The 57,671-nt window shown below is 64.9% G+C and carries 44 protein-coding genes, 1 tRNA gene, 1 other RNA gene and 1 pseudogene (1 of these 47 running past the window's edge); 20 read left to right on the forward strand and 27 right to left on the reverse strand.

Features of this window, described 5'->3' with window-relative positions:
• Nucleotides 1–261: 261 nt before the first annotated feature.
• From LL964_RS14465 to LL964_RS14480, 4 genes are all read right to left on the reverse strand, one after another.
• Entirely contained in the window at nucleotides 262–909 is a 648-nt protein-coding gene (locus tag LL964_RS14465) for a hypothetical protein (RefSeq protein WP_104587971.1), read from the reverse strand.
• A gap of 40 nt (nucleotides 910–949) precedes the next feature.
• Nucleotides 950–4,969 carry a ribonuclease E domain-containing protein gene (locus tag LL964_RS14470; RefSeq protein ID WP_208621457.1) on the reverse strand — a complete coding sequence of 1,340 codons (4,020 nt, stop codon included), beginning with the start codon at nucleotides 4,967–4,969 and terminating at the stop codon, nucleotides 950–952.
• A 36-nt stretch (nucleotides 4,970–5,005) separates the two neighbouring features.
• Nucleotides 5,006–5,647 (reverse strand): DUF1629 domain-containing protein, encoded by a 642-nt coding sequence (locus tag LL964_RS14475; protein ID WP_104587838.1) that lies wholly within the window; start codon nucleotides 5,645–5,647, stop codon nucleotides 5,006–5,008.
• A gap of 326 nt (nucleotides 5,648–5,973) precedes the next feature.
• The gene (locus tag LL964_RS14480) at nucleotides 5,974–6,198 is read right to left on the reverse strand and encodes a helix-turn-helix transcriptional regulator (RefSeq protein WP_104587839.1); all 225 of its coding nucleotides are present in this window, start codon (nucleotides 6,196–6,198) and stop codon (nucleotides 5,974–5,976) included.
• 184 nt (nucleotides 6,199–6,382) lie between these two features.
• Between LL964_RS14480 and LL964_RS14485 the strand changes: the two genes are divergently transcribed.
• From LL964_RS14485 to LL964_RS14500, 4 genes are read left to right on the forward strand one after another with little or no spacing between them, the layout of a single operon-like run.
• The gene (locus tag LL964_RS14485) at nucleotides 6,383–8,425 is read left to right on the forward strand and encodes a UvrD-helicase domain-containing protein (protein ID WP_104587840.1); all 2,043 of its coding nucleotides are present in this window, start codon (nucleotides 6,383–6,385) and stop codon (nucleotides 8,423–8,425) included.
• Nucleotides 8,425–11,508, forward strand: coding sequence for a helicase-related protein (locus tag LL964_RS14490; protein WP_104587841.1), 3,084 nt, complete (start codon nucleotides 8,425–8,427; stop codon nucleotides 11,506–11,508). Before LL964_RS14485 ends, LL964_RS14490 begins: the two co-directional genes overlap by 1 nt.
• A complete protein-coding gene (gene drmB / locus LL964_RS14495) occupies nucleotides 11,495–13,324 on the forward strand; it encodes a DUF1998 domain-containing protein (RefSeq protein WP_104587842.1) in 1,830 nt (609 codons plus the stop codon). The genes LL964_RS14490 and drmB overlap by 14 nt, the downstream gene beginning before the upstream one ends.
• On the forward strand, nucleotides 13,324–14,949 hold the full coding sequence (locus LL964_RS14500) for an NERD domain-containing protein (protein WP_104587843.1): 1,626 nt from the start codon (nucleotides 13,324–13,326) through the stop codon (nucleotides 14,947–14,949). The genes drmB and LL964_RS14500 overlap by 1 nt, the downstream gene beginning before the upstream one ends.
• Before the next feature lie 333 nt (nucleotides 14,950–15,282).
• Here LL964_RS14500 and LL964_RS14505 read toward each other — a convergent pair whose 3' ends face one another.
• The 11 genes and pseudogenes from LL964_RS14505 to LL964_RS14555 form a co-directional block, all read right to left on the reverse strand.
• Entirely contained in the window at nucleotides 15,283–15,633 is a 351-nt protein-coding gene (locus LL964_RS14505; protein ID WP_146092385.1) for a hypothetical protein, read from the reverse strand.
• On the reverse strand, nucleotides 15,611–16,096 hold the full coding sequence (locus tag LL964_RS14510) for a very short patch repair endonuclease (protein WP_104587845.1): 486 nt from the start codon (nucleotides 16,094–16,096) through the stop codon (nucleotides 15,611–15,613). The genes LL964_RS14505 and LL964_RS14510 overlap by 23 nt, the downstream gene beginning before the upstream one ends.
• Nucleotides 16,096–17,754: a DUF2357 domain-containing protein gene (locus LL964_RS14515; protein ID WP_104587846.1), complete on the reverse strand. Its 1,659-nt coding sequence runs from the start codon at nucleotides 17,752–17,754 to the stop codon at nucleotides 16,096–16,098. The genes LL964_RS14510 and LL964_RS14515 overlap by 1 nt, the downstream gene beginning before the upstream one ends.
• Nucleotides 17,755–17,757: 3 nt before the next feature.
• Nucleotides 17,758–19,437, reverse strand: a complete 1,680-nt coding sequence (locus LL964_RS14520) for an McrB family protein (protein WP_104587847.1) — start codon at nucleotides 19,435–19,437, stop codon at nucleotides 17,758–17,760.
• A complete protein-coding gene (locus LL964_RS14525) occupies nucleotides 19,403–20,908 on the reverse strand; it encodes a DNA cytosine methyltransferase (protein WP_104587848.1) in 1,506 nt (501 codons plus the stop codon). The genes LL964_RS14520 and LL964_RS14525 overlap by 35 nt, the downstream gene beginning before the upstream one ends.
• Nucleotides 20,905–21,066 (reverse strand): CopG family transcriptional regulator, encoded by a 162-nt coding sequence (locus LL964_RS14530; protein WP_146092386.1) that lies wholly within the window; start codon nucleotides 21,064–21,066, stop codon nucleotides 20,905–20,907. The genes LL964_RS14525 and LL964_RS14530 overlap by 4 nt, the downstream gene beginning before the upstream one ends.
• 883 nt (nucleotides 21,067–21,949) lie before the next feature.
• Nucleotides 21,950–22,203: pseudogene (locus LL964_RS14535) on the reverse strand (Y-family DNA polymerase); the annotation flags it as partial.
• Complete coding sequence (locus LL964_RS14540; protein ID WP_244181107.1) at nucleotides 22,203–22,469, reverse strand: S24 family peptidase; 267 nt, start codon at nucleotides 22,467–22,469, stop codon at nucleotides 22,203–22,205. The gene LL964_RS14540 and the pseudogene LL964_RS14535, both read right to left, overlap by 1 nt.
• Nucleotides 22,433–22,681, reverse strand: coding sequence for a LexA family protein (locus tag LL964_RS14545; RefSeq protein ID WP_228329466.1), 249 nt, complete (start codon nucleotides 22,679–22,681; stop codon nucleotides 22,433–22,435). Before LL964_RS14545 ends, LL964_RS14540 begins: the two co-directional genes overlap by 37 nt.
• Nucleotides 22,682–23,347: 666 nt before the next feature.
• Nucleotides 23,348–23,437 (reverse strand) — tRNA-Ser (locus LL964_RS14550).
• Between the two features lie 329 nt (nucleotides 23,438–23,766).
• The gene (locus LL964_RS14555) at nucleotides 23,767–24,783 is read right to left on the reverse strand and encodes a LysR family transcriptional regulator (protein ID WP_104587850.1); all 1,017 of its coding nucleotides are present in this window, start codon (nucleotides 24,781–24,783) and stop codon (nucleotides 23,767–23,769) included.
• A 101-nt stretch (nucleotides 24,784–24,884) separates the two neighbouring features.
• On the opposite strand from LL964_RS14555, the gene LL964_RS14560 reads away from it, so the two are divergent.
• Nucleotides 24,885–25,463, forward strand: a complete 579-nt coding sequence (locus tag LL964_RS14560; RefSeq protein WP_104587851.1) for an FMN-dependent NADH-azoreductase — start codon at nucleotides 24,885–24,887, stop codon at nucleotides 25,461–25,463.
• Nucleotides 25,464–25,782: 319 nt separating this feature from the next.
• Here LL964_RS14560 and serS read toward each other — a convergent pair whose 3' ends face one another.
• On the reverse strand, nucleotides 25,783–27,063 hold the full coding sequence (serS, locus tag LL964_RS14565) for a serine--tRNA ligase (protein ID WP_104587852.1): 1,281 nt from the start codon (nucleotides 27,061–27,063) through the stop codon (nucleotides 25,783–25,785).
• Nucleotides 27,064–27,174: 111 nt separating this feature from the next.
• Between serS and LL964_RS14570 the strand changes: the two genes are divergently transcribed.
• From LL964_RS14570 to LL964_RS14580, 3 genes are all read left to right on the forward strand, one after another.
• Complete coding sequence (locus LL964_RS14570) at nucleotides 27,175–27,840, forward strand: energy transducer TonB (RefSeq protein ID WP_167395364.1); 666 nt, start codon at nucleotides 27,175–27,177, stop codon at nucleotides 27,838–27,840.
• A 137-nt stretch (nucleotides 27,841–27,977) separates the two neighbouring features.
• Nucleotides 27,978–28,050: non-coding RNA, sX9 sRNA (locus tag LL964_RS14575), on the forward strand.
• Nucleotides 28,051–28,223: 173 nt separating this feature from the next.
• Nucleotides 28,224–28,793, forward strand: coding sequence for an energy transducer TonB (locus LL964_RS14580; RefSeq protein WP_104587854.1), 570 nt, complete (start codon nucleotides 28,224–28,226; stop codon nucleotides 28,791–28,793).
• On the opposite strand, the gene aroA is transcribed toward LL964_RS14580, so the two are convergent.
• From aroA to serC, 3 genes are all read right to left on the reverse strand, one after another.
• Nucleotides 28,777–30,093 carry a 3-phosphoshikimate 1-carboxyvinyltransferase gene (gene aroA, locus LL964_RS14585; RefSeq protein WP_104587855.1) on the reverse strand — a complete coding sequence of 439 codons (1,317 nt, stop codon included), beginning with the start codon at nucleotides 30,091–30,093 and terminating at the stop codon, nucleotides 28,777–28,779. The two genes, LL964_RS14580 and aroA, sit on opposite strands and share 17 nt — an antisense overlap.
• A 112-nt stretch (nucleotides 30,094–30,205) precedes the next feature.
• The gene (gene pheA / locus LL964_RS14590) at nucleotides 30,206–31,438 is read right to left on the reverse strand and encodes a prephenate dehydratase (protein ID WP_104587856.1); all 1,233 of its coding nucleotides are present in this window, start codon (nucleotides 31,436–31,438) and stop codon (nucleotides 30,206–30,208) included.
• Nucleotides 31,439–31,504: 66 nt separating this feature from the next.
• Nucleotides 31,505–32,590 (reverse strand): 3-phosphoserine/phosphohydroxythreonine transaminase, encoded by a 1,086-nt coding sequence (gene serC, locus LL964_RS14595; protein WP_104587857.1) that lies wholly within the window; start codon nucleotides 32,588–32,590, stop codon nucleotides 31,505–31,507.
• 177 nt (nucleotides 32,591–32,767) lie between these two features.
• Between serC and msrP the strand changes: the two genes are divergently transcribed.
• Together msrP and msrQ are read left to right on the forward strand one after the other, a co-directional pair.
• Complete coding sequence (msrP, locus tag LL964_RS14600; RefSeq protein WP_104587858.1) at nucleotides 32,768–33,736, forward strand: protein-methionine-sulfoxide reductase catalytic subunit MsrP; 969 nt, start codon at nucleotides 32,768–32,770, stop codon at nucleotides 33,734–33,736.
• A gap of 125 nt (nucleotides 33,737–33,861) precedes the next feature.
• Entirely contained in the window at nucleotides 33,862–34,518 is a 657-nt protein-coding gene (msrQ, locus tag LL964_RS14605; RefSeq protein WP_104587859.1) for a protein-methionine-sulfoxide reductase heme-binding subunit MsrQ, read from the forward strand.
• Here msrQ and LL964_RS14610 read toward each other — a convergent pair.
• The gene (locus tag LL964_RS14610) at nucleotides 34,460–35,269 is read right to left on the reverse strand and encodes an FHA domain-containing protein (RefSeq protein WP_104587860.1); all 810 of its coding nucleotides are present in this window, start codon (nucleotides 35,267–35,269) and stop codon (nucleotides 34,460–34,462) included. The two genes, msrQ and LL964_RS14610, sit on opposite strands and share 59 nt — an antisense overlap.
• Before the next feature lie 185 nt (nucleotides 35,270–35,454).
• Between LL964_RS14610 and LL964_RS14615 the strand changes: the two genes are divergently transcribed.
• The 3 genes from LL964_RS14615 (at nucleotide 35,455) to LL964_RS14625 (ending at nucleotide 37,786) form a co-directional block, all read left to right on the forward strand.
• Entirely contained in the window at nucleotides 35,455–35,730 is a 276-nt protein-coding gene (locus LL964_RS14615) for a polyhydroxyalkanoic acid system family protein (RefSeq protein WP_104587861.1), read from the forward strand.
• A gap of 152 nt (nucleotides 35,731–35,882) precedes the next feature.
• Nucleotides 35,883–36,449 (forward strand): phasin family protein, encoded by a 567-nt coding sequence (locus tag LL964_RS14620; protein ID WP_104587862.1) that lies wholly within the window; start codon nucleotides 35,883–35,885, stop codon nucleotides 36,447–36,449.
• A 356-nt stretch (nucleotides 36,450–36,805) separates the two neighbouring features.
• Complete coding sequence (locus tag LL964_RS14625) at nucleotides 36,806–37,786, forward strand: restriction endonuclease (RefSeq protein ID WP_104587863.1); 981 nt, start codon at nucleotides 36,806–36,808, stop codon at nucleotides 37,784–37,786.
• 141 nt (nucleotides 37,787–37,927) lie between these two features.
• Here LL964_RS14625 and hutC read toward each other — a convergent pair whose 3' ends face one another.
• Together hutC and LL964_RS14635 are read right to left on the reverse strand one after the other, a co-directional pair.
• Nucleotides 37,928–38,686 carry a histidine utilization transcriptional repressor HutC gene (gene hutC / locus LL964_RS14630; protein ID WP_425478173.1) on the reverse strand — a complete coding sequence of 253 codons (759 nt, stop codon included), beginning with the start codon at nucleotides 38,684–38,686 and terminating at the stop codon, nucleotides 37,928–37,930.
• Nucleotides 38,687–38,709: 23 nt separating this feature from the next.
• Nucleotides 38,710–40,083, reverse strand: a complete 1,374-nt coding sequence (locus LL964_RS14635) for a formimidoylglutamate deiminase (RefSeq protein ID WP_104587864.1) — start codon at nucleotides 40,081–40,083, stop codon at nucleotides 38,710–38,712.
• Between the two features lie 60 nt (nucleotides 40,084–40,143).
• Here LL964_RS14635 and hutI point away from each other — a divergent pair, with 60 nt between their 5' ends.
• The 6 genes from hutI (at nucleotide 40,144) to LL964_RS14665 (ending at nucleotide 48,081) form a co-directional block, all read left to right on the forward strand.
• Nucleotides 40,144–41,349 carry an imidazolonepropionase gene (gene hutI / locus LL964_RS14640; RefSeq protein ID WP_104587865.1) on the forward strand — a complete coding sequence of 402 codons (1,206 nt, stop codon included), beginning with the start codon at nucleotides 40,144–40,146 and terminating at the stop codon, nucleotides 41,347–41,349.
• A gap of 17 nt (nucleotides 41,350–41,366) precedes the next feature.
• The gene (hutH, locus tag LL964_RS14645) at nucleotides 41,367–42,908 is read left to right on the forward strand and encodes a histidine ammonia-lyase (protein WP_104587866.1); all 1,542 of its coding nucleotides are present in this window, start codon (nucleotides 41,367–41,369) and stop codon (nucleotides 42,906–42,908) included.
• 181 nt (nucleotides 42,909–43,089) lie between these two features.
• Nucleotides 43,090–43,947: an N-formylglutamate deformylase gene (hutG, locus tag LL964_RS14650; protein ID WP_104587867.1), complete on the forward strand. Its 858-nt coding sequence runs from the start codon at nucleotides 43,090–43,092 to the stop codon at nucleotides 43,945–43,947.
• Between the two features lie 16 nt (nucleotides 43,948–43,963).
• On the forward strand, nucleotides 43,964–45,631 hold the full coding sequence (gene hutU / locus LL964_RS14655) for a urocanate hydratase (RefSeq protein ID WP_104587868.1): 1,668 nt from the start codon (nucleotides 43,964–43,966) through the stop codon (nucleotides 45,629–45,631).
• 490 nt (nucleotides 45,632–46,121) lie between these two features.
• Complete coding sequence (locus LL964_RS14660) at nucleotides 46,122–47,234, forward strand: acyltransferase family protein (RefSeq protein ID WP_104587869.1); 1,113 nt, start codon at nucleotides 46,122–46,124, stop codon at nucleotides 47,232–47,234.
• A gap of 124 nt (nucleotides 47,235–47,358) precedes the next feature.
• Nucleotides 47,359–48,081, forward strand: coding sequence for a hypothetical protein (locus tag LL964_RS14665; protein WP_104587870.1), 723 nt, complete (start codon nucleotides 47,359–47,361; stop codon nucleotides 48,079–48,081).
• A 136-nt stretch (nucleotides 48,082–48,217) separates the two neighbouring features.
• Here the strand turns inward: LL964_RS14665 and gyrA are convergent, their stop codons facing one another.
• From gyrA to ligA, 5 genes are all read right to left on the reverse strand, one after another.
• Complete coding sequence (gene gyrA / locus LL964_RS14670) at nucleotides 48,218–50,920, reverse strand: DNA gyrase subunit A (protein ID WP_104587871.1); 2,703 nt, start codon at nucleotides 50,918–50,920, stop codon at nucleotides 48,218–48,220.
• A gap of 209 nt (nucleotides 50,921–51,129) precedes the next feature.
• Nucleotides 51,130–52,194: an S-methyl-5-thioribose-1-phosphate isomerase gene (gene mtnA / locus LL964_RS14675; protein ID WP_104587872.1), complete on the reverse strand. Its 1,065-nt coding sequence runs from the start codon at nucleotides 52,192–52,194 to the stop codon at nucleotides 51,130–51,132.
• A 511-nt stretch (nucleotides 52,195–52,705) separates the two neighbouring features.
• Nucleotides 52,706–53,389, reverse strand: coding sequence for a DUF3011 domain-containing protein (locus LL964_RS14680; RefSeq protein ID WP_104587875.1), 684 nt, complete (start codon nucleotides 53,387–53,389; stop codon nucleotides 52,706–52,708).
• A gap of 291 nt (nucleotides 53,390–53,680) precedes the next feature.
• On the reverse strand, nucleotides 53,681–54,643 hold the full coding sequence (gene epmA, locus LL964_RS14685) for an EF-P lysine aminoacylase EpmA (protein ID WP_104587876.1): 963 nt from the start codon (nucleotides 54,641–54,643) through the stop codon (nucleotides 53,681–53,683).
• The gene (gene ligA, locus LL964_RS14690) at nucleotides 54,640–57,141 is read right to left on the reverse strand and encodes an NAD-dependent DNA ligase LigA (RefSeq protein ID WP_104587877.1); all 2,502 of its coding nucleotides are present in this window, start codon (nucleotides 57,139–57,141) and stop codon (nucleotides 54,640–54,642) included. Before ligA ends, epmA begins: the two co-directional genes overlap by 4 nt.
• Nucleotides 57,142–57,337: 196 nt before the next feature.
• Here ligA and LL964_RS14695 point away from each other — a divergent pair, with 196 nt between their 5' ends.
• Nucleotides 57,338–57,671, forward strand: the 5' portion of a protein-coding gene (locus LL964_RS14695) for a pyridoxal phosphate-dependent aminotransferase (protein ID WP_104587973.1). The gene runs 791 nt beyond the window's last position; only the first 334 of its 1,125 coding nucleotides appear in the window; its start codon is at nucleotides 57,338–57,340; its stop codon lies beyond the right edge, outside the window.

The following is a 57,671-nucleotide window of genomic DNA, read 5'->3' on the forward strand; positions in this document are numbered from 1 at the left end:
CAAAAGGCCACCATCGTGGCCCAGGTGGGTCACTTTTACTTCGGCGCTGTGGGTCAGTTTTACATCGGCGCTAACAAACGGATCAGTGCGGACCGCTCCTACGCAAGGCCAGGCATCTCCTAGCGCTCATGTAGGTATTAAGGGTTTCAAATATTTTTGTTTAGAAGAAACGCGCCGGGCTGCGCCATGTGATCAGCGGGAATGAAGCTGGCGCACTCTTAATTTGGCGAGATGACGCGCCTCTATCGGCATCGGCACGCATTACCGCGTAGCCGATGTTGTGCGCAGGTTGATAGCTCTGTATTGCCGTTGCTTGCCGTAACGCGGCCCGTTTTTCTCGAACGTGGCGCAGAGTCGCTCCTCTCCACAGGGTGCCAGGTCCGCTTGAGCGACCCGTTCCCAATAGTCGATCGAGGTGCGCAGCTGTGCGAGCTCGTGACGCTTCTCCTTGACGATGTCCACCGAGTAAGCCATCGCCCCCAATCCCAGCACGCCCGCCACCAGCATCGTGGCCGAGGCGATCCACATGCGCCGGGTGCTCCGAGTCTCCAACGTCTGCTGCGCTTGCATGTAACGCCGCGTGGCGTGCTGCAATGTCTCGTCGGCAGTGGCCATTTCTTTGTTGAATCGTTGGGCTGCCGGTTCCAGCGTCTGCGTCAACGCCTGATTGGTCAGCTGCGTCAGCCTCGGCAGTGCGTTCTCCAGCACGCGATTGATCTTGGAGTCGGCGCTGCCCACCGCGTTCTGGAGCACCTGGAGTTGCTCGGTGACCACCTCCCGCAGCCGTTGTTCGCGCTGCTGCATGGATGCCACCAGGGTCGTCAGCACCTTGACCGTCTCCTGTAACGAGGCGTTCGATGCATTCAACGTGGCCATCATTCTCGCCATTGCGGCGTCTTGCCTGTCCATGAGGTCTCCTGAGCTTGGCTGGTCACGGAAGCGATTTTGACTAACCACCGCCTCCACCACCACCACCGCCTCCTCCTCCCCCGCCACCGTCTCCGCCTCCGTCCCCTTGGGGACCGCTCTGCATCGGCCCCTTGGCGAACTCCGGCAGCGTCAGCACCATCACCGACCCACGGCTGGTGTTGACCTCTGCTGAGACATCCATCCCCAGTGCTTGGCGTGAGGCGGCGAGCTCCTGGGCCTCCTGCTGGGCCTGTTCCTCCAGGAACTCGTTGCCTGTTTTGATCAGCGCCTGCGTTGCTGCGCTGTTGGCCACCCGGTTCAGGGCCTGCTCGATCGCCAGCTCGTTTTTGCTGTCGAGCGCGTAGAGCACTTCGTCGATGTCCGGGTCGCCGGTGATGGATTTTCGCTGAGTCTGCGACGCATCGTTTGGCGCATCCCCTGCCCCTGGACCGGCGAAGCGCTGAGCTAGAGGTGGGTAAGCATCGGTTTGCTCTGCCGCTTCACTGGGAGAGCGACGCGCTTGCTCGCGCTGCGGGAACTCGTCGAGGCTTGTGCCGTCCACGCTTCGGGTGTCGTCGCGAGCGAAGGGATAGGGTTCTCCACGCTCGCGATACTCCCTCCATTGCTTGTGGAAGCGTTCGTCTTCCCGATCCGCCGCCTCAATCTCCTGTTGCAGTTGACGCAGCGAGCGCATGGTCTCTTCCAGGAACAGGGCGCCGCCCGGGTCTACGGCACTGCGGTCCTGCGCCGGGGTTGATTGCGTTCGTTGGTCTTCTGCGTCAGCAGACCCGACAGACACGTGAGTGGCGGCACTGCTTGCCAATGACTGCTCACGCGCTTGCGCGAAGTGTTCTGGGGGCAGCACCGGCACACCATGATCAGCGAGCAAGGCGTCTGAGGGACGGGGCTGTTCGGCTTCTCGCTCAGGCGTGGCAGACGCTGTGGAAAGCGATGCAATCAACGGTTCTGCTGTCGCAGGCACTGTTGGGGCCATGGTCTGAACCGGCGCTGCTTCCTGCTCACGCGCCACCTCTTGCTGACGGACCGACGCTTGCTCCATCTCCGCCGGCTGCGTTTGCACATGGCGAGACAGCGCCGGGGACACCGTATCGGCCTGCACGCTTTGCACAGGTTGGTCGCTGCGTTCCCGGCCCCCAGAGGGAGACACTTGGAGGTGCGCAGCATCGCGACTCTCCAATGCCTGCCTTTCCGGCGCGCGCTCTGCTTTTTGTGCTTGATGCGGCTGCGCGTCACCCAGGCCCGTCGTCTGCTTTGGTGGGTCAGGTGGGTTGTGAACCAGCTGTTCGCCTGCCTGTTGGTTCTGGACTTCAGACTGCTGACGCGTCTCCTTCTGCTGCAACCCGGGCCACGGCGTTTGTTGAGCCAGCGCGGCATCTTGAGCGTGCGGTTGAGGGTCCGGTTGCGGCGAGGATTCCTGAGGCTGGGCCTGCTGCTGTTCGAGTCCTTGAACTTGCTGTTGATCCTGTGCTTGCCGAGCCTGATCTTCCTGGGCCTCAACCTGCCTGGCTTCTTGAGCCTGGCGGTCTTGCTGCTCCCGATGCTGGTTGTCGGCTTGGCGCTCTTGCGCCTGACGTTGCTCGACATCCCTTTCCTCACGCTCCTGCAGTTCGCGCTGCTGGCTGGCCTGTGCTTGGCGCTCCTGTTGCTCGTGTTCTTCCTGTTCGCGTTGCTGCTCGGCTTGGCGTTGACCTTCCAACACCGCGTGCGCCTGGACCACTTGTTCGCTTTGTGACCTGTCTTCGTGCTCAGGCTGTGCCTGCTGGAGGTGCTCGCGCACCTGCGCAGCGTGTTGCTCTTGCACGAGGCGATCTTGCTGTGCGCGTTCTTGCTGCGCCTGCGCCGCGACAGAGGATTGCATGCGTGCCTGGATATCCAGCACTTGCTGCGGATTGGACGACTCGGAGGTCGAGGTGTCCGCATCTGCCGTTGCCTCGGCCGCGCGCCCAACGCTTGGCGAATCTGGTCGATTGCCTTGCGCCTCGCTCAATGCCTGCCGGATATCCTCGCTGCTAGTGACAGCCACCACACGAGTGACCCCATCACTGCCGCGCTGGAGGTGCGCAATGGGGCTGTCGTAGCCGTATTGCCCCGACTCATTGCGCTGCAACTGCTGCATGGTCGGCCCGGTGATGCCGCTGGCCGCCATGGTCCGCTGCGAGGCCAGCTCCACGGCCTGCTGGGCTTGCGGGCTGACGTTCAAATCAACGCCGGCGGCCCGGTAACGATGCAGCAGTTCGTTGTGCTCCATCTGCGCAGCCGTGGGTGGGGGAAGTGCCTGGATCGCTGCCAAGGCTTCCTGGGCGCGCTCGATTGAGGGCTGCCGCAGTTGGTCGGTCAGTTCCAGCTCCATCGCCAGGTTGCCACTGGCGACGCCATTCTTGCCGGCCCACTGCCCAGACTCGTTTCGCTGGTAGAGCTGAGCGTCTGAACCGAGCACCGCTCCAGGCTTGGCTTGGGCGGCTTGGACGGCCGCAGGCACTTCGACCCCGTAAGCCTGGGCACGTTGCGCGGCATGGTTTTCCAAGTATGCGGCGGCGATGGCTTCGCGTCCGGTGGCGATGTTGCTTTCGATGCGGCTAAGGGCTTCTTGATTGAGCTGTCGTGCGCGTTCCGGGGAAGCGGTTTGGTGTTCGTAGCTGCCCCGGTCGTTGGCACCGGATACTGCGGTTTTGACTTGGCGCTCCCATGCCTGGCTTTCCGGATTGCGATGCCAGTTCTGGTTGTCTAGTCCAACTTGGTCGCTGGCTCTTGCAGGGAGGTTGAACGGGTCCTGTGGTGGTGGAGCCTTGCCCAGCGCCAACTCCACTGCCTTGGCGTTGGCCAACGCACCCAGTTCCTGGGATTTTTCGTAGCTCGCAACCACGGGCTGCTCGCCCGATGTGCGGCCGCCATCCTGGGCAAAGTCGATGGCCGCTTCGCGCTGCCAGTTGCGACCATTGAATTGCCACTCCACACCGGCCTTGTCGGTTTGGTGGTAGATGGCGCGGTTGTCGAGCAAGTCGGCGCCTTTGTCGAACGCCTTGCTCATCAACAGCGCATCGCCGACCACCAGCGCCGCGGGCACGAAGCCACTGCCGCCCAGCACCGCTGCCGTGGACGCACCGCCGGCCCAGCCGCCCGCGTTGCGGGCAATGGCGTGCTGAACTTCCGATTGCGCGGCCGTGGCATTGCCTTGCTCCAGCAGCTCTGCCGAGTTGCGCGCAGTCAGCACCGCATCGGCGCCAGTGGCTAGCAAGCCACCCGAGCGCACCAAGGTGCTGGCGGATGCGTTGCCCAGCAACACTTCCATGGACGCGGCACCCCTTTGCCCACGGGGAACTCGCAGAGGTCCGCCCGCTTCTTCGCCCAGAACCTGCTCGACCTTGAGGATGCCCTGTTCTGAAAAAACCACGCGCCCGTCATGATGGGCATTGGCGATGGCGAGCGACAACCCATGGCGCTGAAGTTCGATGTCCCCGCCTCGAACGATGGCGATGTTGCCGACATGGATCTGGTTGAGCGTAGTGACGATGCGCGACTCCGAATGCGCCACAGCTCCCCAGCCGTGATCCACCCCCGTGAAGCTTTTTAGGGCATCAATCTGTTGAGCATGAGTCTGCTGATATGCCTGGATGTCGCGGAAAAATTCTTTAACCCTCTGGCTGGTCTGCGCAGGGGTTAAACCAACAGGTGTATTGGTGTTCAAGTCGCTGTTGATTAGGCCTACTTTGACGGTATCGCGTAGTTGCTCGACGCGCTGAACAACGCGGTCCATTGCCGCTGGGTCGCCCTCCAACATGGCTCGTCCATCTCGAGACGCATAAATATCTTCAAGGCGATCAAGCAGCCCATACTGGTATGCGCTAAGAGGGCCGCCGCTGTGTGGCGTGATGCCCATCATTTGAGCAAACGCGGGATTGGCCGGAAGGAACAGTCGGTTTTGCGGTGCGTGGATATCAAACTTCCCCGCCCGTTGAAGCTCATCAAGCAACTCGCTGTTCTTCAGCGTCTGCTGTTCAATACTGTGGTGGTCCTGAAAAAGCGTTCGGTAGTTCGGCACGGATCGGGCTCCTTCCTTGCGACCTTGTGCATCGCCTTATCGGTTGACTACATCGTAGAACCACAGGCCATCCGATTGCCCTTGAGTGCCTATCCCGGCTGCTTTCACAGCATCCTTGAACACCCGGTCACAAAAGACGCCGCCGTGAAACGGTAGCCTGAACACGTGCGCCGACCCCAGCACGTCGCGTTTGAAGGCCAGCCGAGAGCCCCCCGCCAGGCTGTAATATTTACCGTCTTCGTATTCGTCACTCACCTTAATATCTAAGTGAGAGGCATCTTCATCCAACGCGTCCACGGTGCGGACCACATCGCACAGGTAGACGTTTGGCCCCTTCGAGCCATCGGCCAAGCGATAGTCAGTCTCGGCAAACGCGAACGCCCGAGGATCTACCGCCTCCATCACTCGACGTAGGCGCTCTGACACCAGCCAGTAACCACTGAATCCCCCTTCCAGGTCTTCGGGAAGCACGCCTTCACCGGGCTGGTAGACAAGGCGTGGGATCTCGCGCAAGGCGGGAAATCCGCCGTCCTTGGGCTTCAGAATTAGCCTTGGCGGAGTGAGGAGAACGTCTCGGTTCTCAAAAACAACCCCATGGCCTTTTCCCCCGCGCCGAACGTCCGGCTGCAGGTGGAAGAACTCCCCTTTCTTGGGCTGATTGGTCGTCGTTGTTTCCATGCGTTTCCCGGCCACTTGGGTATGGTTCTTACCTCAGTCGAGCAGAGTCTACCGTCTCACGCCAAAGCGCGCGCTCAAGCGGCTGCCTCAGCCGCACTTCTGGTGCACCGTCAGAGCGTTCTTGTGCAAACTCATCACTGAGGCGAGTTCCTACACCACGGCATACCCTCGGTAACTACGCATAGATTTCACTCTTCCACGGACCGACCATGGGCTTCGATGTCAATGCAATCTACGCGCAAGTGGCCACAGGGCTCCGAAAAGCCAAGCTCCACTGACCAATTCAGCGAGCCAGCCTGCAAAGCCCTCGTTGATCTCTAGAAAAATCATGGTTTTGCACGCTTCACCATGAACTCGGCGATGTACTGGTTCACTTCCCACTCGATGAAGCCGATGTTGCGACCGGGGCAAATCGGCTTCAGGAATTCCGGGTCGTGATACGGGGAGGCCCCGTCCATCCACGCATACACAGTTGCCCTGCCAATGCCGATCCTCGCCCGAACTTGAGTCGAGCGTTGGGCATGGGGCCCGCACTGCTTACTGCTGCTCATGCTGATTACCCTGCTTGTATGAGACCCGTCTCCCCCCCCGGTCTAGCGCAAGCCGGGACCAGCGTCGATCCACGCCAGGTACAGCTGCCACCGCCAGTGCGCGTTGGCGCGCTAGGTGGTTCCCGACTTGAGTTGGGCGTCTCCGACCAGCTACGCTTGGCTGACGCGACTAGGGAGCGGATGCGTGTCAGGGGAAGAAGTAGAGGTTCGCGTTCGCGAGAACGGCAGGGTCGTAGCCACAATCCAAAGGCCACTGAGAGAACTCGACGGGAAGCCGGCGATCACTTATCGTAAGCAGCTCTGGCTGCTGAACGGCAACTCCATCGAGATCGGTGCGGCCATGTCTGGCCCCCCGCTACGCCCGCCACAGCTGTCGGCCGACGCCGAAGAGATGTTCAAGCGGGAAGTTCCGGTGCGCGCCGAGCCTCCGCCCCCCCTACCGCCTGAGACCGAGGACCTTGGCGAGGGCGCACCGACTTGGCAGGACGACCCGGTCGCCGAGCCGCCGGCTGCCCGCCTGATCGTTGACGCCGGCCCTGGTACCGGCAAGACGCATGCGGCCTGTGCGCGTGTCGCGGCGATGGTCAATAGCGGCATCCCAGCTTCCCGTATCTGCCTCGTGAGCTTTACCCGCACGGCGGTTGTCGAAATCCGAAGTCGCATTGCGCGGACATTGGAGGAGCCCGGCGACGCCGCGAGCGTTCGCGTCATCACTCTCGATGCCTTCGCGTGGGCCGTGCACTCCGGTTTCATGAAGGAAGCACGCCTTACGGGTAGCTACGAGGACAACATCAACGTTGCCCTGCAACTCCTTCGAAAGGATCAGGATGTGCGCGATGATCTGGCGCGCATCGAGCACCTGATCGTTGACGAGGCACAAGACATCGTCGGCCCTCGCGCGGATCTTATCCTTGCGATGGTGGACGGTCTCAGCCCCGAGAGCGGGATCACTGTCTTCGCCGACCGCGCCCAAGCGATCTACGCGTTCGCCGAAGGCGAGGACGACTCCAATGGCACGAATCTGCTCGACGCGCTAACAGCGCGCGGCTTTCGCCAGATGCAGCTGACCGAAGTGCATCGCACTTCGGACCCGAACCTCCTTGCCATCTTCACCAAACTGCGCCGTGACCTTCTGTCTGGCCGCAAGGCAAACCTCGAGAAGCACGTCAAGAGCGAGATCCGGCGTCTGGCCCATGCAGATGCAGGTGAGGTCGCGAAGCTCAAACTCGATGCGCTGCCACACGATGCGCTCGTCCTCATGCGCAACCGCTTGGACGTTCTGATCGCCTCGAGCCGCGCCGGACTTTTGCCGCACCGTCTGCGTTTGTCCGGCATGCCAGTCTGCGTGCGCGGCTGGGTTGCCCAGTTGCTCTGGGACTACACCCAGCGGCGGATTACCCGCGACAGCTTCGAGAAGCGCTGGCACGCGCGCGACATCCAGGCGCCCTTCGACTGCGCCGAAGCATGGAGCCGCTGCGTAGAAGTGGCCGGAGACTCCGTCCATGTCGTTGATCTCCACTCGCTGCGAAAGGTGCTGGCCCGCACCAACCCGCCCATGCAGTTTTGCACGCCCGAGTTCGGCACCGCCGGGCCGATCCTCGGCACCATCCACGCCAGCAAGGGGCGCGAAGCGCCGACTGTCTACCTCTACCTGCAAGAGACAGCGGCCGCCGACGAGACGGGCGAAGAGTCGCGGATCATGTTCGTCGGCGCTACCCGACCGCGCGATCGCCTGCTGGTGGGCACCACGGGCGGCCCCGGCGGAAACAAGATGAATGGCCGCGTGTGGCGTCGCACTGGCATCTCGATTGAGGTCGAAGTGGGGCGTCCGCACGACATCGAGCCGTCAGGACTCGTCGGGCGCACCTTCTTCGCCCGGCAGGAAGATGCCCGCGTCGCTCAGGAGGCGTGGGCGAGCCAGCCCCGCCGCCTGCGCCTGATGTTGCGCGCCGAGTCGACCCTAGGCTGGCAGTTCACCATCAACGATGGAGAGCAGCGGTTGGGCGGGCTGAGCGATCGTTTTCGCGGCGACATCGAAAAGATTGCCTGGCGTCTCAACAAGTCGATCACTTGGCTTGCATACGGCCGGTCTATCGGTCTGCGCACGATGGTCGTTGCGCCCGATAGCCCTCACCTCGAAACCATGCTCGAACCGTGGAAGTCGAGCGGCTTTCTCTATGCGCCGCTTCTGACTTCGTTCTCTCACTCCAAGCCGAAATCCCGCTGATGTCAGCACGCGACGCACTCATTGACCGCCTCGCGGTCGATCTCATCGGCCCCCTTGCGCCCGACGAAACCGTCGACGCCAAGCCGTCGGATGTCTACCTCACCGGCATCCTGTGGCCCCAGAACTTGGCGATACCTCCCGAACAGGACGATCGTCTTGCCGTAGCGGGTGGCGACGGCGATACCAATGAGGAGAGCGACGAGTCCTCACAGCCTCCCGCCGCCCAGATGCGCCGCCCCTCGACAGCTGGCATCTCGTTCGCCTGCACCTCCGCAGGCGAAGCTGCGCCGCGCGTGATTGTGGAGATCGGTTGTGGCCGCTATCAGCCGCATTCGGAAGAGAAGGACAGGTGGGAACGGGTCGACATCGCGCTGTCGCCAATCGAGATCGAGCTGAGCCCAGGCAGCGATGACATCCCGCTGGCGGCTGTCGGCATCGCTGGCGTTCGCCTGAATGTGCGGGTCCTTTCGTTCGATGCCGGCGTGCTGGCCACCATCACGCTCGTCAATGGCTCGCGGCCCGAGCGCAGTCGCGAAGCGATCGAGGTCGCCACTCTGTTTCAGACCCGCTTCACTATTCGCGCCGCCGAAGGGTCCCGACTCATCACGCGTCCAAGCCGAAAGGCAGCGATCGACGCTGATGACCGTTCCAATGCCCTCCTCTTCCGGCGCTCGCGCGAATACGCCACAGGCCACACCTGCTCGGCCGAGTGGGACGCGGGCACCGAAGGTCGCGAGATTGACGCGGTGCGCACGGCATGGATACCTCAGGGCACCGCCACAGCGGTGAGCCCAGACGGCTCACGCCACTTCGCGAGCCTTACTAGGTCGGGCTCGCTGGCAGCTGCCACCTTGGCGCAGAGCACCGACGACGAGCTGGTGGGCCACCTCGGCGCACTTTGCGACGCTTATGGCGCGTGGCAGGACGATCAGCGTGCGAATCTGGAAGACATTCCAGCACCCCTTATGGACACCGCCAACGCGCATCTCGATGAAATCGCGCATGTGCTTGGACGGATGCGCCGCGGCGTTGATCGGCTGGCGGCCGACGGCGCGATGGCGGAAGCGTTTCGGCTCGCCAATCTTGCAATGGAGACGCAGCGGGTCTGGGGCGGCTCTTCGCTCGTCTGGCGACCCTTTCAGCTTGGCTTCCTCCTACTGTCGATGGAATCCACGCTCGATCCCCAGCACCCTGATCGGGGCGTGATGGATCTCCTCTGGTTCCCAACCGGCGGCGGAAAGACAGAAGCCTATCTGGGCCTCGTGGCCATGGTGGCCTTCCATCGTCGCCTTGTTGGCGCGCGGCCCGAAGACGGCGATGGCGTTGCCTGCATCATGCGTTACACCCTGCGCCTCCTCACCACGCAGCAGTTCATCCGCGCTGCGGCCACGATCTGCGCATGCGAGGCAATCCGGAGGGGCACAGTCAGCTCTGGACAAAAGCTGGCGCTGGGAAAGACGCCCTTCTCGCTCGGTCTTTGGGTCGGCGGGGACGCAACGCCGAACTCGCGAAAAATCGCATTCGACAACAAGGGCGATGCGTTCAAGCCCCAGGCGCGTCAGCTCACCAAGTGCCCGTGCTGCAACGCTGATCTGGATTATGTCCAGCCGCGCGATACCGACCCGGTTGTTGTCGAATGCCGCACGGCTGGATGCGCGCTCTCCAAGGCTCCGATCCCGGTGTTTACGGTAGACGAAGACGTCTATCAGCAGCGGCCAACGATGCTGCTGGGCACGGTCGACAAGTTCGCGCAGATCGTCCGAAACCCCGCCTCGCGTGCGCTTTTCGGTGTAGGCACGCCCATGCAGCCGCAGTTGATCCTCCAAGACGAGCTCCACCTGATCGCAGGCCCCCTCGGCACGCTCACCGGTCTTTACGAGACGGCCGTCGACATCATCCTCTCCGACAACGGCCGCCCGCCCAAGATCGTGGGCTCGACGGCCACGATCCGCCGCGCGGGCGAGCAAGTGCGCGCGCTCTTCGACCGCGGCACCTGCCAGTTCCCGCCGCCAGGCCTCGATGCCGAGGATTCGGGCTTCGCCGTGCAGGACTCCGCGCTGGCGGGCAGACGCTACATCGGTCTCACTACGGCAGGCCGTTCCGCCAAATTCACCCTGCAAGCAGTTTCCGCCTCGCTCATGCACGGCGCGCTTCACGCCCTGAGCCCAGAGGAGCGCGACCCTTACTGGACGCTCCTCGCCTACTTCAACTCGCTGCGCGAGCTGGGCGGCGCGCTCGTGCTCATGCAAGACGACGTATCAGACACGCTCGCCCTGCTCGCGACGCGCGCAGGCGTGGCGCCGCGACAGCTGTCGGAGATCGAGGAGCTCACGTCTCGGCGCACGCAGGCTGAGATCCGCGACATGCTCGACAAGCTCGCTGTGCGCGTGGATCAGCCCGGCGCTGTGGATGTCGTGCTCGCCACCAACATGGTGAGTGTGGGCGTCGACATCCCCCGTCTCGGCCTCATGCTGGTGAACGGCCAGCCGAAAACGATGGCCGAATACATCCAGGCCACGAGCCGCGTGGGCCGCGGCAAGGTCGAAGGACTCGTGGTGGCGCTCCTTAACAACGCCAAGCCGCGCGACCGCTCGCACTACGAGACATTCAGCACTTGGCACTCGATGCTCTATCGCTTCGTTGAGGCCACGAGCGCCACGCCGTTTGCCTCGCGCGCGCGCGACCGGGCGCTCCACGCGGTCCTAGTGGCAGTAGTGCGCCACCTGATCCCCGAGATGCTCGAGGCGCCCACGTGGTCGGACGGAAGCATTGCCCGCGCCCGCCAGCTGATTGATCTCATCGTGGCGCGCGCGGGCAGAATCGACGCCGACGAAGGGGGCGTGCGCGATGAGCTGCACCGCCGCCTCGATACGTGGATCCGCCGCGCGCCCGAAATCTACTGGAAGAAAAAGGGCTCGCGCGCGATGCCCCTGATGCAAAGCGCCGAGGAGGCGGCGGCGCGACGGGCCACCGGCCGCGCCGAAGGCCACGCTTGGGCCACTCCGAACTCCATGCGCGGAGTAGAACCCGCTACACCCTACCGTCTGGTCCCCGGCCTGAGGAACAACGATGTCACGCAATAAGCTTGGCGATCTGCGCCGCAGCGCGGCAGCGTCTCTCTTTGGGCCCGGGGCGGTGATCGACTTTCGAGCGGGCGATGCGCCGATCTCGGCCGTCGCAGGCGGCCTTGAAGAGTGGGACCGGAACTTCCCGCCGGCCGGCATGCGAAACGAGCAGACGGTGCAGGAGGCGCGGCTCCAAAAGAAGCTTGGCGTGCAGGGTTTCCGTCTTCCGCCGGTGTCGGCCGAGGAGTTCAACCGGCCGGATAGCAAGGCCCTCGTGGCTGTGCGCTTCCCAAACTGGCTGCAATGCCCTCAGTGCAGCCGCCTCGCCGAGTCGCGTGCATGGTCGGACGAGGCGGGTCAGCCAGGGCTCTACTGCGCGAAGTGCACCCAACGCATGCCCGGACGGCGCAAAGTGTGGGTCGTGCCGGTGCGATTCGTGATGGCCTGCGAGGCAGGGCACCTCGACGAATTCCCGTGGCACTCTTGGGTGCGCCACAAGGAAGGTTGCCAGAAGCGCACCTTCCTGAGCCTCGTGTCCGAGCGTGCGGGTCTAGCGGGCCTGATCCTGAGCTGCCCGAGCTGCCATGCCAGCCGCTCGATGGACCGGGTATTTTCCGAGGAAACCTGGGAGACCTTCCCCAATTGCCGTGGACGCAGGCCTTGGCTCGCGGGCGGGGACGAGACCTGCGAGCACAAGGCGCGCGCCGTCCAGCGCGGCGCATCCAATCTCTACTTCCCGGTGATCGAGTCTGCGCTGAGCATCCCGCCGTGGTCGGATCAGATCCAGGAAGCGCTAGGTGTGATGTGGGATCAGTTCATGAATGTCGAAGATCCCGACGAGCGCGCGACATACGTCCGCATTCTCGCCAAGAACGAGCTGAAACCGGTGCTGGCGGAGCTCGGGCTGACGCCCGAGGGGTTCGCTGATCTCCTAAACCGCCGCATGACATCCCATGAGCAGATTGATATAGATAACCTGCGTGGCGAGGAGCACCGCCAGTTCACCAGCGGCGTCGCCGACCATGGACCGGATCGCGAGTTCGAGATGCGGCCCCACGCCGTGCCGGCCGCGCTCTCGCAGTGGTTCTCCCACTTGGTGCGCGTGGTTCGCCTCCGCGAAGTTAGCGCCTTGAAAGGCTTCACCCGCATCCATCCGCCGGGCGACCCTGACTCGCCCAACTACGCGCAGCTTTCGGTGTGCGGCCTTGGATGGCTACCTGCTATCGAAGTGCGTGGCGAAGGCATCTACCTGGAACTCAGTGCAGATGCCCTTGCGCGCTGGGAAACGCAGGCCGGCGTCGTCGAGCGCATTCGCACGCTCGACGAGCGCTATCAGGCTGACTGGAAGCAGCGCTTCGGGGAGGAGGAGCCACCTCGCTCTATCACCCCACGGCGCGTTCTGGTGCATACCCTTGCCCACGCGCTGATGCGCCAGCTCACGCTCGACTGTGGGTATTCCTCAACCGCCCTCCGTGAGCGGCTCTATGTCGATCACGGCGATGCGCCAATGGCGGGCCTACTGATCTATACGGCGACGACCGATGATGACGGCACGCTGGGCGGGTTGCAGCGCGAGGGGATGCCCGAGCGGATAGAGCGCACGATCCAGGCCGCTATTCAGGCCCAGGCGTGGTGCTCGTCCGATCCCCTCTGTATCGAAGATCTTCTCGCAGGCGACGCCGGCATGTCGCTTGCTGCCTGCCATGCCTGTGTGCTCTCACCTGAGACCTCCTGCGAAGCCTTTAACCAGTTCCTCGACCGTGCGCTCCTGGTCGGCTCCCCTGCCGATTCCTCGCTCGGTTTCTTTCGTTCGCTTATCGAAGGACAACGCTGATGGCGACGATGTGGCCACGGCTGCTCCCTTCTGCAATCCGGGCCGAGTCGCGCCGAGCGGCAGAAACAAAGGTGTTCGATGCGCTGGCGGCGCAGCTCGGAGTCGGATGGACGGTTTTCTACTCGCGCCCCTGGCTCGGCGAGACCGCTTCGGGCGCCGAGATCGATGGAGAATCTGACTTCGTCGTCGCGCACCCCGACCACGGCGTGCTCTTCATCGAGGTAAAGGGTGGCGCGATCAGCTATGACCCCGCTCTGGATCGCTGGACCAGCCGCGATCGCTACGGCATCAACCACACCATTAAAAACCCAGTCGAACAGGCGTCGAAGAGCAAGCACACGCTGCTACGAAAGGCGCAGGCCGAACGGGGCTGGCCACGCGGCATCATCCGTTTCCGCCATGGCGTTATCTTTCCGGACGTCCAGGCGGTGCCGCAGCACATGGGTCCCGACAAGCCGAGGGAGCTGTTCGCAACTCGCCCCGAACTTGATCAACTCACCGACTGGGTCGCCCAGCGTCTATCGGGCGGAAACGATGACGCCCTCGGGCCGCATGGCATGCGCGTGCTCGAACAGCTACTTGCCCGCCCCATCCAGCTCCACTCGCCCCTCGCATATTCAAGTGCGGATGACGATGAGGCGATCGAAAATCTTACGCCGCAGCAGTTCCATATCCTCAACGCTTTCGAGGACCTGCGGCGAGTGGCCATCTCGGGAGGCGCCGGCACTGGGAAGACCGTGCTCGCCTGTGAAGATGCACGTCGCCTCAGCGCAGCCGGGCAGCGCACTCTCCTCACCTGCGGCTCCGCAAAGCTCGCTGAGCACATCCGGCTGGTGCTACGCGAGAGCGGGGTTGATGTGTCGACCTTTGCGGAGCTGGCTAGGCGCTTTGGCGCCGAGACTGGGATCCTGACAGACCGGGCCACACCGCGCCCCGAGCAGCTGCCTGAGATCGTCTTCGACAGTCTTGCCGCTAAGCCCGATCTCGCCTACGACGCGGTGGTGGTGGACGAAGCGCAGGACTTCCCCCCGAGCACATGGGTGGCCATCGATGCACTGGCGAGCCGGAGCGACGGGGCCACTCTGCGCGCCTACTTCGATAGCAATCAGCGGCTCTACGGCGAACTGCGCAGCCACTTCGACGCCTACACGCTTCTTCCGATCCGCCTAAGCCGAAATCTGCGCAACACCCAGAACATTCACGACGCCACGCAGCGTTTCTATCGTGGCCCGGGCCTGATCGCAGACGGCCCTGTTGGAGCCGAGGTGCAGTGGCTGCCCTGCAACGACGGTCAGATCGAGCGGACCGCGCTTGGCGAAGTGCGCCGACTGATCAACGTCGAAAGCGTGTTGCCAGAGGATATTGCCCTGCTAAGCCCCGAAGGCGCGCCTCTGACCGCGCTAGCCACCCCTCTCCGCGACCAGATCCATGCCGGCCTGACGCTCTCGACGATTACCGACTTCAAGGGCCTCGAACGACGCTTTGTGATCGTGCTCGCCACGCGAGAGCTTTCAGATATCCCTGAGCTTGCCTACGTCGCGCTGTCGAGGGCGCGAGTCCACCTCACGGCCTTAGGGCCCGCAGAGGTGCTGGACTGGCTAAGGACGGAAGCGCAGCGCGTTTAGCAAACGTTGCTTCTGATTTTCTTTGGGATCGTGCCGATACACCGGAGCTCTACACCGCTTCCAAGGACGCTTGGGTTAAGAGTTTGGACTCCCGCCCCGCGCAGCAAGCACGACCGGGTAGGAGTTGAGCACAGGAAATGTATGAGCACCCGGCGGCTTACCCCTGAATTCAAGCAGGAGTTGTTCACGTTTTTGGATAGATCTGGCGGCCATGTTCAAGCGCGCGCTTTGAGCAAGCAACGTACCAAGCCCTCATCGTGATATCCCACTTTCTGACGGCGCAGAACTGCGTCCAGTCCAGTTCGATCACTCGTTCCAGCTCGAGATTTTCATTCATAAGAACAATGAGGAGGAACTCGAAAAGCTGCTTATCAGGACCTTTGGGTCCGGGTAGATCGTCCCGGTCTTCTTTGCCCGCTGGAGCGTCTTGATGGAATAGCGGTTGCCGGCTCGCGGCAGCGCATCGATGCTTTTGGTGCCACGCTGCGCGACTAGGAGAACCGGTAGGTCAGGACGACTGTTGAAGAGCTGTATGACAAGCTTTTCGCCAATCTCGCCCACGTTGAAGCTGACACCACGTCTTCTTGCTTCTGTGTCGATCACAGCTCGCAGTCCGAGCAGCTGATCGTCATCAATCCGGCTTACGTCAAACGCCGGCATCTCAAGTGGCTGCTGGTTGTTCATCTCTGCGATCTGTTCCCTGTATGTTGGCCTGGCCAGTTTCGTCATTGAGCAGGAATGCGCGGCATAGCCCGATGACCTGGTTCCGGTCGAGTTTTGATGCCCCCTTCAAACTGCATTCCCAGACAGTAGCCACCCGCCATCCTTGCTCTGATAGGTTCTTCGTAGCCCGCTCGTCGCGCATCCGGTTGGCCGAGATCTTCGTTTCCCAGAAATTCTGGCGTGTTGCCGGCAGCCGGAAGAGAGGGCAGTCATGCCCGTGCCAGAAGCAGCCGTTGACGAAGATCACTGCGCGATAGCGTGGAAATACTAGGTCAGGCCGGCCCGGGAGCGTACGGTCCTGCAGTCGGTAGCGGAAACCGAGCGCATGGAGACCACGCCTGATGATCATCTCTGGTCTGGTATCACGCCCGCGGATCCGACTCATATTGAGCCGGCGCTGAGCCGGCGTAAGGACGTCCACCATTAGATGCTTGTGCCAGCGTCGGCCACGATCGTCCTCAATGCGCTTCGAAGTTCCTGGCTGGTCATTCCCGGTCGCAGCGTGATGGCTCCGAACCGGAACTTCTCCCGATATTGAGGATGAAAAAGCCGGCCGGGAACCGCTGTCTTTTCGAAGTCCTCTCCTATCACAGGGACATGGGGCGTTAGCAAATAGGCGGCAGTTACCAAGCCCGATACTTGCTCGTTCTCAGCCTGCGTTACAAGCGCGTCACGGTAGGTGTGGATCGAGTTGAGCGCCTCGTTGAGGCCATCGTTTATCCGGTATTTAGCATCCAGCACGATAATCTGCTTCTTTGCTGCGTTGAATCCGGTGCCGGTAAAGACCACGTCAGGCACCATAGTTCTGCTGAAGCTGCCTTCACCGCTGGGCTCAGACCAGTACTCCCGATAGCGCCTCTGGAAGCTGATGAGCCTGTCAGGGCTCACAGGCACAGTGACCGAGCCTGAGGACAAGGTCAGCCCGCCGGTAGCATCGGTGGTGAACAGTCCGCTGAGGTCTGCTCCTTCCTGGCCATACTCCTCGATCGCTGCACGAAGCAGGCGCAGAAAGCACCAGAGTTCGTACAGCTCGTAGGTTCTGGCCAGAGGCATCTGCAGGAAATCCCCGAACAGTGCTGCCAGACCGAGGTTCATGTCCTGCCAGAGCCGGTATAAGCGGCTGTAGGATGGATCGCCTCTGAACAGAGGCGACATCTTCAGGGTGGCGGGCGAGCTGCCGACGTCTGCCAGAAACCCGCCGCGAGCTGTGGCGGAAAGTTTGCGCGCGATGCGTCGTGAGCGAACTGACCAGCTCCCTGAAGTGCTGACCATCTCCGGGTCATCCTTACGCGCAAGGCCCTCCAGCGTATCGGCGATGCTGCTAAGCCATGCAGCCCAGGCTTCCAGGCATGCCCTGATCTGACGATGCTCGGCAATGTCGGCGCTATTGCTGCGGCGTCGGGTCGTGATCTGCGCTGGCAGGCGTCCGCCCAGCGCTTTTGGCAACCGCGATGGAGTGCGGGTCTCCTGCAACACTACGCCTTTCCGGAAAGACCTGATGATCTCAGGGCCGGTCAGGCGGCTTGCACGATGAAATGGCAATGTGACCTGCTCGGACTGCAGAAAGTTACGCGGGAAGCGCCCGATCGCATCGACCGCCTCGATGATCGCTTCTGCACGTGAGTGCAGGAATTCAAGCCGTGCCAAGGGCGGGGGACGGGTGCCGGGTTGGCGCGCGATGCCTTTGCGAAAAGCACTTAAGGAAAAAAGCGAGAAGGTGTCTTCGAGCACTTCGCGCACCATGGCGTCGAAGTCATCGCGCGTGAGCTTGCGCAGGTCAGGGTCGGTGGTGATCTCAAAACGTTGAGTGCCTGAGCCAGGAAGCTTCAACGCAATCTGGACTACGCCGGCATGGAAACCTGGCGTCCATCGCCAGCGCGCTCTGTCCGCTTTTTTGGAGCGCAGTGCCTCTGCCGGGACATCGTCGATCAGCAGATCAGTCTCAGGGGCCTGATCGCTGTCGCGCAGCTCGAAGAAGTAGGAGGCAGCCTCATGGATATATCCAGGCGGGATGTTGTCGCGTGCGGGCCAGACCTGCCAGCTCTGGTCGCCACCTTCGCTATGGATGTGGAGCGAAGTCATGCTTCAGCGCATGGCCTGGAAAGAGCCGAACTCGTCCAGATCTTCCTTCAGCCTGCTGATGTAGCTGAGGGTGCGTGGAAGGCCCTGTCCCGCTTTCTCCAGTGAGGTGAGCAGCGGTCGCTGACGCTCGGAGCCACGCAGTTTCACCAGGATCTTCTGTACAAGAAGGTCGTCCGTGATCTGGTCTGCCTGACTCTTCAGGTGCAGAGCGTCAAAAGCGTGGTAACGGATGAATTCCTCCAGTACCCGGTATCCAAAGCCCTGGCCATGCTGCTGCATCAGCCCATGGAACTCCAGCAGCTTGTCCCTGGAAGCATCGCAAGCCGCGCGTAGTTCAGTACTGCGGGAGGCTAACGAGGTGAGAAAGCCCGCCGCGTCCACTGCTGACATGTCGATCACCGTGGCGCGATCCAGCACCTTGTCACTGACCGGGTTGGTCGTCTCATCGATATTAATCGTGCCGATGATGTACAGGTTCGAAGGAAGGGGAATCTCTGCGCGGACCGAGGAGCCTGTGGTTCCTTCAAGGGGCACGCTGTTGGAGTGTAGCTGCAGCGCTCCGCCAGTTTCGATCGCAGAGAGCATGTCGGAGAAGTAGTACTCCACACGTGCAAGATTCATCTCATCCAGAATGACGAACACCGGCGACTGGCGATGTGCGGTAGCCACCAGTACCGCTTCGAGGAAGGTGGGGACCACGTACCGGTTAGTCAGGACATCGTGATAGCCGGTCAGGCCTGCCGGATCCGTCCACTCCGGACGCACCGGACACACAAACAACAGAGGGTCTGCATCTTTATCAGAGGTCAGGCCATGGACAGCGCGGGCGTATTTCAGGGCAAGCTGAGTTTTGCCGGTTCCTGAGAGTCCGGACAGAATGACGAAGTGCTTGTGCTCCAGGAAGTTCAGCGCGGCATGGAAGCGCCTGACCTCACCGCCCGGGTAGTGCCCCCCGAGCGCAGCGACGTCGGCCTCAAGTTGTGCCACCGGAATGGCTGAGGGCATGCGCCTCATTTCAGGGCTGAGCGAGGCAACGTCAGACCAGACCGTCAACTCGTGGATCTTCTCGTTTCCGACCAAGCTCCCGAGCCAGCCAATGAACTCCCGCGCCAGAAGACTGCGCCTTGCGGAGGCGGTAGGCGGGTGAAGCGCGACAACGACCTCATCGGGCTCGGTCGCCGGCCCGAAAGATGACATATCGATGTTCAGGCTGCTCCAGAATTTGGCGTTGCGCAGCCACAGCCGGCCATCGGCGGCAAGATAAATGGGCACCAAGTTGTTCTTAGAACTGTATTTGATGCCGGCCTCCGCAGGCTCGTTATCGTCGCTTCCGGAAGCTGCCTCAAGAGAGAAATCGGCTGCTGCTTCCTCGTTCTGACCACCGGTAGCGCCAAGTCGCTTCATCTCGGCGAGCCGGGTCAGAAAACTGGCTTTGTCCTTGCGGATCAGGACAGCAAAGTAGACCTCATCCTCCGGCGGAAACCTGAGCACGCAGCCAAGGATCAGAGCCTCAACGTCGTCCTTGACGTTCTCCAGGTTCACGACGCCAAGCTGGATGCCACCTTCAATGATCTTTGCGCTGTTAGATACACCGAACAGCTCGCGCGGCCTAACAGCCTTTGAAGTCCCGAAATGCTGTTGCGCTGCTTCAAGAAACTGCTTCTGCCGTTCGATGAGACTCATCTGTTGTTTCCTTTTCCGTGGCGTTCTGCCTGATGGTTTTGAGCATGTGAGAAGCCAGCGCTCTGGCCATCAGCGGGGGAACCGCATTGCCGATCTGCTTGAATGCCGGATTCATGGTCCCGCTAAAACGGAAACCGTCAGGGAAGGACTGCAGGCGGGCTGCCTCGCGGACCGAGATTGTTCTTGCCTGGCTGCTGTCGTAATGAATGTGGCTGTAGCTGTCTTTGCCCAGATGGGCCATCAGCGTGCGCGCAGGCTGTTTGCGCCAGATTTTGCGCCATTTGTTTGGGAACTTGCTGGCGTCGTAAGGCGGAACGATCGAGTCCCAAAGGGCTTTGTACCTAGCCGAACCCTCAGGGATCTTCTGCCCGCTGTTACGCACGGCAGTCAGCTTTTCCTGGAACATTTCTACCGCGTGGGCGTAGGCCTGGGGGTACTGATCGCCCTCGTTCATACGTGCAAACAGCTCGTAGTCACGAGGAAGATAGCGGATCACATGATCGTTGGGGCCATCGCTGGCACCTTCGTGCCCCGGCCACGAACGCATGAGCGAGGCATAAGCCGAAGGCTTCTTGCGGCCATAGCCGGCCGCCGTGTCGAAACGGCGCGCACCACGCGAGAGCTTGCCGGTAGCCACCAGCTGCCTTGCATCGATCCGCGGGAGATCTGCCAGCGCATCCTCAGCGGTCACTGCCGGCGGAAGATCCATCGTGGCTGCAGGCGGGGTGACATATGAGTGGGCCTGACCAGCCAAGGTGCGCAGGGTCTTGAGTGCGACCGAACGCGAGCCCTCGTAGCCCGGCGGAAGCACCAGCCAGTTGGTCGGCGCAGGAAAGGACACGCTGACCCCAAGCTCCTTTCTGTAGGCGATGAGGAACATACGTTCACGCATCTGAGGCACGCCATAGAAAGCCGCGTTGAGCAGGGTATAGCCGCAGACGTAGCCCTTGGCTGCCAGCACCTCGCAGGTCTCCTCTGCGATGTTCTGGCCGCCATGGTTGAGGATATCGGGAACGTTCTCCATCAGCACAGCAAGTGGCTGGAACGTGTCGACGTACTCCAGATATTTCTTGTAGAGCTGCGCTCGGGGATCGTGAATAAATGCCTCCGGATGCTCCTCGATCTCACGAAGCTTGGAGCGGCCAACGCGCGCAAATGCCTGGCAGGGCGGGCCGCCGACCACGACATCGAAAGCATCCGAAGTACCGCCCAGGCCCATGCGATCGCACAGGTCCTCCGGCGTGGTCTCGGTGATGTCGATTGCCTGACTGTGCGCAGCGGCGCCGGCATGGAAGTTGAGCCCATGAGAACGCGCTGCGTCGGGGTCAAATTCAACCGATGCCCGCACCTCAAAGCCGGCGGCCTCAAAGCCCAAGGAAATGCCGCCACAGCCTGCAAACAGGTCAAGCACGCGCGGCTTTGCGCCCGAACGCAGGCGCTCCAGCTTGCGGAGGATGACGTCGTTACTCATGAATCAGATCCTTGTCGCGAGATGCGAAGGGGCAGCTCAAGCTGCCCTTGAAATTCGTCCAGAAAGCGCTGAACCGCCATCCGGATGACCCAGGCAGAGGAGACCTGGTTGGTATCGGCCAGCGCCTGGATCTGAAGGTGTACTTCCTCAGCCAGCATGACGGACGTCCTGACAGTCTTACGATCCGGAGCAATAGATGGTCGGGCCATGGGCTTAGGACCGGTGATGGGAAGGGAATGGTGCCATTTTGCACCACATTGCATACACTTACACCACGGATACCAATTCGGATCTATTGGTGCTTGGAGTTCATGTGCCTCTGGCCCAGTCGTACGAGGACTTTCAAAAAAGCCGAGAAGAAGTCTGCAGAGCAGCAGGATCAGGCAGCAGGATCAGAAGGCTGAGGAGGTAACGGAGCAGGAAGGCGAAGAAGAAGCAGCTTCTGTCTATCCAATCAGGCTGTCTTTTGGCCGGGCGCGGCCTTCCTCAGACTAGAGTGCTTAACGCAGGATTCTGAGGCAGGAGAAGAACTGGTGCCCTGGTTTACAGGTCAGCTCTCCCGAGGAGTCCCCTAAGCTCCACAACATGAAAAAAACCGCGGATGTCGCGCTTCTCCGGTTCTACAGTGATAAGTCTCCGACAGGCCTCAATGTTGTGCTTATTGCCAGCGATGTGGGCGAAGGCGGGCTGCCGCATGGTGAGCTCAAGGAATTTCTGGAGGGAGAAGAATCCATGGCGGTGATCTCAGACGTTGAGATCCAGGGGATTCTGGAGCGGGCATGGCTTCATGCCGACCATCCTGCCCGACTTCTTGCCGAGGCAGAGCTGCTTGAAAATGTCGCATTGAGCGTAGCTGAGCGATGGCAGCGATGGCCTGCTGGCATCGCCAACACCCTGCGCCAGTCACGCAAACGCACAAAGGGCTCGGAGGTGCTGATGCTCTCCCAGACCCTGTTGTGGATGCTGTGCGCATTTGACGGACACACCAAGAATTTCAGCATCGAACTACTGGTCGGCAGCCACCACCGTCTCACACCGCTCCAGGCCACTGCGCGCACTAATATTGCCGTGGAGACCGAAGTTGGCAGAACGAATAGCCAGCTTGCGGCGCACACCAAGTGGCACCTTGTGGATGGGGTGACCCATGGTGATGCCCAGCGCCTTGGCCTCTTGGAGCGGGAAATAGCGCAACCATCGTTGTTGCTCAACACGATCAGCGGCTTGTTGCGCAGTTCCGACTGGAACACGCGCTCACAACTGGCGTAGAAGTTGTTGCCGTCGATCAACGCGAACATCAGCGCCCTGCTCGACCATGACCCCGAGTGATCTGGCGTGCCACGCCGGTCACGGCAAGCACTTCTACTTCCGTTCCCGATGTCAGCACGATCGGCGGACAGTGCGGATTCGGGCTATGCAGTTCGACGTGGTCGGCCGCGACCTTGAGCACCTTGCAGGTCGGCTGGTTGCCCTCCCAGGTCGCAATGACGATGTCCCCATCCAGCGGTCGCACCGAGCGATCAATGATCAGGATGTCGCCGTCGCAAATGCCAGCGTGCAGCATGCTCCAGCCCTCGGAGGACACAGGAAGGTCGCAGGCGGATTGCGGACCAGCACCCGGTTGAGGTCGATCTCATCGTCCTGGAAGTCCTCGGCGGGTGACGAAAATCCAAGCTGGATCTTCACTGCGCCGATGGGAAGTCCAACGACAGGCGGATCAGTGGCGACAGGCCCCAGGTAGCGGGCGTGGGTACGGGAGATGGGCAGGTCTTGCATGTGCGAACTCGCGCTTGGACACGTCTCAGCCCAGAGACAGCTGAACCCAGGAGGTGTACAAATGTACACCTGACGAGTGAGGTCGCTGCTGAACAGGCAGACGAGCCGCTCACTTCAGTGCGATCGAGCCAGCAATCGTTGGACAGAGATGGAACCAAAGCGGAAATCACAAACGCGGCGAAGGCTTCCAAGGGCCGAAGATCCGGCCTCGTTACGCTTGGCAGCGCTACAGGAGCAGTTTTGTCTTGCTGTGGGAGGGAAACATCGTGGCCACAGTCGAGGAAGGCGGCCAGTTCTGGGTGAGTCGGCGCGGCATCCGCCATCGCGGGGGTGTCCGCTCAGCTCGGCTGGCACGTCGCTTCATCGAACGCTGGTTGGCTGCTCGCCCTCCGCTCCCGCCGGTCCTGAGCAAGGACCTTCCTCCCAAGGCGCTCACTAGTCTGGGATGCTGCGAGAAGGCAGCAACCCAGCTTGCATTGGGTGTGTTTGGGAGCATCAAGTCCGAACCAGGCTCCCAAACCTTCACAAGCCCTACTAATTTCGCATCACATTCGCTCGCATCAACTCCCGGACAGCCCGCTGATCCGCCACCGCGATCCCTATGGTGGATTATTTGGTAGAAACGAGATCGACATGACCCGAAGAGCCTTGCCATTACAAAACATGTGGCGGAGAGAGTGGGATTCGAACCCACGGAAGGTTTGACCCTTCGCCGGTTTTCAAGACCGGTGCCTTAAACCGCTCGGCCATCTCTCCGATGCTGCTGCACGCGACCGCCGAAGGTCTCGGCTGTCGCGCTGGCGGCCCGCATTGCGCGGGTGGCGCCCGACTGGACCTCTGTGTGCAGCCACCAGTCCCGGACGGTGGCCGGGCGCGCATTCTCGCATGCCTGGACGCGCTTTGCTTGGTTGTGTGGCGCCTTCCACTGGCGCGGCGTGCTACGACGTCGATGACGGCGGCAACCGCATGCGGCGCTGGCGGGCCACAGCCATCGCCACCGCGCGCGCATGCGGCCGGGCGGTCGACGCGGGTTGGCCGCCGTTGGCTAGTGGCGTGTCAGCCAGTCCGGCGAGCCGATGTGGCGCTCAGCCCGCCTCGGCCACCACCAGCCGCGGCGCGGTGCCGGCCGCGCGCTTGAGCTTTTCTGCCAGTTCGGCGCAGTTGCCGCCGCAGTCCAGGCGCGAGCGCTGGATTTCCTGCGGCAGACGCTCGGCCAGGAAGTCGATGAACACCCGCACCGCCGGCAGCAGGCCGCGGCGTGAGGCGAACACCGCGTGGCAAATGCCCTGCGGCAGCGACCAATGCGGCAGCACCACTTCCAGTTCGCCGCGGAGTACCGCCTGGGCGCAGACGGTTTCGGGCAGCATGGTGATGCCGAAACCGTCGCGTGCCATCGACTGCAGCAACGGGAAATCGAACCCGGCCAGACGCGGCTGCAGGTCCACACGACGCATTTCGCCGTTGGGGCCATGCAGTTCCCAACGCTGATGTGCCTCGTCTTCGCTGGAGCTCATGGTGGTGTGGTTGGCCAGTTCGCTGGGGTCCTTGGGGCGACCGGCGCGATCCAGATAGCTGGGGCTTGCGACCAGCAGCTCCTGCACCTGGCCGAAGCTGCGCATCACCAGGCTGCCATCGTCGTCCAGGCGCGAACGCACACGCAGCGCGATGTCATAGCCTTCGTTGATGACGTCGACGCGTCGGTTGCTGATGTTGAGCTGCAGCCGCACCTTGGGATACTTGGCCAGGAATTCGGGCAGCAGCTTGGGCAACTGGATCTGTGCGAGCGAAACCGGAACGCTGACACGCACCAGACCGCGCGGCTCGGCGCTGAGGCGGTCGACCACCTCCCGGGCAGCCTGGGCCTCGGCCAGCATGGTCTGCGCGTGGCGATGCACACTGGTGCCGACATCGGTCACCGCGAAGCGTCGGGTGGAACGTTGCAGCAGGCGCACGCCCAGGTCGGTTTCGAGCTGACTGATGCGGCGGCTCAGACGCGACTTGGGAATACCGAGCGCGCGCTCGGCGGCGGCGAAGCCGCCGTGGTCCACCACCATCGCGAAGTAGTACAGGTCATTCAGGTCGTGCATGGCACTTGCATCCATGGATGGAACGATACGTGGCATTTAAACAGCTTTATCCCAACTGCGCAACGACATAGCCTGCTCACTTCCGCGGCGCCGCCGCCTGTCATCAGGTTTTCTTCATGAAGCTGCTTCACCTCGATTCCAGCGCGCTGGGCGCCAACTCCGTCACCCGCGAACTCAGTGCTGCGGTGGTGGCGCAGCAGCGCCTGCTGCAGCCAAGCCTGCAGGTCAGCTACCGGGATCTGGATCTGGAACCCGTCGCGCACCTCACCGGCCGCTCGCTGGCGCAGGCCGACCCGGCCGAGGCGGAGGCCGCAGAACAGGTGCTGCAGCAGTTCCTGGACAGCGACGTTCTCGTGATCGGTGCGCCGATGTACAACCTCGGCGTGCCGTCCACGCTGAAGGCGTGGATCGATCGGATTGCGGTGGCCGGACGCACGTTCCGGTACACCGCCACCGGGCCGGAAGGGTTGGCCGGCGGCAAGCGCGTGGTTATCGCCAGCGCGCGTGGCGGGGTCTACGCCGACGCGAGCAGGGATTTCCAGGAGCCCTACCTGCGCCAGCTGTTCGGGTTCCTGGGCATCGACGACGTCAGCTTCGTCCGCGCAGAAGGCATCGCCTATTCGCCGCAGCATCGCAGCGACGCACTCGCGCAGGCGCTGGCATCGCTGCAGTTCCCGGAACCGGCGGCCGCCTGAGCGGATAGTCTCCGGCCGTAATCGAGCCGGGCCACTGCCGGAACGACGTGTCCGGCCCAGATCGTCCGCGCCAACACTGCGGGCACTGTTTCCCGGCTGCATGCGCGCACGAAGCCGCTGCTGGCCGCCCGTAAGCGCCGTGCAGGACCACGCCCGTGCAGACAGGAACGGGGCCATCATTGGCCCCGCTCCTGTTCCTTGGCTGTTGTCGACGCGGGACCTTGCATCGGCCAAGGCGCTGGCCGGTGTTGCAGCATCGCGCCAGCGCAATGTGTCGAAGCACACGCTCCCACCCGGCCACGTGGTCAGGCCAACGGCGTCAGCCGATCTTTTCCAGCCCGCCCATATACGGACGCAGCACCTGCGGCACGTCGATCGATCCATCGGCGTTCTGGTAGTTCTCCATCACCGCGATCATCGCGCGTCCCACTGCCGTGCCCGAGCCATTGAGCGTATGCAGCAGTTCCGGCTTGCCGCTGGCCGGGTTGCGCCAGCGCGCCTGCATGCGCCGGGCCTGGAAATCGCCGCAATTGGAACACGAGGAGATTTCGCGGTAGCTGTTCTGCGAAGGCAGCCAGACCTCCAGATCGTAGGTCTTGGTCGCAGCGAACCCCATGTCGCCGGTGCATAGCAGCACCTTGCGATACGGCAGGCCGAGCCGTTCCAGCACCACCTCGGCACAGCGCGTCATGCGCTGGTGCTCGGCATCGCTGTCTTCCGGCGCGCAGACGCTGACCAGCTCGACCTTCTCGAACTGGTGCTGACGGATCATGCCGCGCGTATCACGGCCGCCGCTGCCGGCTTCGGCGCGGAAGCACAGCGAATGCGCAGTCATGCGCAACGGCAACCGCTCGGCATCCAGGATCTCGTCGCGCACGCTGTTGGTCAGTGGCACTTCGGAGGTCGGGATGAGATAGCGGCGCGAATCGCCTACCTCGGTCTGGAACAGATCGTCCTCGAATTTGGGCAGCTGACCGGTGCCGCGCATCGAGTCGGCATTGAGCAGCAACGGGACGTTGGTTTCTTCGTAGCCGTGCTCGCCGACGTGCAGATCGAGCATGAACTGCGCCAACGCGCGGTGCAGGCGCGCGATCGGCCCGCGCAGCACGGTGAAGCGCGCCCCGGACAACTTGGCAGCAGTTTCGCCGTCCAGCCAGCCATGCGGAGCACCGAGTTCCACGTGGTCCTTCACCGCGAAATCGAATGTCCGCGGGGTTCCCCAGCGCGATTGCTCGACATTCTCGGTTTCGTCCTTGCCAGGCGGCACATCCGCGGCCGGCAGGTTGGGCAGACCCAGCGCAATGGTTTCCAGCTTGGCGCGGATCAAGTCCAGCGCTTCTTCCGAGGCCTTGAGTTCGTCGCCGAAGCCGGCCACCTCGGCCATCAATGCAGCCACATCCTCGCCCTTGGCCTTGGCCTGCCCGATCGCCTTGGATCTGGAATTGCGCAGGCTCTGCAGTTCCTGCGTGCGCACCTGGATACGCTTGCGCTCGCTCTCCAGCGACTCCAGTTCCGCGGTGTCCAGGGAGAAACTGCGCGTGCTGCGCAGGCGCTCGGCAAGGTCGGCGGGATGTTGGCGAAGCAGGGCCGGATCTAGCATCGGAGGTCTGTGTGTCGGTAGGAAGAGCAGGATTATCGCCTGTTCCGCTACCTGCTGCGATCGATTCACCGGGGCTATGCCAGAATTGCGACGATCCTCCAGGTGAGCCCTATGCCCGCGCCCCGCTCCGCGTCCGATCGCCACATCGTCCTGCGCCCGCCCCGCCACACCCTGAAAATCGCCGGCATCGCCTTCGCTGCGGGACTGTTGCTGTTCCTGCTGGTCTGGGCCACCGGCCGCAAAGGTGACTTCTACAAGGCATCGCCGACACAGCCGAGCGCCGACGCGCCAGCAGGCGAACAGGCCATCCAGCCGTTGCCGGCGCCGCTGCCGGCACAGGACGGCGCCAGCGATATGCCGCAGGCCAAGCCTCCGGTAGAAACGCCCACCCTGGTGGAGACCGCGCCACCGGCACCGGCCACGCCGGCGCCACTCCCGGAAGGCGCAGCGCCAGGTGCGCCGGAAGCGGCGGCGCCCTCCAATGCGCCGGCGGCAGGAGGCGACCGACCTGTTCCCGTACAAGGCCAGATGCCGCCACCGCGCTATCCGGCGGCCGCACTGCGCCGCGGCGATGCCGGCGATGTGGTGGTACGCGTGGATGTGGATGCCGCCGGCAACCCGGGCGGCGTGACCCTGGTACAGCGGAGTGGCTCGCGCGATCTCGACCGCGCCGCGATGGAAGCAGTGCGGCATTGGCGCTTTCACCCGGCTCGTCACAATGGCCAGCCCGTGGCCGGCAGTGTCGATATCCCGTTCGAATTCAAGCCGGCGCAGTAGCCGCAATCCAAGCCCGACACCGCACTCTGTGCAAAACCGCAAGCGGATGCGAATGGCTGGGGAAGGCCGGGTTAAGCGCGGCTAACAAAACGACCGCACTCCCCGCCAGGCGGGCATGGCCAGTGCTCGGAATCGGCATGTACCACTTGTGCACTGCGGTTCCTCCGCCATCCACACCCGCCTGACGACTGCTCGCTAGTTCTGTTAGCCGCTCTGAATCACGCCTTTGTGCGACCGAGGTCGTTGTTCAGGTTATCGCTAGCTCGGCTAGCTGAACAACGCCCCCACCCGAAGCCCGCAATCTGCCCTCAGCCTTAGCTGCGCCTCAGACACGCCTGGCCAGACTGGACCGGTCATCCCACAGATGCGCCAGGAGGTCGGCCATGTCCTTCACCTCGAATCCTTCGACTCATCGCCCGGCCCTGTCGCGGGAGACGCCGCCTGCGTACGATCGCCGGCGCGTAGAAAGCAACCGCCCGTCCCCGTGGTTATGGACGACGCTGCTGGCCGTGCTGATCGTCATTCCTGCCTGGTGGTGGGCGCGGCATGGCGACGAGTTCGTGACCGATGCGGCTGTTGCGCCCGTAGCGACCAGGCAGATCCTGCCCAGCGCTGACGGCCCGCGCGCCATGACCATGATCCCGCATCAGCCTGCGCGCGCGCCGCTCCACAGCACGGACGCCATTCCGCTGCCCGGCAATGCCCTGCCCATCTATCCGGCCGACATGGCGCGGGCCGGCATCGAAGGTGGCCGGACCGCACGTTTGCAACTGGATGTGCAGGGCCGGGTGCGTGCGGTGACCATCGTCGAACGCACCGGCAGTGAGGATCCCCGTCTGGACGCCGCGGTGCAGAGCAGGCTGTTGCAGTGGCGCTTCGAGCCGGCTACGCGCGACGGTCGTGCGGTGGCCAGCACCTTGCAGGTCCCGGTGGACTTCAGCGCAGAGCGCTGAGCCCGAAGCCTGCCGTCTGCGCCAGTCTGTCGAAATCCGGGAACGACGTGGCGACGTTCGCCACATCGTTGACCTGTACGCTGCCCGTGGACAGCTGACCGGCGATCGCAAACGCCATCGCGATGCGATGGTCGCCATGGCTCTCGATCACGCCGCTGCCGATGGCGCCGCCGTGGATGGTGGCGCCATCCGGCGTCTCATCCACCCGTACACCCAGCGTACGTAGCCCGGTCGCCATCGTCGCCAGGCGGTCCGATTCCTTCACCCGCAGTTCGGCGGCGCCACTGACGACGGTGCTTCCCTGCGCCGCCGCCGCCGCGACGAACAAGGCAGGGAACTCGTCGATCATGTCCGGTACCAACGCCTCGGGAATCGACGCGCCCTGCAGCGGCGCGTGGCGCACGCGCAGGTCGGCGACCGGCTCGCCACCATGCTCGGCAGGGTTTTCCTCGGTGATATCGGCGCCCATCAGGCGCAGAGCTGCCAGCAGCCCGGTACGCCGCGGATTCAGGCCCACCGCCCGCAACACCACCTCCGAGCCGGGAATGACGCTGGCGGCGACGATGAAAAATGCCGCAGATGAAAAATCCGCCGGCACCTCGATGTCGGTGGCGCGCAGCCGCTGGCCGCCCCGCAGGCGGGCCTTGCCCGGAGAGAAATCGATTTCCACCCCGAACGCCGACAGCATGCGCTCGGTGTAGTCGCGGGTGGGATGCGGCTCGGTCACCGAGGTTTCGCCCTGTGCGTACAGGCCGGCAAGCAGCACCGCCGACTTGACCTGAGCACTGGCGACCGGCGAAACGAAGTCGATACCCCGCAGCGACTGGCCGCCACGCACCTGCAATGGCGGCGTGCCGTCGTCCTGGGTCTCGATCCGGGCGCCCATCTGTGCCAACGGTCCGGTGACGCGCCGCATCGGGCGCTTCGACAAGGACGCATCGCCCACCAGCACGCTGTCGAAGCGCTGCGCGGCCAGCAGCCCCGCGAGCAACCGCATGCCGGTCCCCGCGTTACCGCAGTCCAGCGCCTCGCCTGGGGCCTGCAGACCATCCACGCCGACCCCATGCACGATGCGCTGCGAGGCCGACGGCGTCTCGATGCGCACGCCCAGCCTGGAGAAAATCGCCGCGGTGGAGCGCGTGTCCTCGCCTTCGAGAAAACCGTCGATCCGTGAAACACCATCGGCGAGCGCGGCGAACATCACCGCGCGATGGGATACCGACTTGTCGCCGGGAATGGTCAGGGTACCGCGCAATGCGCTGCCCTGCTGCGCGATCCAGTGCTGCGTGCTGTTGCTCATGCGAATGATCCGAGTGCTGCGGCACCGCCATGCAGGACGATGCGCCGAAAAAGAAAGGACGGTGCCGGCGCTGCCGGCGCGCCGGTTGCCGTACGCGTGCGGGCGTACGCGCTCAGGGGATGGCCACCGGATACGAGCCCAGCACCTTGATCTGCGCCGAGTGCGCTTTCAGCTCGGCCAGCGCCTGCTGCATCGCCTGGTCTTCCACGTGGCCGACCAGGTCGATGAAGAAGCCATACTCCCACTTGGCCTGATGCGAGGGCCGCGACTCGATGCGATTCATGCTGATGCCGTGCCGCGCGAACGGGCTGAGGACGTCGAACAACGCACCCGGCTTGTCGTGGATGAACACCAGCACCGACGTGCGGTCGTGCCCGGAGGAGGGAAAGATCTGCCGGCCGATCACCAGGAACCGCGTGGTGTTGTCGTCGTCGTCTTCGATCGACTTCATGATGACCTTCTTCAGGCCGTACACGTGCGCCGCACTCTCGCCGCCGATCGCCGCCGCATCTTCGGCATTGCGTGCACGGCGTGCGCCTTCGGCATTGCTGGAGACCGCGATCTTCTCCACCTTGGGCAGATGCGAACGCAGCCAGCCGGCGGTTTGCGCGAAGGATTGCGAATGCGCGTAGATGCGTTCGATGTCCTCCAGCCGGCCGTTGCGCGAGAGCAGGTACTGATGCACACGCAGCTCGACTTCGCCGCAGATCTTGAGGTTGGAGGTCAGGAACATGTCCAGCGTGACCTGGATGGTGCCCTGCCCGGAGTTTTCCACCGGCACCACGCCGAAGTCGGCGTTGCCGGCTTCCACTTCCTGGAACACCTCTTCGATGGTCGCCATCGGCAGGCCGACCGCCGAGCGTCCGAAATGCTTGAGCACGGCCTGCTGGCTGAAGGTGCCTTCCGGGCCCAGGTAACCGATCTTCAGCGGCTCCTGCTGGGCCAGGCACGCCGACATGATTTCGCGGAACACGTGCACCAGTACTTCGTCGCTGAGCGGACCCTCGTTGCGGTCCACCACCATGCGCAACACCTGCGCCTCGCGCTCGGGACGGTAGTAGTCCACCGCGGCGGCCAGCTTGCCCTTGGCCTTGCCGACCTGATGGGCGAAGTTGGCGCGCTCGGCGATCAGCGCCTGGATGGTGCGGTCGATCTCGTCGATCTTGGCCCGCACATCCGCAAGCGCCGGTGCCGCAGGAACGGGCTTGCCGGTCGTGCTGGCCGTCTTGGCGGGCTTGCCGGCCCGGTCGGCGACGGGCGCATTTGCTGTAGCCTCGGCGGAGGCTTTCGTCGCTGTGGTCTTGCCGCCGACGGCGGGCCTGGACGTGCTGGATTTGGGTGCCATCGCTGGGCGTTCCTCGAAAAGACGGCGCATGCGCCTGCGCGGCCTGCGCCGCGGTTGACTCTGGGCTCAGCCGTGACGCTGCTGGAAGTCGTGCATGAAGGCCACCAGCGCCTGCGCGCCGGCCACCGGCATGGCGTTGTAGAGCGAGGCACGGATGCCACCCACCGCCTTGTGGCCCTTCAGGGCGAGCAGGCCGGCCGCCTTGGATTCGCTGACGAAGACGGCATCGAGCTGCTCGTTGGGCAGGAAGAACGGGATGTTCATGCGCGAACGCACCGCCGGCTTGACCAGGTTGCGATAGAAACCGCCGGAGCGATCGATCGCCGCGTATACCAGCTTGGCTTTTTCCGCATTGCGCCGCGCGAATTCTTCCACCCCACCCTGCTCCAGCATCCACTTCACGGTCAACCCGAGCAGGTACCAGTTCCAGGTCGGCGGGGTGTTGAGCATCGAATCGCGCGCCAGGTGCGAGGCGTAGTTGAAGATATCCGCGCGCGGCTGGCCGGCACGCTCCAGCAGATCGCGCCGCACGATGATCACCGAAATGCCGACCGGGCCGAGATTCTTCTGCGCACCGGCGTAGATCAGGCCGTAGCGCGACACATCCAACGGTTCGGACGCGATCGAAGAGCTGAAATCGGCGAACAGGGGCAGCGTGCCCACCGCCGGGATGTCGCGAAACTCCACGCCATGGATGGTCTCGTTGGCGGTGATGTGCACATAGGCCGAGTGCGGCGACAAGGTCCAGCTGGCCACCGGCGGAATATCGACGAAGCCTTCGGCCTGCGCATCGGCGGCGATGCGTGCATCCACGTATGGCGCCGCCTGCTTGATCGCGGTCTTGCCCCAGTGCCCGCTGATCACGTAGTCGGCGGCCTGCCCCGGCGCGGCGAAGTTCAGCGGCAGCAGCGCCTGGATGGTGGTCGCCCCGCCGGCGGTGAACAACACCGCGTAGTCGTCGGGAATCGACAACAAGGTGCGCAGGTCGGCTTCGGCAGCGGCCGCCACCGCCATGAAATCGGCGCTGCGGTGGCTGATTTCCACGATCGAGGCGCCGAAGCCGTTCCACTCGACCATCTCCGCCTGCGCCTGGCGCAGGACCGATTCCGGCAATGTCGCAGGGCCGGCACTGAAATTGAACGCGCGTGTCATGGCACACCTTGTCGAGCTAGCCTTCTAGTATGCCGCAGCGCATCGCGCTTGGCAGCGGACAAAAAAGTTGCAGCTGCATCCTTTTGACTGAGCCTGACGTAACGTGGTGAACGCGTCGGGACGAACGTCTGTCCCGGTCCGATACTCTGAATGTCGCAGCCACTGCCGGAGCCTGCCATGTCGTTTCGCGATGTCTTCCAACTGCCGTCCCGCGAGATCACCGATGAGTCCGTCTACCGCGAGCGGCGCCGGCTGCTGCAGCTGTTGGCGTTGACGCCGGCACTGGGCGTGGCCGGATGCGCCGACGCCGACCCGCCACCGCCGCCCAAGACCGTGGTGACCCCGGAGCAGGCGCGCAGCGGCTTCCGTACCGCCGAGGAGCTGACCAAGCTGGAGGATGTCACCAGCTACAACAACTTCTACGAGTTCGGCACCGACAAGACCGATCCGTCGAAGGCGGCCAGGACACTCAAGCTGTCGCCGTGGTCAGTGAAGGTCGGCGGCGAATGCGAAAAGCCCGGCAGCCTGTCGCTGGATGAACTGCTCAAGGGCATCACGCCGGAAGAGCGCATCTACCGGCTGCGCTGCGTGGAAGGCTGGTCGATGGTGATTCCGTGGACTGGCGTGCCGCTGGGCGAGGTGCTCAAGCGCTTTGCGCCGACCTCCAAGGCCAAGTACGTGGCCTTCACTACGCTGGCCGATCCGCAGCAGATGCCGGGCGTGCGCTACCGCTCGATCAACTGGCCGTACCGCGAAGGCCTGCGCATCGACGAAGCGATGCATCCGCTGACCCTGTTGGCCACCGGCCTGTACGGCAAGCCGCTGCCGCAGCAGAATGGTGCGCCGCTGCGGTTGGTGGTGCCGTGGAAGTACGGCTTCAAGAGCATCAAGTCGATCGTGGAGATCCGCTTCGTCGAGAAGATGCCAGAAACCGCCTGGCACGATCTGCAGCCTTCCGAATATGGCTTCTTCTCCAACGTCAATCCGGCCGTGGACCATCCACGCTGGAGCCAGAAGAGCGAGCGCCGCATCGCCGGCACCGCCAGCAAGCTGTTTGCCGAACGGATCGCGACCAAGCCGTTCAACGGCTATGCCGACCAAGTGGCGTCGTTGTATGCGGGCATGGATCTGAAGAAGTGGTTCTAGCCAATAAACAATCCGATATCCACCTGGCGTAGGAACGCACCCGGGCGCGACTGGCATGGCCAACACAGCCAGTCGCGCCCGGGTGCGCTTCCACGCTTGGGCATCGCTTCCTTCTTCGAGATCCCATGGCCAAGACCTCTGCTGGATTGATCGCCGCCAAGACTGCGGTACACCTCGCCGCACTGACGCCGATCGCCTTGCTCAGCTGGCAGTTCTGGCAGGTGTGGCAGACCGGTAGTGACGCGCTGGGCGCCGATCCGGTCGCCGAGATCGAGCACCGCACCGGACTGTGGGCATTACGGATGCTGCTGATTACGCTGGCACTCACCCCGTTGCGCCAGCTCACCGGCCAGGCGGTGATCATCCGCTTCCGCCGCATGCTGGGGTTGTATGCATTCTTCTATGCGAGCGTGCATCTGGCGGTGTACCTGGCCCTGGACCTGCGCGGCTTCTGGACGCAGATCTTCGAAGAGATCCTCAAGCGCCCCTACATCACGGTGGGCTTTGCCGCGTGGCTGCTATTGCTGCCGCTGGCGATCACATCCACCCAGGGCTGGATGCGCCGGCTCAAGCGCAACTGGGGGAGGTTGCACCGGCTGATCTATCCGATCGGCGTGCTGGCGGTGCTGCACTTCTGGTGGCTGGTGAAATCCGACATTCGCGAGCCGGCCCTGTATGCCGGCATCCTGGCACTGCTGCTGGGCTGGCGGGCATGGAAGAAGTTCAGCGCGCGCCGAACCACAGCAAGGCGCTCAGCGCCGCCGCCAGCAGCACCGCGCTGAGCAACAGCCAGGGCCAGCGGGCGACCTTCATCGGCGCACGGGCCGGCTCGGGGACCGCATGCGGCGGTGGCAGCGGCTCCGTCTCGGGCAGATCCCACGTGGTGGCGTGATGGATGCGCGGCACTTCCACCACGAAGCGGTGGCGCGCGTCGAACACGACCTGGTCGCCGGCCTGCAGCCAGCCGTCGCGGACCTGCACGCCATTGATCCAGCTGCCCTCCTCCGAGCCCAGATCGCGGATCAGCACGCGGTCGCCGTGACGTTCCAGGCGCGCGTGCTGGGCGGCGAAGGCCGGGTCGTCGATGACGATGTCTGCTGCGGGGTCGCTGCCGACCAGGCGCGAACGGTCAAGCGTAAAACTGCGTCCGTGATGGCGCCCTCCCAGCCCGCGCAGCAGCAGGCAGACCTCGCTCAGGTCGGCAGCATCCTGCGGCAGATCGTTGCCCGGCGCGCTGGAGGGCGCGCTACGCAGCAGCATCTCCACGCCGTCGGCATAGATCGCGTCACCCGGTCGCAGCAGGGCCATGCGGCGTACCGGACGTCCGTTGACGTGAATGCCGCGGATGCCGTTGGCGACCTGCAACCACAGGCCGCGCTGATCCAGGCAGAACTGCGCCAACAGCAATGCGCCCTGCGCATCGTCCACCACCCGCACGCTGCCGGAGGCATGCCGTACGATCCGGTGGACGCCGGGCTTGAGCGAATGATCCGGCTGCTGCCGGTGAGTGAAATGAACTTGCAGGTCGCGCACCGGTCGCAGCCTAGCAGGTTTGCCAACGACCGCGGCCACTGCCGTACGCGGTGGCTCGAATCGCAGACCGGGCACCGCGATCAGCGGAGGCGCGGCAGGCGCCGGTGGTCGAGCGCGCCTGCACTTGGAGGCTGGCGCGCACATGCGCACAATGCGCGCCTCCTTCGACGACGTTCCAGGCCCGCATGTCCAGCATCGATATCCGCCACGATCACTCTCTCACGCCCGCCCAGGCCCGCACGGCGGTCGACGAAGCGGCGCGCAAGCTGTCCGATCGCTACGGTGTCGCCTCGCACTGGGAAGGCGACACCTTGCGCATCGCGCGCGCCGGCGTGGACGGCGCGATCGCCCTGCTGCCGCAGCAGGTGCATGTCACAGCCGAGCTCGGCTTCCTGTTGTCTGCGATGCAACCGATGGTGGAATCTGAAATTCGCCGTCTGCTGGCGGAAAAACTGGCCTGAGCCGTCGTCGCCGCGCTTCAGCGCCAAGTCACCCGCCCCGGGCAGGATGGGCGGATGCTTGCGGCAGGCTTGCACGGCAGCGCTTCACCTGCCCGATGCAGGGTCGGCACTAGGGTGAACGCAAGGTCACTTTGGCAATCGAGGAGCATCGCATGACGACCGGATACGATCGAAACGCTGGCCGCGACGACGCGGCGCATGGCTTCCAGGCGCAGGCAGAACAGATCTCGCGCCGCCTCGGCGAATCGGCACAGACCGTCTGGCTGGCCGGACTCGGGGCGCTGGGACGGGTGCAGAACGAAGGCAGCAAACTGTTCGACTCGTTGGTGCGCGAGGGCGCGGCCTACGAGCGCAGCGGCCAGCGCAAAGCCGCCAACAGCGTGGACGAGCTGCGCGAGGAGGTGGAAACCCAGTTCGAGCAGGCACGCGACACGGCGGTGCGCGGCTGGGACAAGCTGGGCAAGGCCTTCGATGAGCGCGTCAAGGGCGTGCTGCGCACACTCAACATCCCCGAGCAGGAAGAGCTGGAAAATCTGCGGCGGGAGGTCGAATCGCTGAAGGCCCAGGTGCGCGCCAACACCGCCGCGACCAAGCGTGCCAACCGCACTGCAAACCAGGCGGCGCAGGCAGCCAGCGGCGATGCGGCCGCTTCGGCCACGCAGACACCTTCCAGCAATACGCCGCATGCGGGCACTGCTGGCGCGTTGGACGGCGACTAGGCGGCGCCGCGCAGCAAGGTGCGGCCGTCGCTGTGCCCCGGCCCTCAATCCCGGAATGCTGGAGGACCGGTGGCTCGCGGCAAGCGTGGCGAACTGAACCCGCAGCCGATCGGCCAGCCGGCTACGGCGGCCGCCATGTTGCAAAGCAACATCTTATTTCGCACAATCGGGAACGACCCGCCAGTCCTGCACCATCGAAGTCCGTTTGCTCCCCTCCCCTCACGGCTTCGGACTGGCGGGTCTTTCGCTGTCTGGATCACGGCTCGCACGATCGCTGCCGTGCATCCATTGACGAACGCCGCGCGAACGATTCTTCTAGACGCATCGACTCGTTCTACGCGCCATTCCTTCGCTAGATGTTTACGCCCTCCTGGATTTCGGCGCTCCTGATCGCACTGCTGCTCTGGCTGGCGGTGAGCGCGTATCTCTGGCTGGTGCGACGTCGCGCCGACGAGAACCTGCAGGGAGTCCGCGCACTGGCGGCCATGCACTGGCGCGACTTCGCCGCCGTGGTCCTGCGCGTGCTGCAGGAGCAGCGCGGCTGGCAGCCGCTCCAGGTCCCGCGCGATGGCCTGCCCACGGCCGACTTCATGATGCAAACCGACCATGGCACGCGCCTGGTGGCCTGCAAGCACGGCCGCGGCTACCGCATCGGCGTGGCGGCGGTGAACGAGCTGGGTGCAATGGCGCGCCTGGCCGGGGCCGGCGGTGGCGTGATGGTGACCGAGGGCCGGGTGGAACGCGCAGGCCTGGCCGCTGCGGAAAAACAGTCCGTCGAAGTGCTGGATGGCATGCGCCTGTGGCCCCTGCTCAAGCCGTACCTGCCGGGCGATGTGGAAGCCGGCGTGGTGGGCATGGCCAGGCGCCGCGCGCTGCGTCATAGCCTCATCGCCGGCGCCGCGCTCGCGACGCTGGCGGTGGTGACCGTGCTGGCGATCCGTCCTCCGGAGCTGCCGGCTCCCGAGGGGCGCGCGTCCAACCCGGTCGCGGCGCCGCCGCTCGCGCGCCCGACACCACCCGCAACGGGCAGGCAGGCAGCGCAGTCGGTGCCAGCGGTCGTACAGCCCGAGGCCGACAGCGAACCGGACGAGGCAACCCTGCAGGGCTACCGGCGCGATGTGTCCAAGGCGTTGGCGCAGACCCCGGGACTGGTGCGCGGCATCTGGATCAGCCAGGCGACGCTGGCGGTGGATCGTACGGTGGACGACGGTGCGGCCTGGCCGTTGATCTGCAACGAACTCAAACGCCATCCCTACCTGCGCACCGTACGCGTGCAACTCAATCCGCGACCGGGCACCGCCGAACCGGTGCGCTGGCGGCAATGCGCCACGATGTGATCCGGCAGGCGTGACCGTCTGCCTCGCGCCGGCCGTCGTTGCCGCGCTGTCCCCTCACGATGATGGCAGAGCGGACGGCAGACGAATCCGGCTGCGGCCCGCACGATGCAGCGATACGCAGTTCCGCAGAAGCGCTCCGCTTCAGCGCATTCCCGGCGCGAACCGCGCCACCAGATCGTAGGAACCGCCCAGGAACCATTGCCGCACATAGGTGACGGGTTGGTCGCCGCGCCAGGTATGGCGATCGATGAGCAGGCAGGCCGCGCCCTCTTCCACCTGCAAGCGTTCGGCCTGTGCGGCATCGGCGTTGACGGCACTGATGCGGTGTTCGGCGCGCGTCCAGGGCACGTTGCGCAACAGCCAGCTGCCGGGTGCGAGATCGGTGAACGACTGTTGGAGTGCGTCGGGCACGGTGGTGATATCGATCACGCGCTGTTCCAGGGCGAACGGGCTGCCGTCGGCCAGATGCACGCTGTCCAACGCCAGCAGCTTTCCGGTGCTGCCCATCGCGCGCTCCTGCGGCACGCGCTGGCGTGCATTGCGCAAGCGCCGCGCCAGCAACGAGAACGTGTAGACATGCCCGCGCGTGGTCATTTCCACCTGGATGTCGGGAATGGACAGCGCCACCTGCTCCAGATGCGGGTGCGGTCGCGCCACGAACGAGCCGGTGCGGCGGCGACGTTCGATCATGCCGGCATCGGCCAGCAGCCCGAGCACCTTGTTGACGGTCATGCGCGAACATCCGTAGCGCGCCATCAGCTCGTGTTCGGGCGGAATGCGGTGGCCGGGCGGCCAGTCGCCGCTATGGATCCGCTGCTCCAGATCCTGCCGGATGCGTTGATGCAAGGTGCCGGGCGCGGCGGTGAGGGAAGCGGCCAATGCGGGAGATCTCCAATCCAGACCTGCATTGTGCGCGCATTCGCTCAGTTGGCCAGTAACCCGCGCAACGCCGTGGAAAAACGCGCTGCGATACGGGCGCGGTCCACATGCCGGCCGTCGCGCACCACGCAGCGGCCGCCGCGCCAGACGGTACGCACCGCGGTGTCGCGGGCGGCGAACAGCCAGCTGTCCAGCAGCGCGTCGCCGCTACGCGCCAGCAGGGCCGGATGCGTAGCGTCCAGCTCCAGCAGATCGGCGCTCGCACCGGGGCGGATGCCGTGCGGCATGCCCAAGGCCTGCGCAGCACCCGCACCGGCCTGCTCGAACAGCCAGCGGCCACTGGACATGCCGGCGGGCGCCAGCACGTTGCGCGCCTGCAGTGTCAGCCGCTGGCCGTATTCGAGCAGGCGCAGTTCCTCGGCCGCGGCGATCAACACGTTCGAGTCCGAACCCACCCCGAAGCGGCCGCCGGCCGCCGCGAACGCCTGCAGCGGAAAGATTCCGTCGCCCAGATTGGCCTCGGTGATCGGGCACAGCCCGACCACGGCACCGCAGGCAGCCATCGCCTGCACCTCGCTCGCCAGGACATGGGTGGCATGCACCAGGCACCAACGCACATCCACCGCCGCATGCTCCAGCAGCCACTGCACCGGGCGCTGGCCCGACCAGGCCAGACAGGCATCGACCTCGCGCTGCTGCTCGGCGATATGGATGTGGATAGGCCCATCGGTGAGCGGCAGCAGCGCAGCCAGTTGCGACGGCGTGACCGCGCGCAGGCTGTGCGGGGCGAGCCCCAGCACCGCGTCCGGCAGGCGCTTGAGACATTGCGTGCAATCGTCCAGCAAGCGGGCGAAGCCGTCGAGGTCATGAATCAACCGCCGCTGCGCCACACTCGGCGCCGCGCCGCCGAAGTCCGAATGCGCATAGAACACCGGCAGCAAGGTCAGGCCGATGCCGGTGTTGGCGGCCGCGGCGGCGATGCGTGCGGACATCTCGCCGGCATGCGCGTACGCAGCGCCATCGCCGGCGTGGTGCAGATAATGGAATTCGCCGACCCGGGTGAAGCCGCTTTCGAGCATCTCCACGTAGGCCTGTTCGGCGATCGCCTGCAGGCTGTCCGGATCCAGCCGGTCGACGAAGCGGTACATCAGCTCGCGCCAGCTCCAGAAGCTGTCGCCGCTGCGCCCTCCCACCTCGGTCAGGCCGGCCATACCGCGCTGGAACGCGTGGCTGTGCAGGTTGCCCAGCCCCGGCAGCAGTACCTGACACCGGGTATCGGTGGCGGCCGGTGGCGTCTGCGGCTGTACCGACACCACGCGCCCGTGCGCCAACGTGAGCCTGACCTGGTCGGCCCAGCCGTCGGGCAACAGGGCCCGGGCAGCCCATAACACCTGCGCGTGCGCTTGCTGATCTGCCACTGGACACCTCCGATGGACGACTCTATTGTATATACATATCAGACAGCACACACCTACGCCATGCAGTGCGACGTTCTCTGGCACAACGCGCAGTTGATGACCCTGGATAACGCCGACGGCGGCCTGGGCGCGGTGCCCGACGGCGTGGTCGCATGCGCGCAAGGCCGCATCGTGTATGCAGGCCCGGCCGCACGGGCACCGGCCCTGCAACCCCACACCACGTACGACTGCGGGCGCCGTTGGATCAGCCCGGGCCTGATCGATTGCCACACCCACCTGGTGTACGCCGGCAATCGTGCCAACGAATTCGAGCAACGCCTGCGTGGCGCCAGCTATGCGCAGATCGCCGCGGCCGGCGGCGGCATCGTGGCCACGGTGCGCGCCACCCGCGCGGCCGACGATGCGGCGCTGCTCGCATCCAGCCTGCCGCGCCTGGATGCGATGCTCGCCGAAGGCGTGACCACGCTGGAGATCAAGTCCGGCTACGGCCTCACCCTGGAAGACGAAACCAAGCAGCTGCGCGTGGCGCGGCAACTCGCCACCCTGCGCCAGGTCGAGGTGGTGCCCACCTTTCTCGGCGCGCATGCGGTGCCGCCGGAGAGCGATGCACAGGCCTACATCGCATCGGTCTGCATGCAGATGATCCCGGCGATCGCCGCGCAGGGGCTGGCCGAAGCGGTGGATGTGTTCTGCGAGCATCTGGCGTTCTCTCCGGCGCAGGCCGAACAGGTCTTCATGACCGCAAAGGCGCACGGACTGCAGGTCAAGATCCATGCCGAGCAATTGAGCAACCAGCATGGCGCCGAACTGGCCGCGCATTACGGCGCGTTGTCGGCCGACCACATCGAATACCTGGACCAGGCCGGTGTCGCGGCGATGGCCAGCGCCGGCACGGTCGCGGTGCTGTTGCCGGGTGCGTTCTATTTCACCCGCGATACCCAGCTGCCACCTATCGCGGCGCTGCGCACGGCCGGCGTGCCGCTGGCGCTGGCCACCGACTGCAACCCGGGCACCTCGCCACTGACCAGCCCGTTGCTGGCGATGAACATGGCAGCCACGTTGTTCCGCATGACGGTGGACGAATGCATCGCCGGCTTCACCCGCGAAGCGGCGCGTGCGCTGGGCCGCAGCACGCGGCTGGGCCGGCTGCGCGCCGGCATGGACTGCGATCTGGCGATCTGGAACATCGATGCGCCGGCCGACCTGGTCTACCGCATGGGCTTCAACCCTCTTCATGCCCGCGTCTGGCGCGGGCGTCCGACCTGATGCGTTCTGGAGTCGTCATGAGTGCTTCCGTTGTTCTGCAATCCGGTGCGGTCACGCTGGCGCAGTGGCGTGCGTTGTATCGCGGTGCCGATGCGGCCCTGGACCCGGCATGCGCGGCCGCGGTGCTGCGCAGTGCGCAGACGGTCGAGGCGATCGTTGCGCGCGGCGAACCCGTCTACGGCGTCAATACCGGCTTCGGCAAGCTGGCCAGCGTGCGCATCGAGCGCGAAGACCTGCAGACCCTGCAGCGCAATATCGTGCTGTCGCATGCCGCCGGGGTCGGCGACCCCACGCCGGTGCCGGTGGTGCGGCTGATGATGGCGCTCAAGCTCACCAGCCTGGCGCAGGGCGCTTCCGGCGTGCAGCCGGAAACCTTGGCCCTGCTGGAAGCACTGCTGCGCGGTGGCATCACGCCGGTGGTGCCCTGCCAGGGCTCGGTCGGCGCCTCCGGCGACCTGGCGCCGTTATCGCATCTGGCAACGCTGATGATCGGCGTCGGCGAGGCGTTCGTGGATGGACAGCGGCTGCCGGCGGCAGACGCCCTGGCGCAGGCCGGGCTGCAACCGCGTGTACTCGGTGCCAAGGAAGGGCTGGCGCTGCTCAACGGGACGCAATTCTCCACTGCCTGCGCGCTGGCCGGCCTGTTCGAGATCGAAACCGTCTTGCAGGCGGCACTGGTCGCCGGCGCATTGTCGGTGGAGGCAGCCAAGGGCTCGGACACGCCCTTCGACGCGCGCATCCACGCCTTGCGCCGGCAGCCGGGACAGATCGCCATTGCAGCGGCGTTGCGCGCCTTGATGGCCGATTCGGCCATCCGCGAATCGCATCGGCTCGGCGATGTGCGCGTGCAGGATCCGTACTGCCTGCGTTGCCAGCCGCAGGTGATGGGCGCTGCGCTGGATGTGATGCGACAGGCCGCGCGCACCCTGGAGATCGAGGCCAATGGCGTGTCTGACAATCCGCTGGTCTTCAGCGACACCGGCGAGGCACTGTCCGGTGGCAACTTCCATGCCGAGCCGGTGGCCTTCGCAGCCGATATGCTGGCAATGGCGGTGTGCGAAATCGGCTCGATCAGCGAGCGCCGTACCGCCATGCTGGTGGATCCGGCCTTGTCCGGCCTGCCCGCCTTCCTCACCCCGCGCCCCGGCCTGAACTCGGGCTTCATGATTCCGCAGGTCACGGCGGCGGCGCTGGTATCGGAAAACAAGCAGCGCGCCTATCCGGCCAGCGTGGATTCGATTCCGACCTCGGCCAATCAGGAAGATCATGTGTCGATGGCCGCGCACGGCGCGCGTCGCCTGCTGGCGATGGCCGAAAATGCCGCGCACGTGATCGGCATCGAGCTGCTGGCGGCCGTACAGGGCTGCGATTTCCATGCACCGCTGCGCTCCAGTACCGCGCTGGAAGCCGCACGCGCGCTGCTGCGCGCCCAGGTGCCGACACTGCAGGACGACCGCTACTTCCATCCCGACATGCTGGCGGCCTGCGCATTGGTGCGTTCGGGTGCGTTGGCGCAGGTGGTGGCGATCGCATTGCCGGGTGTGGAGCAGGACGCATGAATCGCCAGCTCATCCGAGGCGAGGCGATGTCTGCATTCCCGCAGCTGCAGATCGCGTCTGCCGCGGTACTTCCCTGCGTATACACCTGCGACGAAGCGGTATCGCGCGTGCGAGGTGATCGCACCGCTCCGCCGCACGACGCGTGCCGCGCGCTCGCTGCGCCGCCACCGGAAACACAGCGATGAATGCCTTACCCGACTGGCTCGAACTGCACCGCGGCGACGCGCCGCTGATCCTCAGTTTCCCGCATACCGGCACCCTGCTCCCCGACGAGGTCGCCGAGCGTTTCGTGTCGCCGTGGCTGGCACGCCGCGATGCGGATTGGTGGGTGCATCAGCTATACGACTTCGCCCAGGCGCTGGGCGCGACCACGGTGCGCACTGCGATCTCGCGCTCGATCATCGACGTCAACCGCGACCCCAGCGGGGTATCGCTGTATCCGGGACAGAACACCACCGGCCTGTGTCCGCTGACCACCTTCGACAATCAGCCGCTGTATGCCGATGGCCTGGCACCGGACCAGACGCAGATCGAGCAGCGCCGCACACGCTGGTTCGACCCGTATCACGCCGCGCTCACCGACGAGATTGCGCGCCTGCGCCAGCACCACGCCAGGGTCGTGGTATACGACGCGCACTCGATCCGTTCGGTCATCCCGCATCTGTTCGACGGCCAGCTGCCGCAGTTCAATATCGGCAGCAACGACGATCGCAGCTGCGACCCGGCGTTGGTCGACGCGGTCGAGCGGCTCTGCCGCGGCAGCGGCTACAGCACGGTGCGCAACGGGCGTTTCAAGGGCGGCTGGATCACCCGCCATTACGCACGCCCCGAGCATGGCGTGCACACCTTGCAGATGGAGCTGGCCTGCCGCGGCTATATGCGCGAGCCGGGCAGCGTCACCCCCGACAACTGGCCCACGCCATGGCAGCCGGCGCATGCCGCCGCGCTGCGCGCAACCTTGCAGCAGGTGCTGCTGGCCTGCCTGCACTTCGCCAATGTCTCTCCGCCCGGCACCGCGCCGCACGCGGCCACCCGTTGATTGCAAGGACCCCGGCATGACCCGTCACGATGCAACCCGCGTCATCCGCGCCGCCACCGGCACCGCGCTCACCGCCAGGAGCTGGCTGACCGAAGCGCCATTGCGCATGTTGATGAACAACCTGGACCCGGATGTGGCCGAGCGCCCGCAGGAACTGGTGGTCTATGGCGGCATCGGCCGCGCCGCGCGCGATTGGGAATCCTTCGATGCCATCGTGGCTGCGCTGACTCGGCTGGAAGACGACCAGACCCTGCTGGTGCAATCGGGCAAACCGGTCGGCGTGTTCCGCACCCATGCCGATGCACCGCGCGTACTGATCGCCAATTCCAACCTGGTGCCGCGCTGGGCCAGTTGGGACCACTTCAATGCACTGGATCAGAAGGGCCTGGCGATGTACGGCCAGATGACCGCCGGCAGCTGGATCTACATCGGTGCGCAAGGCATCGTGCAGGGCACCTATGAAACCTTCGTGGAAATGGGCCGGCAGCATTACGGCGGCGACCTGTCCGGACGCTGGCTGCTCACCGGTGGGCTGGGCGGCATGGGCGGTGCGCAGCCGCTGGCGGCGGTGATGGCCGGCGCCTCCTGCCTGGCGGTGGAATGCCGACGTTCCAGCATCGACATGCGCCTGCGCACCGGCTATCTGGACACCTGGACCGATTCGCTGGACGAGGCGCTGCAGCTGATCGACGAGGCCTGCACCACCGGTAAGCCACGGTCCGTCGGCCTGCTCGGCAATGTGGCCGACGTACTCGAGGAACTGCTCGCACGCGGCATCAGGCCGGACCTGCTCACCGACCAGACGTCCGCGCACGATCCGGTCAACGGCTATCTGCCGCAGGGCTGGAGCGTGGAAGAATGGGACGACAAACGCGTGAGCGCGCCGAAGCAGGTGGAAGCCGCCGCACGCGGCTCGATGGCCAATCACATCCGCGCCATGCTGGCCTTCCATGCGCAGGGCGTGCCGACCGTGGATTACGGCAACAACCTGCGCCAGATGGCGCTGGAGGCCGGCGTCGACAATGCCTTCGATTTTCCCGGCTTCGTACCCGCCTACATCCGCCCGCTGTTCTGTCGCGGCATCGGCCCGTTCCGCTGGGTGGCGCTGTCCGGCGATCCCGAGGACATCGCCAGAACCGATGCCAAGGTCAAGGAACTCATTCCGGACGATGCGCACCTGCATCGCTGGCTGGAGATGGCCGCCGACAGGATCGCCTACCAGGGCCTGCCCGCACGCATCTGCTGGGTCGGCCTGGGCGATCGCCACCGCCTGGGCCTGGCCTTCAACGCCATGGTGCGCAGCGGCGAGCTGAAGGCGCCGGTGGTGATCGGCCGCGATCACCTGGACAGCGGCAGCGTGGCCTCGCCCAACCGCGAGACCGAAGCCATGGCCGACGGCTCCGACGCGGTGTCCGACTGGCCCTTGCTCAATGCACTGCTCAACACCGCCAGCGGCGCCACCTGGGTGTCGCTGCATCATGGCGGCGGCGTCGGCATGGGTTTCTCGCAGCACGCCGGCATGGTGATCGTCTGCGATGGCAGCGAGGCCGCAGACAGGCGCCTGGAACGCGTACTCTGGAACGACCCCGCCACCGGTGTGATGCGGCATGCCGATGCCGGCTATGCCATTGCAACCGATTGCGCTAAGGAGAAAGGGCTGGATTTGCCGGCCATCCTTGCCTGACACCGCAGCCTGACACCGCAGCCTGGCCGGCAACGCCGCACGGACGACCGGGCACCGGCGGTGGACGCTGCCGCGACCGGCCGCGCTGTCCACAGCAAAGACATGCACCCGGCCGGCGGCTGTGTCGGGCAGACCGCCGTACAGCGATGGCGATCAACACCCTCGCATCGGAAGCAGCATGTCGCGATGCCTGGCCAGGCCCTGCCACCCGCCGCCACGGCATGCATCGACTGCGCCATGCGCATCAGCTCGCCACCTATCTCTGGGTTGCCGATCTGGGCCCGTGGCTGGCGCGGGCCGATCCTGATCCCGCGTGTCGTCGCACCCGCGCTGGACGATGACGCCGATGATGCCGATCAAGTAAGCTTCTGGCGGGCCCGGCGACCGGGGGGAAGCGTCCGCCCATCCTGATTTGGCAACCCACGCAAACGACCCTGCACCTTCGCTGGCGCAGGGTTCCTCGTGTGGATCACAGTGAGAGCCCCCACTCATGCAACAGGAACAGCGCATCGATTCGTTGACCGGTATTCGCGGTCTTGCTGCACTGCTTGTCGTCTACGCGCATCTGGCCGAAGAAAGATTCTTCACCGATACCCATCTGTTTCCTGGCGAGATGGGCGTCATGGTGTTCTTCACCCTGAGCGGGTTTCTGATGGCCTTTCTCTACGGGGAAAAGGAACCCAACTATCCCTCGGTGGCGCGCTATGCCATTTCCAGATTCTCCCGCATCGCACCGGCCTATCTGACCGTCGTGCTGGCGTCCTATCTGATCTATAACCTGATCGATCCGCAGTTCGTCTACGCCGTCGACAACCATAACTTGCTGCGTCATCTGTTGTTCTCCGGCAACGTGTCTGCGCTGTGGAGCATTCCGCCAGAAGTCCAGTTCTACGTGATCTTCGTGGGCATCTGGTTCGCATTGCGTGCATTCCGCACCAACAGCAACGTCACCCTGATGGTGGCGGTGCTCGGCACCATCCTGATGCTCATCGCCTACAGGGCGCAGCTGCCCGGCACCTTCGTCGGTTCCAAGATCCATTACTTCCTGGCCGGCGTGGTGTTCGGCCTGGTGCGCACCCGAGTCGGCGCCAGCGTCAACATGACCACCCTGGCCTTGCTGCAGGCCGGGGTCATCGGGCTGGTGCTGATGGTGATTGCAGGCGTTGTCGATATCGACCTCGGTTCCAAGCGCGCGCTGTATCTCACCCTGGAGACGGCCGGCTTCGCCGGCATCTTCGTGTTCCTGTTTTCCTTCGACACCGCGCTGAGCAAGCGCCTGCTCGGCAACCGCCTGATGATGCTCAGCGGCGAATGCAGTTTCTCGATGTATCTGCTGAACATTCCGATCATCTATGCCGCCCTGGCGGTCATGGACGGCCTGCCGCCAAGACCGACCCTGGCCCTGCCGATCATCGCGATCACCATCGCCGCTGCCTGGAGCATGTACCGGCTGATCGAAATGCCGGGAAATACCCTGCTGCGCCGGCTGGGGACATGGCTGTTGCTGCGTCCGCGTGGCGTGCCGGCCGCCGTGCCGGTGCCGACGGCCAACCCTGCAGCTGCGGCGGTGCAGCCTACGCCACCCGCCCCTCCATTGCCCTGACCCGAGACTGCGCCGATGACCTGGCGAACGCAGTGCGTCGCTTGCCAGGTCGTGATCCCTGTCGAAAGCCCTCAAGAACGTTGTTGTCGTGCCGACAATGTATGCAACGTTTCGAGGGATCTCCATGGGCATCCTGATCTACCTGGTGCCTGCATTCGCACTCTGGGCACTGATCGCCACCGCGATGGCGTTCGTGCGTGGCCGCCAACTGCGTACGGAATCCGGCCAGCTGGCCAGTACCCAGGAAAGTCTGGGCCGCTATCAGGCGGCGCTGTCGCAGTTGAAGGCCCGCGCGGCCGCCAGTGCACTGGAACTGGAATCCTTGCAGCGCAGCTATACCGTGCTCAAGCAATCGCTGGAGCAACAGGAGCAGAATGCCGCCGGACAGCAGCAGGACGACGCTGGCCAGGTGATCCCGATGGTGATGGTTCAGCGGCTGGATGTCGCCAACGAGATCGGCACGCTGTTCGCGCACGTGGCACGCGTGGCACGCAGCCTGCGGCGCTACAGCGCGTACAGCCGTGGCCACACCGCACCGGAGCCAAGCACCGCCCGCTACGATCTGCACTGGCTGGCGGACTGCCTGCACAGCTTCGATCAGATCGGGCATGCGCTGGGGCGTGGCAATGCCGCCGCCCTGATCACCGCCTGCCAGGATCTGCTGTCGATGTACGACCACTATCTGAAGGACGGCTCCGGCTACAACAGCCGCGACACGTTTCAGCGTCTGAGCAGCGACGTGCCGCTGGCCGAAGCCACCGACGCCATCCGTTCGATCATCGTCAAGGCCACCCTGGCGCAGGATGTGCGCGATGCGGTGCAGGAGGATGCGGTAGCGGTGCGGTGATTCGGGAGTCGGAAGTCGTAAAAGCGTTCGCGCCCAGGGCTGGCGCGGCGGCGCACTGCCGGGCCATCGTCGATAGCGAAAAAAACGCCGGCTTGCGCCGGCGTTCTCGTTCAACTGACGCGCTGCTGCGGCGTGCTCATGCCTCGTTTGGCGGCGGCAACGCGGCATCGGTGGCGGCGACCTCTTCGACCGCGTCGTCGGCCTCGTCCAGCGAGGCATCCAGCCGTTCCACCGCCTGCAGCTTCTCGCCCTTGGACAACCGGATCAGCGTGACGCCCTGGGTATTGCGGCCCACACGCGAGATTTCCGAACCACGCGTGCGCACCAGGGTGCCGCCATCGGAGATCAGCAGCACCTCGTCCGTGGCGCCCAGCAGCACCGCGCGTACCAGCTTGCCGTTGCGCTCGGTGGTCTGGATACCGATCACGCCCTGGGTACCGCGGCCCTTGCGCGGATACTCGGCCAATGGAGTGCGCTTGCCGTAGCCGTTTTCGGTGGCGGTGAGGATGTAAGCCACATTGCCGTCGTCGGCGGCCTCGATCACCCCCGCCTCGGCAGCATCGGCGGTCTCCACAACGTCCTCGCCAGTCTCGTCATCGGCCTCGTCGTCGACACCGCCGGCACGCTCGGCCACGATCAGGCTGACCACTTCCTCGCCCTTGGTCAGCCGGATACCGCGCACGCCGGTGGCGGTACGGCCCATCGAACGCACGGTGGATTCGCCGAAGCGCACGGTCTTGCCGTTGGAAGCGAACAGCAGCACATCGCGGTCGCCATCGGTCAGGGCCACGCCGACCAGCGCATCGCCCTCGTCCAGATTGATCGCGATCTTGCCGCGCGCCAGACGGAACGCGAATTCGCTCAACGGCGTCTTCTTGACCGTGCCGTTGCGGGTGGCGAAGAACACATAGCGGTTATCGGCATACTCGCGTACCGGCAACACCGCCTGCACGCGCTCGCCGGCTTCCAGCGGAATCCAGTTGATGATCGGGCGGCCACGCGCAGTGGAACCGGCTTCCGGCAACTGGTGCACCGGCAGCCAGAACACCTTGCCGCTGCTGGTGAAGGTGAGCAGCGTGTCGTGCGTGTTGACCAGCCACAGCTGGTCGATGAAATCCTCTTCCTTGGTCGCTGCAGCAGAACGACCGCGGCCACCACGGCGCTGGGCGCGATACGCGCTCACCGGCTGACGCTTGGCATATCCGGCATGCGAGAGCGTCACCACCACGTCTTCTGGCGCGATCAGATCCAGGATATCCAGATCTTCTTCGCTGTGACGGATCTCGGTACGGCGTTCGTCGCCATATTCTTCACGAATATTGATCAGCTCGTCGCGGATCACCTGCAACAGCACGTCCGGATTTTCCAGGATGCGGATCAGGCCCTCGATGACGCCGAGCAGCTGCTTGTACTCGTCGGTCAGCTTTTCCTGTTCCAGTCCGGTCAGGCGATGCAGACGCATTTCCAGGATCTGCCCAGCCTGCACTTCGCTGAGCTGGTAGAACCCGTTGATCAGGCCCACCCCCGGCGGCAGGTCCTCCGGCTTGGATGCCTCGGCACCGGCGGCACCCAGCAGCGCGCCGACCAGACCCGGTTGCCAGGTCTTGGCCAGCATGCGCTCGCGCGCCTCCTGCGGGTTGGCCGAGGTCTTGATCAACTCGATCATTTCATCGATGTTGGCCAGTGCGACGGTCAGGCCTTCCAGCACGTGCGCACGTGCACGCGCCTTGCGCAATTCGAAAATGGTGCGGCGGGTGACCACCTCGCGGCGATGGCGGATGAACGCCTCCAGCATCTGCTTGAGGTTCATCAACTGCGGGCGGCCGTCGATCAGCGCCACCATGTTGATGCCGAACACCGACTCCATCTGGGTCTGCTGATAGAGGTTGTTGAGCACAACCTCGGCCGATTCGCCGCGCTTGATCTCGATGTAGATGCGCATGCCGTCCTTGTCGGACTCATCGCGCAGCTCGCTGATGCCCTCGAGCTTCTTTTCCTTGACCAGCTCGGCGATCTTCTCGATCAGCCGGGCCTTGTTGACCTGGTACGGGATCTCGGTGACGACGATCGCCTCGCGGCCGTTGTCGGCCACTTCCACGTCGGCCTTGGCGCGGATGCGCACGCGGCCACGGCCGGTGCGATAGCCGGCCGCGATGCCGGCGGTACCGTTGATGATGCCGGCAGTGGGGAAATCCGGGCCGGGGATGTATTCCATCAGGCCTTCGACGTCCAGCTCGGGCGTGTCGATCAACGCGATGCAGGCATTGATCGCCTCGGTCAGGTTGTGCGGCGGGATATTGGTCGCCATACCTACCGCGATACCGGCCGAGCCATTGACCAGCAGGCTCGGGAACCGGGTCGGCATGACCGTCGGTTCCTGTTCCTTCTCGTCGTAGTTGGGCTGGAAATCGACGGTTTCCTTGTCGATGTCGGCCATCAGCTCGTGCGCCAGCCGCGACATGCGCGACTCGGTGTAACGCATCGCCGCGGCGGAGTCGCCGTCGACCGAACCAAAGTTACCCTGGCCGTCCACCATCATGTAGCGCAGCGAGAACGGCTGCGCCATGCGCACCAGCGTGTCATAGACCGACTGGTCGCCGTGCGGGTGGTACTTACCGATGACGTCGCCGACGATACGCGCCGACTTGAAGTAGGCCTTGTTGCTGTGCGCGCCCAGCTCGTGCATCGCGTACAACACGCGTCGGTGCACGGGTTTGAGGCCGTCACGGGCATCGGGAAGTGCGCGCCCCACGATCACGCTCATCGCGTAATCGAGATAGCTCTTGCGCATCTCGTCTTCCAGATTGACCTGGATGATTTCCTTGGCGGTTTCTGCCATTCGGGTTCCGTAAGTGAGGTGGCGGGCGAGCCGGAAAGCCGCGTCGGGGGGCGCCCCTGCATCAGGCTGCCGACCCCACGCTCCCGCCGATCGATTCGAGCCCCGGATTGTACCACGAAGGGGCAGCCCGATACCGCAGCTTTAGCGGCCAGAAACAAGCACTTGCGCGAAATTGACGGCCATTGCGGCGCACCGCCGCCGGGTAGGGCTCAGCCGCCGAAAGCGGCCTGCATCCGTTCCCGGTCCGGACGCTCGATCACACCGCGTTCGGTGACGATGGCATCGATGAGGTCCCCCGGGGTGACGTCGAACACCGGATTCCAGGCGTGGATGCCGTCGGCGACCGTGCGTACCCCGCCCACGCCGAACAGTTCGCCCGGATCGCGCTGCTCGATGTCGATCTGGTCGCCGTCGGCCGTGGCCATGTCCACCGTGGACGAGGGCGCAACCACCATGAACTTGACCCCGTGATGACGGGCGGCGATGGCCAGCTGGTAGGTGCCGATCTTGTTGGCGGTATCGCCATTGGCGCAGATGCGGTCGGCGCCGACGATCACCCATTGCACCAGCCCCGACTTCATCAGGTGCGAGGCGGCCGAGTCGGCGATCAGGGTGGCGTCGATACCATCCTGCTGCAGCTCCCACACGGTCAGACGCGCGCCCTGCAACCATGGGCGGGTTTCGCCGGCGAAGACCTTGGCGATGCGCTGCTGCGCCATGCCGGCGCGGATCACGCCCAGCGCGGTACCGAAGCCGGCGGTGGCCAGCGAGCCGGTGTTGCAATGGGTCAGCACGCCGCTGCCCGGGGCGATCAGGCCGGCACCCAACGCGCCCATGTGGCGGTTGGCGGCCAGGTCCTCGTCGGCGATCGCCTGCGCCTCGCGCGCGATCACCTCGCGCCAGTCCCCGCCCGCCGCACCCAGCACCCGGCGCATACGCATCAGGGCCCAGGCGAGGTTCACGGCCGTGGGGCGTGCAGCGTTGAGCCGCAGCAGCGCCGGTTCGAGCTTCTGCAAGGCGGCGCTGCCATCATCGGCCTGCACCTCGCGCGCAGCCAGCACCACGCCCCACCCGGCGGCGATGCCGATGGCCGGCGCACCACGCACCGCCAGCGCATGGATGGCCTCGGCCACCGCATCGCTGCTTTCGCAACGCACGTGCTCCACCACGAAGGGCAGCTTGCGTTGATCGAGCAATTCCAGGGCATCGCCGGTCCACAGCAGCGGGCGGATGTGGTCGTAGCGGGCGTAATCGATATGGGCGCTGTCGTTCATGCGTCTATTGTAGGGCGCAGGGGCGATGCAGTCAGTGGGCCGTCAATGGGCAGCTCGCAGTGCGTGCGGCGATGCATCAAGCGCAAACGCCTGGTTCGTCGAGGATGCGGTGCCCTCACCGCCCGCGGGACACGCCGCAAGTACGTCCTTGCAGGCTCCCTGGCGGCATCCATGCCGCCAAGGGTCCCGCAATCGGCGAGGACACCGCACCAGACGGTTGGCTGATGGTTTTGTTGAAGAGCGGCGAGCGCGTCGCGGCTTGTCGATTGCTTGTTGAAAACCACGCACGCCGCCCGTCTCGACTGGTCCTTGCTCGCTCACCGTCGCGGGACCTTGAGCGGCATGGATGCCGCGCCAGAGCCTGCAGGGACGGATTCACGGCGTGTCCTGCGATGGTGGGCGGGCAAGGGCCCTGCAGCCAAACCGCAGAGCAACCGCCTCGCGGCGAAGACCCAAATCCTCCGTCCAGCAATAGACCGACGCCTGGTAGCGCAGCAGCCCTGCCAACCGCTCAGTCGACGATGAACTCGGCGCGGCAGCCGTCGTTCACCCACACCCCATCGCGGCTCCAGCCCCAGCTCTGGCCTTCAACGCACGGGTTTCTGGACATCTGACGGCCCAGGCGCACGCTGCGCTCCACCGATACGCCGCAGGTGCGGCGCGCGCTCTTCTTGGATTCGCAGGTGACCAGCCGCGGCATCGCCACGAAGCCGGAGCCGTCTTCGGCGCCCACTTCGAACTCTCCGTCGCAGCCGCGCGATACCCAGATCTCGTTGCGGCGCGTGCCCCAGGTACGGTTTTCCTTGCAGGGCCAGATCGAACGCTGGCGCAACAACCGTACCGGCGCACCACGCAGCACCACCGGGCAAACCACCTTGCCGCCGTTGGAATCGCAGCGCACCACCCGACGCATCACCGTGGCGGCAGGCGCGGCCGTGGCGAATTCGGCACGGCAGCCCTGCTCCACCCACACTCCGTCACGCTCCACACCCCATTCGCTGCCGCGGATGCAACTGGTCTCGGACAGCTGCCGGACCAGTTGCACGCCGTGCACCGTTTCCATCGCGCAATGCACGCGCGCCATGTCCCTGGACTCGCAGCGCACCACGTCCGAGCCGCGCTCGGCAGCGCGTGCGTCGGCGAATATCAGCAGCGGCAGGCACCACACACCGCAAAAGCCGATCAGCCACTTCATGCCGACAATCCTCACCCCGAAACGATCTACGTCGCGCCCCCGTGGACGTGAAGATGAGAGCATCATCGATGTGAAGATAGCAATACGACGCGCATGACAGCGGCGTGGCAGCACGCCGGCATGCGCTGCGTGATCCACTTGGCGCACGCCGCGGATCGCCCTTTCGCGAGCTTGCCCGCGCTGGCGGCGCAGCGCCCGCACAATCGCCGCACCATCGCTTCGCGCCAGCGTGGCCGTGCCACGCATCACGCCATCGCCGGCATTGCCCAGCGGTTCGGACCGGACCGGGGCTCAGGCGCTGGCGAAGTCGAACGCCAGCACCGCGGCGATCTGCGTGGTCGCGCGCAGCGCCATCAACAGGCGGTCCACGCCCATCGCCACTCCGGCGCAGTCGGGCAGTTGCGACAACACCGCCAGCAGGTGTTCGTCCAGCGGCAACTGCGGCAGGCCGCGCGCGGCACGCACGGCGTTGTCGCGCTGGAAACGCGCACGTTGCTCCTGTGCGTCGTTCAATTCGTGGTAGCCATTGGCCACCTCGACGTTGCCCAGATACAGCTCGAAGCGCTCGGCCACCGGCGGATCGTCGTGGCGGATCCGCGCCAGCGCGCATTGGCTGGCCGGCCAGTCGTGCACCACGGTCACCGTATCGGCAGCAAAGCCGGGCTGCAGACAGTGGGTCATCAGCAGGTCCAGCCAATCGTCGCGGGTGAGCCCCTGCGGATCGATGGCAATGGCCTGCAAGGGCGCGCGCAGCGCCTCGATCGGGTCCAGCAACGGATCGATCCCCAGCCGTTGGGCGAACAGCTCGCGGTAGCTCAGCACCTGCACCGTCGCCGTGCGGTCGACCAGCGCCAGCGCACGCTGCACCAACGCAACGGTTTCCTGCGCCAGCAGGCGATCGTCCCAGCCCACCCGGTACCACTCCAGCATGCTGAACTCGGGATTGTGCCGCCCGCCGGCTTCGCCATTGCGGAACACGCGCCCCAGCTCGTAACAATCGCCGACGCCGGCAGCGAGCAGGCGCTTGAGCGGATACTCCGGCGAGGTGCGCAACCAGCGCACCGGCGCGCCGGCATCCACATGCCCGCTGAAGCGGGTACTGAAGCTTTCGATGTTCGGCTCGGTGTTGCCGGCCTGCGACAGCACCGGCGTTTCCACTTCCAGCACGCCGCGCTCGGCGAAGAAGTCGCGGATCGTGGCATTGAGTCGTGCACGCAGCCGCAAGGCCGCCAGATCGATCCGCGCCGGATTCACGGCTGTTGCCCGTGTTCGCCCAGGAACGCCAGCAGGCGCGCCTCGTCCCAGATCTCCACGCCCAGCGATTGCGCTTTCTCCAGCTTGGAGCCGGCTTCCTCGCCGGCCACCAGGAAGGCGGTCTTCTTCGACACGCTGCCGGCGACCTTGGCGCCCAAGGCTTCGAGGCGTTGCTTGGCGGCATCGCGCGTCAAAGCGGCCAAGGTGCCGGTGATCACCACGGTCTGGCCGTCCAGTGGGCCGGCCTGCACCGCTGCGGCGTCCGGCAGCCGTGCCAGCACGGTATCCATCGCCTGCTGCGCGGCACTCGCCAGGGCAGCATTTTCCGCACGATCCAGCCACTGCAGCAGCGCGGCCACCACCGGCGCAGGCACGCCCGCCTGCTGCAAGGCATCGGCACCTGCCGTGCGCAAGGCATCCAACGATGGCACCGCGGCTGCGAGTTGCTGCGCGCGCACCGGCGTGACCTTGGGAATATCCATGTCTTCCAGCACGCTGGCCAGGCTCAGCGCCTCGCGCAGCTTGGGCGACGGCGGATGCGCATCGCCGATGCGCACGCCACGCTGCAGCAGATCGTCGATGGCTTTCTGATTACCGGGCTGATCGAAGAAATGCCCGAGCGAACGCGCCACCTCGCCACCGATATCGGGCACGCGCTTGAACAGCGGCCACGGCAGATGGCGGATCAGTTCCAGATCGCCGAACCAGGCCGACAAGGCTTTTGCAGTGCTCTCGCCTACGTGCTCGATCCCTAGCGCGAACAGGAACCGCTCCAGCGTGGTGTCGCGCGATGTCTCGATCGCCTCGATCAGGTTCTCGGCCCACTTGGTGGCGATCTTGCGGCGATTCCAGTCGAAGGCCGGCAGCCCGGCGCGCAGCAGATCGGCCTGCCAGGTCTGCGGCGCCTCGCGTTCGCCGGCAAGATCCACGCCGATACCGGCCAGGGTGGTCTCAAGCTGCGCGTACCCGCCACTGGCCAGATGCTCGCGCGCCTCGCGCAGGAAGGCATGCGGGCTGTCGGCGCTGCTGATCAGGCGCAACTGCAGCAAACGGTCCAGATCGAGCAGATACAGATCGGCCACGCCCTGCACCAGGCCGCTGTCCACCAGGACCTCGATGAACTTCTCGCCCAGGCCGTCCACATCCATCGCGCGGCGCGAAACGAAATGCCGGAACGCCTCCTTGCGCTGCGCCGGGCAGGTCAGCTCGCCGGAGCAGCGCCACACCGCCTGGCCTTCTTCGCGCACGATCTCCGAACCGCACACCGGGCACCGGGTAGGCATGCGCCATTCCTGCGTGCCTGACGGGCGCTGATCGGCAACCACGCCGGCCACTTCGGGAATCACATCGCCGGCGCGCCGCACGATCACCGTGTCACCCACGCGCACGTCCAGCCGCGCGATCTGATCGGCGTTGTGCAAGGTCGCATTGGTGACGATCACCCCGGCCACATGCACCGGTTTCAGCCGCGCCACCGGCGTCGCCGCACCGGTACGGCCGATCTGGATCTCGATCGCCTCCACCGTGGTGGACTGCTCCTGCGCGGGGAACTTGTGCGCGATCGCCCAGCGCGGCGCACGAGAGACGAAGCCCATCTCGCGCTGGCCGGCCAGATCGTCGAGCTTGTAGACCACCCCGTCGATATCGAAGGCCAGCGCGTCGCGCGCGGCGCCGATGCGCTGGTAGTACGCCAGCAAACCGTCGCAGCCCTGCACCACCTCGACCAGCGCGCTGACCGGGAATCCCCAGGTGCGCAACTGCGCCAGGATAGCCGAATGGGTCTGCGGCAACGCCCCGTCGCGCACCTCGCCCACGCCATAGGCGAAGAAGCTCAGTGGACGTTGCGCAGTGATGCGCGCATCCAGCTGCCGCAACGAACCGGCCGCGCCGTTACGCGGATTGGCCAGCACCTTGCCGCCGTGGGCACGCATCTGCGCGTTGTAGGCCTCGAAAGCGGCGCGCGGCATGTAGACCTCGCCGCGGACTTCCAGCACCTTCGGCCAGCCCTGCCCGCGCAGGCGCAGCGGAATCGCCTTGACCGTACGCAGGTTGGCGCTGACATCCTCGCCGGTGGCGCCATCGCCACGCGTGGCGCCCTGCACGAATTCGCCGTCTTCGTAGCGCAGGCTGATCGCCAGCCCATCGAGCTTGGGCTCGGCACAGAACAATGGCTGCGTGAGCTCCAGCCGTTCGCTGATACGGCGCACGAACTCGCTCACTTCCTCGTCGCTGAAGGCATTGCCCAACGACAGCATCGGCAGGGCATGGCGCACTTCCGCGAAGCGCGAGGCCGCCAGGTAGCCCACGCGCTGGGTCGGCGAATCGGCGCTGGCCAACGCCGGATGCTCCGCTTCCAGCGCCTCCAGCTCGCGCATCAGCCGGTCGTAGTCCACATCGGCCATCTGCGGCTCGTCGAGCACGTGATAGCGGTAGTTCGCATCTTCGATGCGGCGACGCAGGGCATCGATGCGCTGAGCGGGGTCCAGGCTGGCGGTCATACGGGGGCGGCAACGGCATGGGCGGCCGCATAGTCTACCGACGGCGGCCAGCCGTGGCCGTGGTGGTTGCGCGCGCGCCCATCCGCGCGCCCCATCGGCCGTCCGATCGCCCCAACGCGGCATTTCCCGATAGGCAGACCGGCACAAACCCGCTAGCGTGGCGCCCTGTTTGCCGCACCCTGCCCTGGAGTTCATCGTGTCGCTGCCCGTTTCGCGCCGTTCGTTTCTTGGTCTTGCCAGCTCCGGGCTGGCGGTCTCCGCACTTGGGTTGAGCCCGCCTGCCGGGGCAGCCCGCAAGCGCACCGCCGCACCGACCACTCCCGGCGTGGCGCCTGCAGCCGGCACGGTGTACCTCAACTACAACGAACATCCGCTCGGCCCATCGCCCGCCGCGCTGGAGGCGGCGACGCGTTCGCTGGCGCGTGCCGGCCGCTACCAGTTCGAGATGGAACAAGACCTGCGCAATCTGATGGCCGGCGAGCTGCAGTTGCCGAACGACCATATCGCGTTCTTTCCCGGTTCGAGCGACC

This window comes from Xanthomonas melonis, assembly GCF_020783655.1.
In the GTDB taxonomy this organism is placed as follows: Bacteria; Pseudomonadota; Gammaproteobacteria; order Xanthomonadales; family Xanthomonadaceae; genus Xanthomonas; species Xanthomonas melonis.

Bases quoted from the DNA above. Each gene is read 5' to 3' on its own strand.
- LL964_RS14580 (WP_104587854.1), top strand. From the start codon at position 28,224: ATGTCCTTCACCTCGAATCCTTCGACTCATCGCCCGGCCCTGTCGCGG.
- LL964_RS14680 (WP_104587875.1), bottom strand. From the start codon at position 53,389: ATGAAGTGGCTGATCGGCTTTTGCGGTGTGTGGTGCCTGCCGCTGCTG.
- LL964_RS14540 (WP_244181107.1), bottom strand. From the start codon at position 22,469: ATGCTGCACGCTGGCATTTGCGACGGCGACATCCTGATCATTGATCGC.
- LL964_RS14570 (WP_167395364.1), top strand. From the start codon at position 27,175: ATGCCCGCGCCCCGCTCCGCGTCCGATCGCCACATCGTCCTGCGCCCG.
- LL964_RS14515 (WP_104587846.1), bottom strand. From the start codon at position 17,754: ATGACTTCGCTCCACATCCATAGCGAAGGTGGCGACCAGAGCTGGCAG.
- LL964_RS14625 (WP_104587863.1), top strand. From the start codon at position 36,806: ATGTTTACGCCCTCCTGGATTTCGGCGCTCCTGATCGCACTGCTGCTC.
- LL964_RS14520 (WP_104587847.1), bottom strand. From the start codon at position 19,437: ATGAGTCTCATCGAACGGCAGAAGCAGTTTCTTGAAGCAGCGCAACAG.
- LL964_RS14480 (WP_104587839.1), bottom strand. From the start codon at position 6,198: ATGAGCAGCAGTAAGCAGTGCGGGCCCCATGCCCAACGCTCGACTCAA.
- LL964_RS14545 (WP_228329466.1), bottom strand. From the start codon at position 22,681: ATGCAAGACCTGCCCATCTCCCGTACCCACGCCCGCTACCTGGGGCCT.
- serC (WP_104587857.1), bottom strand. From the start codon at position 32,590: ATGACACGCGCGTTCAATTTCAGTGCCGGCCCTGCGACATTGCCGGAA.
- LL964_RS14560 (WP_104587851.1), top strand. From the start codon at position 24,885: ATGAAGCTGCTTCACCTCGATTCCAGCGCGCTGGGCGCCAACTCCGTC.
- msrQ (WP_104587859.1), top strand. From the start codon at position 33,862: ATGGCCAAGACCTCTGCTGGATTGATCGCCGCCAAGACTGCGGTACAC.
- msrP (WP_104587858.1), top strand. From the start codon at position 32,768: ATGTCGTTTCGCGATGTCTTCCAACTGCCGTCCCGCGAGATCACCGAT.
- gyrA (WP_104587871.1), bottom strand. From the start codon at position 50,920: ATGGCAGAAACCGCCAAGGAAATCATCCAGGTCAATCTGGAAGACGAG.
- mtnA (WP_104587872.1), bottom strand. From the start codon at position 52,194: ATGAACGACAGCGCCCATATCGATTACGCCCGCTACGACCACATCCGC.
- LL964_RS14475 (WP_104587838.1), bottom strand. From the start codon at position 5,647: ATGGAAACAACGACGACCAATCAGCCCAAGAAAGGGGAGTTCTTCCAC.
- hutH (WP_104587866.1), top strand. From the start codon at position 41,367: ATGAGTGCTTCCGTTGTTCTGCAATCCGGTGCGGTCACGCTGGCGCAG.
- hutG (WP_104587867.1), top strand. From the start codon at position 43,090: ATGAATGCCTTACCCGACTGGCTCGAACTGCACCGCGGCGACGCGCCG.
- LL964_RS14465 (WP_104587971.1), bottom strand. From the start codon at position 909: ATGGACAGGCAAGACGCCGCAATGGCGAGAATGATGGCCACGTTGAAT.
- LL964_RS14555 (WP_104587850.1), bottom strand. From the start codon at position 24,783: ATGGATGCAAGTGCCATGCACGACCTGAATGACCTGTACTACTTCGCG.
- hutU (WP_104587868.1), top strand. From the start codon at position 43,964: ATGACCCGTCACGATGCAACCCGCGTCATCCGCGCCGCCACCGGCACC.
- pheA (WP_104587856.1), bottom strand. From the start codon at position 31,438: ATGGCACCCAAATCCAGCACGTCCAGGCCCGCCGTCGGCGGCAAGACC.
- LL964_RS14530 (WP_146092386.1), bottom strand. From the start codon at position 21,066: ATGCTGGCTGAGGAAGTACACCTTCAGATCCAGGCGCTGGCCGATACC.
- LL964_RS14510 (WP_104587845.1), bottom strand. From the start codon at position 16,096: ATGGTGGACGTCCTTACGCCGGCTCAGCGCCGGCTCAATATGAGTCGG.
- LL964_RS14490 (WP_104587841.1), top strand. From the start codon at position 8,425: ATGTCAGCACGCGACGCACTCATTGACCGCCTCGCGGTCGATCTCATC.
- aroA (WP_104587855.1), bottom strand. From the start codon at position 30,093: ATGAGCAACAGCACGCAGCACTGGATCGCGCAGCAGGGCAGCGCATTG.
- LL964_RS14665 (WP_104587870.1), top strand. From the start codon at position 47,359: ATGGGCATCCTGATCTACCTGGTGCCTGCATTCGCACTCTGGGCACTG.
- LL964_RS14505 (WP_146092385.1), bottom strand. From the start codon at position 15,633: ATGAACAACCAGCAGCCACTTGAGATGCCGGCGTTTGACGTAAGCCGG.
- LL964_RS14620 (WP_104587862.1), top strand. From the start codon at position 35,883: ATGACGACCGGATACGATCGAAACGCTGGCCGCGACGACGCGGCGCAT.
- serS (WP_104587852.1), bottom strand. From the start codon at position 27,063: ATGCTAGATCCGGCCCTGCTTCGCCAACATCCCGCCGACCTTGCCGAG.
- hutI (WP_104587865.1), top strand. From the start codon at position 40,144: ATGCAGTGCGACGTTCTCTGGCACAACGCGCAGTTGATGACCCTGGAT.
- LL964_RS14525 (WP_104587848.1), bottom strand. From the start codon at position 20,908: ATGAGTAACGACGTCATCCTCCGCAAGCTGGAGCGCCTGCGTTCGGGC.
- LL964_RS14615 (WP_104587861.1), top strand. From the start codon at position 35,455: ATGTCCAGCATCGATATCCGCCACGATCACTCTCTCACGCCCGCCCAG.
- LL964_RS14500 (WP_104587843.1), top strand. From the start codon at position 13,324: ATGGCGACGATGTGGCCACGGCTGCTCCCTTCTGCAATCCGGGCCGAG.
- ligA (WP_104587877.1), bottom strand. From the start codon at position 57,141: ATGACCGCCAGCCTGGACCCCGCTCAGCGCATCGATGCCCTGCGTCGC.
- LL964_RS14660 (WP_104587869.1), top strand. From the start codon at position 46,122: ATGCAACAGGAACAGCGCATCGATTCGTTGACCGGTATTCGCGGTCTT.
- drmB (WP_104587842.1), top strand. From the start codon at position 11,495: ATGTCACGCAATAAGCTTGGCGATCTGCGCCGCAGCGCGGCAGCGTCT.